The 57671-nt window shown below is 37.1% G+C and carries 53 protein-coding genes and 2 tRNA genes (1 of these 55 running past the window's edge); 14 read left to right on the forward strand and 41 right to left on the reverse strand.

The window, feature by feature from the left end; all coding sequences use genetic code 11:
* Nucleotides 1-160 (forward strand): transposase (locus ESY88_RS07265; protein WP_147089840.1); only part of this gene is annotated, 160 nt, incomplete at its 5' end.
* A gap of 21 nt (nucleotides 161-181) precedes the next feature.
* On the opposite strand, the gene ESY88_RS07270 is transcribed toward ESY88_RS07265, so the two are convergent.
* From ESY88_RS07270 to ESY88_RS07330, 13 genes are all read right to left on the reverse strand, one after another.
* Nucleotides 182-1585 (reverse strand): alkaline phosphatase, encoded by a 1404-nt coding sequence (locus ESY88_RS07270; RefSeq protein WP_147086252.1) that lies wholly within the window; start codon nucleotides 1583-1585, stop codon nucleotides 182-184.
* A 27-nt stretch (nucleotides 1586-1612) separates the two neighbouring features.
* On the reverse strand, nucleotides 1613-2050 hold the full coding sequence (locus ESY88_RS07275) for a hypothetical protein (protein WP_147086251.1): 438 nt from the start codon (nucleotides 2048-2050) through the stop codon (nucleotides 1613-1615).
* Nucleotides 2040-3239, reverse strand: a complete 1200-nt coding sequence (locus tag ESY88_RS07280) for an ABC transporter permease (protein ID WP_223270756.1) — start codon at nucleotides 3237-3239, stop codon at nucleotides 2040-2042. Before ESY88_RS07280 ends, ESY88_RS07275 begins: the two co-directional genes overlap by 11 nt.
* A 26-nt stretch (nucleotides 3240-3265) precedes the next feature.
* Nucleotides 3266-3898 carry an ABC transporter ATP-binding protein gene (locus ESY88_RS07285; protein WP_147086249.1) on the reverse strand — a complete coding sequence of 211 codons (633 nt, stop codon included), beginning with the start codon at nucleotides 3896-3898 and terminating at the stop codon, nucleotides 3266-3268.
* A 374-nt stretch (nucleotides 3899-4272) separates the two neighbouring features.
* Nucleotides 4273-5517, reverse strand: coding sequence for a hypothetical protein (locus ESY88_RS07290; RefSeq protein ID WP_147086248.1), 1245 nt, complete (start codon nucleotides 5515-5517; stop codon nucleotides 4273-4275).
* A gap of 71 nt (nucleotides 5518-5588) precedes the next feature.
* Nucleotides 5589-6998 (reverse strand): ABC transporter permease, encoded by a 1410-nt coding sequence (locus tag ESY88_RS07295; RefSeq protein ID WP_147086247.1) that lies wholly within the window; start codon nucleotides 6996-6998, stop codon nucleotides 5589-5591.
* A 10-nt stretch (nucleotides 6999-7008) separates the two neighbouring features.
* Nucleotides 7009-7710, reverse strand: coding sequence for an ABC transporter ATP-binding protein (locus ESY88_RS07300; protein ID WP_147086246.1), 702 nt, complete (start codon nucleotides 7708-7710; stop codon nucleotides 7009-7011).
* Between the two features lie 11 nt (nucleotides 7711-7721).
* Nucleotides 7722-8939 (reverse strand): GTP-binding protein, encoded by a 1218-nt coding sequence (locus ESY88_RS07305; protein ID WP_147086245.1) that lies wholly within the window; start codon nucleotides 8937-8939, stop codon nucleotides 7722-7724.
* Between the two features lie 193 nt (nucleotides 8940-9132).
* Nucleotides 9133-9453 carry a hypothetical protein gene (locus tag ESY88_RS07310; RefSeq protein WP_147086244.1) on the reverse strand — a complete coding sequence of 107 codons (321 nt, stop codon included), beginning with the start codon at nucleotides 9451-9453 and terminating at the stop codon, nucleotides 9133-9135.
* Between the two features lie 240 nt (nucleotides 9454-9693).
* Nucleotides 9694-11889 (reverse strand): PepSY domain-containing protein, encoded by a 2196-nt coding sequence (locus ESY88_RS07315; RefSeq protein WP_147086243.1) that lies wholly within the window; start codon nucleotides 11887-11889, stop codon nucleotides 9694-9696.
* 9 nt (nucleotides 11890-11898) lie between these two features.
* On the reverse strand, nucleotides 11899-12384 hold the full coding sequence (locus ESY88_RS07320; protein WP_147086242.1) for a DUF2271 domain-containing protein: 486 nt from the start codon (nucleotides 12382-12384) through the stop codon (nucleotides 11899-11901).
* 36 nt (nucleotides 12385-12420) lie between these two features.
* Nucleotides 12421-13914: an ankyrin repeat domain-containing protein gene (locus ESY88_RS07325; RefSeq protein ID WP_223270757.1), complete on the reverse strand. Its 1494-nt coding sequence runs from the start codon at nucleotides 13912-13914 to the stop codon at nucleotides 12421-12423.
* A 61-nt stretch (nucleotides 13915-13975) separates the two neighbouring features.
* Nucleotides 13976-14884, reverse strand: a complete 909-nt coding sequence (locus tag ESY88_RS07330) for a DUF6607 family protein (protein WP_147086240.1) — start codon at nucleotides 14882-14884, stop codon at nucleotides 13976-13978.
* Between the two features lie 111 nt (nucleotides 14885-14995).
* On the opposite strand from ESY88_RS07330, the gene ESY88_RS07335 reads away from it, so the two are divergent.
* Nucleotides 14996-17107 (forward strand): TonB-dependent receptor plug domain-containing protein, encoded by a 2112-nt coding sequence (locus ESY88_RS07335; RefSeq protein WP_147086239.1) that lies wholly within the window; start codon nucleotides 14996-14998, stop codon nucleotides 17105-17107.
* Between the two features lie 26 nt (nucleotides 17108-17133).
* Nucleotides 17134-17760, forward strand: coding sequence for an HmuY family protein (locus ESY88_RS07340; protein ID WP_223270758.1), 627 nt, complete (start codon nucleotides 17134-17136; stop codon nucleotides 17758-17760).
* Nucleotides 17761-17962: 202 nt separating this feature from the next.
* On the opposite strand, the gene ESY88_RS07345 is transcribed toward ESY88_RS07340, so the two are convergent.
* From ESY88_RS07345 to ESY88_RS07355, 3 genes are all read right to left on the reverse strand, one after another.
* Entirely contained in the window at nucleotides 17963-18610 is a 648-nt protein-coding gene (locus ESY88_RS07345) for a hypothetical protein (RefSeq protein WP_147086237.1), read from the reverse strand.
* A 169-nt stretch (nucleotides 18611-18779) separates the two neighbouring features.
* Nucleotides 18780-19889: a nucleotidyl transferase AbiEii/AbiGii toxin family protein gene (locus tag ESY88_RS07350; protein ID WP_147086236.1), complete on the reverse strand. Its 1110-nt coding sequence runs from the start codon at nucleotides 19887-19889 to the stop codon at nucleotides 18780-18782.
* A complete protein-coding gene (locus tag ESY88_RS07355; protein WP_147086235.1) occupies nucleotides 19882-20649 on the reverse strand; it encodes a DUF6577 family protein in 768 nt (255 codons plus the stop codon). The genes ESY88_RS07350 and ESY88_RS07355 overlap by 8 nt, the downstream gene beginning before the upstream one ends.
* A 159-nt stretch (nucleotides 20650-20808) precedes the next feature.
* Here ESY88_RS07355 and ESY88_RS07360 point away from each other — a divergent pair, with 159 nt between their 5' ends.
* The 3 genes from ESY88_RS07360 to ESY88_RS07370 all read left to right on the forward strand — a co-directional run bounded on the left by ESY88_RS07360 (nucleotide 20809) and on the right by ESY88_RS07370 (nucleotide 23341).
* Complete coding sequence (locus ESY88_RS07360; protein ID WP_147086234.1) at nucleotides 20809-21843, forward strand: IS630 family transposase; 1035 nt, start codon at nucleotides 20809-20811, stop codon at nucleotides 21841-21843.
* 210 nt (nucleotides 21844-22053) lie between these two features.
* Entirely contained in the window at nucleotides 22054-22323 is a 270-nt protein-coding gene (locus ESY88_RS07365; RefSeq protein ID WP_147086233.1) for a universal stress protein, read from the forward strand.
* A gap of 139 nt (nucleotides 22324-22462) precedes the next feature.
* Nucleotides 22463-23341, forward strand: a complete 879-nt coding sequence (locus ESY88_RS07370) for an adenine nucleotide alpha hydrolase family protein (protein ID WP_147086232.1) — start codon at nucleotides 22463-22465, stop codon at nucleotides 23339-23341.
* A gap of 415 nt (nucleotides 23342-23756) precedes the next feature.
* On the opposite strand, the gene ESY88_RS07375 is transcribed toward ESY88_RS07370, so the two are convergent.
* Nucleotides 23757-23838, reverse strand: a tRNA-Leu gene (locus ESY88_RS07375).
* 552 nt (nucleotides 23839-24390) lie between these two features.
* Between ESY88_RS07375 and ESY88_RS07380 the strand changes: the two genes are divergently transcribed.
* The 3 genes from ESY88_RS07380 (at nucleotide 24391) to ESY88_RS20940 (ending at nucleotide 26639) form a co-directional block, all read left to right on the forward strand.
* Nucleotides 24391-25389, forward strand: coding sequence for a type IV toxin-antitoxin system AbiEi family antitoxin (locus ESY88_RS07380; RefSeq protein WP_147086231.1), 999 nt, complete (start codon nucleotides 24391-24393; stop codon nucleotides 25387-25389).
* A 36-nt stretch (nucleotides 25390-25425) separates the two neighbouring features.
* Nucleotides 25426-26208 carry a nucleotidyl transferase AbiEii/AbiGii toxin family protein gene (locus ESY88_RS07385; protein ID WP_147086230.1) on the forward strand — a complete coding sequence of 261 codons (783 nt, stop codon included), beginning with the start codon at nucleotides 25426-25428 and terminating at the stop codon, nucleotides 26206-26208.
* 116 nt (nucleotides 26209-26324) lie between these two features.
* On the forward strand, nucleotides 26325-26639 hold the full coding sequence (locus ESY88_RS20940; RefSeq protein ID WP_262713093.1) for a PD-(D/E)XK nuclease domain-containing protein: 315 nt from the start codon (nucleotides 26325-26327) through the stop codon (nucleotides 26637-26639).
* 393 nt (nucleotides 26640-27032) lie between these two features.
* On the opposite strand, the gene ESY88_RS07395 is transcribed toward ESY88_RS20940, so the two are convergent.
* A tRNA-Leu gene (locus ESY88_RS07395) sits at nucleotides 27033-27114 on the reverse strand.
* Nucleotides 27115-27341: 227 nt separating this feature from the next.
* On the opposite strand from ESY88_RS07395, the gene ESY88_RS07400 reads away from it, so the two are divergent.
* Entirely contained in the window at nucleotides 27342-28730 is a 1389-nt protein-coding gene (locus ESY88_RS07400; RefSeq protein WP_147086228.1) for a dipeptidase, read from the forward strand.
* Nucleotides 28731-28809: 79 nt separating this feature from the next.
* On the opposite strand, the gene ESY88_RS07405 is transcribed toward ESY88_RS07400, so the two are convergent.
* Nucleotides 28810-30186 (reverse strand): M28 family peptidase, encoded by a 1377-nt coding sequence (locus ESY88_RS07405; protein ID WP_147086227.1) that lies wholly within the window; start codon nucleotides 30184-30186, stop codon nucleotides 28810-28812.
* 125 nt (nucleotides 30187-30311) lie between these two features.
* On the opposite strand from ESY88_RS07405, the gene ESY88_RS07410 reads away from it, so the two are divergent.
* The 3 genes from ESY88_RS07410 (at nucleotide 30312) to ESY88_RS07420 (ending at nucleotide 33264) form a co-directional block, all read left to right on the forward strand.
* A complete protein-coding gene (locus ESY88_RS07410) occupies nucleotides 30312-30677 on the forward strand; it encodes a BlaI/MecI/CopY family transcriptional regulator (protein WP_147086226.1) in 366 nt (121 codons plus the stop codon).
* Between the two features lie 2 nt (nucleotides 30678-30679).
* Nucleotides 30680-32614, forward strand: a complete 1935-nt coding sequence (locus ESY88_RS07415) for a M56 family metallopeptidase (RefSeq protein ID WP_189702548.1) — start codon at nucleotides 30680-30682, stop codon at nucleotides 32612-32614.
* A 185-nt stretch (nucleotides 32615-32799) separates the two neighbouring features.
* The gene (locus tag ESY88_RS07420) at nucleotides 32800-33264 is read left to right on the forward strand and encodes a YybH family protein (protein WP_147086224.1); all 465 of its coding nucleotides are present in this window, start codon (nucleotides 32800-32802) and stop codon (nucleotides 33262-33264) included.
* Between the two features lie 53 nt (nucleotides 33265-33317).
* Here the strand turns inward: ESY88_RS07420 and ESY88_RS07425 are convergent, their stop codons facing one another.
* Entirely contained in the window at nucleotides 33318-33599 is a 282-nt protein-coding gene (locus tag ESY88_RS07425; RefSeq protein ID WP_147086223.1) for a hypothetical protein, read from the reverse strand.
* A gap of 306 nt (nucleotides 33600-33905) precedes the next feature.
* Here ESY88_RS07425 and ESY88_RS20945 point away from each other — a divergent pair, with 306 nt between their 5' ends.
* Entirely contained in the window at nucleotides 33906-34052 is a 147-nt protein-coding gene (locus tag ESY88_RS20945; protein WP_189702549.1) for a hypothetical protein, read from the forward strand.
* Nucleotides 34053-34235: 183 nt separating this feature from the next.
* Here ESY88_RS20945 and ESY88_RS07430 read toward each other — a convergent pair whose 3' ends face one another.
* The 21 genes from ESY88_RS07430 to hemW form a co-directional block, all read right to left on the reverse strand.
* Nucleotides 34236-34814, reverse strand: a complete 579-nt coding sequence (locus ESY88_RS07430) for a PhnA domain-containing protein (RefSeq protein ID WP_147086222.1) — start codon at nucleotides 34812-34814, stop codon at nucleotides 34236-34238.
* 190 nt (nucleotides 34815-35004) lie between these two features.
* Nucleotides 35005-35367 (reverse strand): MmcQ/YjbR family DNA-binding protein, encoded by a 363-nt coding sequence (locus ESY88_RS07435; protein ID WP_147086221.1) that lies wholly within the window; start codon nucleotides 35365-35367, stop codon nucleotides 35005-35007.
* Between the two features lie 140 nt (nucleotides 35368-35507).
* On the reverse strand, nucleotides 35508-35858 hold the full coding sequence (locus tag ESY88_RS07440; RefSeq protein WP_147086220.1) for a hypothetical protein: 351 nt from the start codon (nucleotides 35856-35858) through the stop codon (nucleotides 35508-35510).
* A 21-nt stretch (nucleotides 35859-35879) separates the two neighbouring features.
* Nucleotides 35880-36806: a hypothetical protein gene (locus tag ESY88_RS07445; protein WP_147086219.1), complete on the reverse strand. Its 927-nt coding sequence runs from the start codon at nucleotides 36804-36806 to the stop codon at nucleotides 35880-35882.
* A 10-nt stretch (nucleotides 36807-36816) separates the two neighbouring features.
* Nucleotides 36817-37539 (reverse strand): hypothetical protein, encoded by a 723-nt coding sequence (locus ESY88_RS07450; RefSeq protein ID WP_147086218.1) that lies wholly within the window; start codon nucleotides 37537-37539, stop codon nucleotides 36817-36819.
* A gap of 84 nt (nucleotides 37540-37623) precedes the next feature.
* Entirely contained in the window at nucleotides 37624-38241 is a 618-nt protein-coding gene (locus ESY88_RS07455; protein WP_147086217.1) for a hypothetical protein, read from the reverse strand.
* An 18-nt stretch (nucleotides 38242-38259) separates the two neighbouring features.
* A complete protein-coding gene (locus tag ESY88_RS07460) occupies nucleotides 38260-38820 on the reverse strand; it encodes a hypothetical protein (RefSeq protein ID WP_147086216.1) in 561 nt (186 codons plus the stop codon).
* 54 nt (nucleotides 38821-38874) lie between these two features.
* Nucleotides 38875-39525, reverse strand: coding sequence for a DUF3592 domain-containing protein (locus ESY88_RS07465; RefSeq protein ID WP_449457885.1), 651 nt, complete (start codon nucleotides 39523-39525; stop codon nucleotides 38875-38877).
* A gap of 218 nt (nucleotides 39526-39743) precedes the next feature.
* Complete coding sequence (locus tag ESY88_RS07470) at nucleotides 39744-40091, reverse strand: DUF4870 domain-containing protein (RefSeq protein WP_147086214.1); 348 nt, start codon at nucleotides 40089-40091, stop codon at nucleotides 39744-39746.
* Nucleotides 40092-40102: 11 nt separating this feature from the next.
* Complete coding sequence (locus tag ESY88_RS07475) at nucleotides 40103-40660, reverse strand: hypothetical protein (RefSeq protein WP_147086213.1); 558 nt, start codon at nucleotides 40658-40660, stop codon at nucleotides 40103-40105.
* Between the two features lie 85 nt (nucleotides 40661-40745).
* A complete protein-coding gene (locus ESY88_RS07480) occupies nucleotides 40746-41336 on the reverse strand; it encodes a hypothetical protein (protein WP_147086212.1) in 591 nt (196 codons plus the stop codon).
* Between the two features lie 19 nt (nucleotides 41337-41355).
* Nucleotides 41356-42084, reverse strand: a complete 729-nt coding sequence (locus ESY88_RS07485; protein ID WP_147086211.1) for a hypothetical protein — start codon at nucleotides 42082-42084, stop codon at nucleotides 41356-41358.
* A gap of 102 nt (nucleotides 42085-42186) precedes the next feature.
* On the reverse strand, nucleotides 42187-42531 hold the full coding sequence (locus ESY88_RS07490) for a DUF4870 domain-containing protein (protein ID WP_147086210.1): 345 nt from the start codon (nucleotides 42529-42531) through the stop codon (nucleotides 42187-42189).
* An 11-nt stretch (nucleotides 42532-42542) separates the two neighbouring features.
* On the reverse strand, nucleotides 42543-43100 hold the full coding sequence (locus tag ESY88_RS07495) for a hypothetical protein (RefSeq protein WP_147086209.1): 558 nt from the start codon (nucleotides 43098-43100) through the stop codon (nucleotides 42543-42545).
* A gap of 11 nt (nucleotides 43101-43111) precedes the next feature.
* Complete coding sequence (locus ESY88_RS07500) at nucleotides 43112-46939, reverse strand: DUF7619 domain-containing protein (RefSeq protein WP_189702550.1); 3828 nt, start codon at nucleotides 46937-46939, stop codon at nucleotides 43112-43114.
* An 11-nt stretch (nucleotides 46940-46950) separates the two neighbouring features.
* Nucleotides 46951-49986 carry a T9SS type A sorting domain-containing protein gene (locus ESY88_RS07505; protein ID WP_147086207.1) on the reverse strand — a complete coding sequence of 1012 codons (3036 nt, stop codon included), beginning with the start codon at nucleotides 49984-49986 and terminating at the stop codon, nucleotides 46951-46953.
* 40 nt (nucleotides 49987-50026) lie between these two features.
* Entirely contained in the window at nucleotides 50027-50839 is an 813-nt protein-coding gene (locus tag ESY88_RS07510; protein WP_147086206.1) for a DUF4412 domain-containing protein, read from the reverse strand.
* Nucleotides 50840-50985: 146 nt separating this feature from the next.
* Nucleotides 50986-54942: a hybrid sensor histidine kinase/response regulator transcription factor gene (locus ESY88_RS07515; protein WP_147086205.1), complete on the reverse strand. Its 3957-nt coding sequence runs from the start codon at nucleotides 54940-54942 to the stop codon at nucleotides 50986-50988.
* Between the two features lie 536 nt (nucleotides 54943-55478).
* Nucleotides 55479-56087 carry a DUF4230 domain-containing protein gene (locus ESY88_RS07520; protein ID WP_147086204.1) on the reverse strand — a complete coding sequence of 203 codons (609 nt, stop codon included), beginning with the start codon at nucleotides 56085-56087 and terminating at the stop codon, nucleotides 55479-55481.
* Nucleotides 56088-56139: 52 nt separating this feature from the next.
* Complete coding sequence (locus ESY88_RS07525) at nucleotides 56140-56889, reverse strand: cyclase family protein (protein ID WP_147086203.1); 750 nt, start codon at nucleotides 56887-56889, stop codon at nucleotides 56140-56142.
* Nucleotides 56890-57119: 230 nt separating this feature from the next.
* Nucleotides 57120-57671, reverse strand: partial view of a radical SAM family heme chaperone HemW gene (gene hemW, locus ESY88_RS07530; protein WP_147086263.1) — the final stretch only. It continues 582 nt past the right edge of the window; the window shows 552 of its 1134 coding nt (coding positions 583-1134); its start codon lies beyond the right edge, outside the window; the stop codon is at nucleotides 57120-57122.

Consider the following 57671-nt stretch of genomic DNA (forward strand, 5'->3'; position numbering starts at 1 on the left):
TAATGCTAAACGGAATTTTACAGGAACGTACCATAAAATCAAGAAAAAATATCTGCAACTTTATCTAAACGAGTTTGTTTACAAGTTAAATCGAAGATATTTTGGTGAGCGAATCTTTGATAGACTAGTAATAGCAAGCATTACAGCTAATGGACACTAAACGGATATACAAAAATTTATTTTAAATCTCGGCCGCTTCGAGCATTAAATAGTGAAGATCCGTGTTTTTTACAAATGGTTTCAAAAGAGAACTTCCAGGGCCGTACATGGCTAATTCCACGTAATCTGCAGAATGTTGCATACTAATCCATCCTACAGAATTGTGCTGTTGCTGCATTTTAGCCAAATCCTGAAATGGGAGGTGCCGCGGATTGTAAAGACCATCCTCTGTCTGCAGGTCAGTATAATATCTTAACAATTGATGGGATTCTTCATCGGTAAGCGCAAAATTGTTGGCATAATAAACCCTTTCTTTTATTTGGGATATGGAAGTTTCTTTTCCTATGCCATTTAAAATCCATTCATTGGTATGTTTATATTCTTGAATGGAGTCAAAATTTACATTTGCTTCATTTCCATAAATAATTCCTGGATTGGCGTTGCCATGATCTGTAGTAATTATGACCAGTGTTTCCCCATCTTGTTCTGCAAAGTCCATGGCTACTTGTATGGCTTCGTCATGAGCTACTTGATCATAAATTAGGGCTGCTATATCATTACCATGTGCCGCCCAGTCCACTTTTCCTGCTTCGACCTGTAATACAAAACCATTGGGATGATTGCTCATGGCATTGATCGCTTTTTGGGTCATTTCAGCAAGCGTGGGTACTTTTTGGAGTAATTCCTTGTTGTTTTGCCTATCCATCGAATACGGGAGGCCATCTGCATCAAATACCCCTAAAATGGGCTTACCATTAGATGCAGAAAACATTTCGGCTCTTGTCTTTACCACTTCATACCCTTGGGATGCAAATGCTTGGTACATATCCTTTTTATCTTCTCTCTTTTCAGGAGAAAAGTAATTGTCCCCACCACCCATCATAAGGTCAAATTTTTGTTCAAGATACTTCTCTGCAATTTCTTCTTGAGCATTTCTAGATTTGGAATTTATACAAAACCCAGCTGGGGTAGCATGTGTAATAGGAACGGTGGTAACGCAACCCGCCTTTTTGCCTACTTGTTTAAATTTTTGCCAAAGAGGCATGTATTCTTCTCCATTTTCACTTACATTCAATGAACCATTATTAGTACGCACACCTCCTCCCCACGAAGCGCTTGCAGCTGCAGAATCTGTGACTATGGAACTAGCGGAAGCCATATCCATTAAGGCTCTGTTCACTTTATTTTCTTTGTATAATTGTAACCAGTTAGAACATTTACCTGTTTTTCTTGAGAGATAGAGATCGGTCATGTTCAGGGTTCCAATACTCATTCCGTCACTAACAATTATTATAATGTTCTTTGCTTTTTTGTTTCTGGTGCCTTCTTTATATGGAATAGTATTAGCAATACTGCTGAAAGGATGTAATAAGGTGGTTCCTAATGTGAGTATTGATCCGTTTTTGAAAAATTTTCTTCTGTTCATTTTAATAGGGTCGTATTACAAGTATGATTAATTAATAATTTGTCCTTTACAATCCGTAAGGATGTAATTAAAATGCTCCACATCATCGGCATTTAGCTTTAATGTTCCTGTAATTGTCACAATGTCATCGGTTTTGAAGTGCTGCTTGGAGATAAATTGCAGTTCTATGGCAGTTTCAGGGCCACCAACTCCACAGAAAAAACATGACGACATTGGTCCTTTGGACAGGATAAATAATTTGCCTTGAGGATCTATATTTAAAAAATAACCAGTGATGACGACCTGTTTTCCTTCTAAATCCTTAACAGAGGGCAAAAATTTTGGGTATAGAAAATACTCTCCAAAGGCAGGAAAAAATTTCTCCGAAAATTCTACCTGAGCAAGATCATGCCAAGTTATTTTTTTCTGACTAAAGCATGTACAGCAAATCAAAAGGGAAATGATAATCAAAATTTTATTTTTCATGGCTCAAAATAGTTGATATATTCATTTTTATTATTGGATAGATGGCTAATGAAATAGATATTAATATCATTATTGAAACCAATGCTCCTGTTTGTAAGAATTGCTGATATGGTAATTCTTGAAGCATGTTTTGCTTATATTGAGTTTCTACCATTTTGAAAAGAAAGTACAGTCCTGCTTTCGATAGAAGAAGCCCCAACATGAAAGCGAGAAATCCAATTGTCAATCCTTCATAAGCGACCATTCGTATCAATTGAAAGTTGCTGGCGCCATAAGTCCGTAAAAGAGCCAGATCAAAGGCACGTTCTTTTACCATTTTGTATAGGCTGATAAAAATCGACAGACAAGAAATAACAAGTATCATATATGCAATCCAAGAAATTGTTTTGAAGCCAATACCAGTATATTGGTATAATTTTTCTAACTCATATTTTGGTAATGCGGCCTGCATGTTGGTATGTTCATTGATCCTTTTAGGAAGTGTTAAAAGGGCTAAAGGGCTTCTAAAAGAAACCAATAAAGAGCTTATTTCCTCTCCTTCATCAAGGTTTTCATGATGTTGTAAATGATCTTCCTCTTTTTTATCTTCCTCATTATTATTATGATGATGGTGAACTTCCCATACACTTTTTAAGTTGGTAACGATTAGGCGATCTATAACCTTCTTTGTAGGTTGATATATTCCAACTACGGTTAGGTGTTCAGAATGCAGATCTATATCATTTTCCACCAATCCATGAGAGCTTAACAAAGTGTCTCCAATTTTAAGGTTTTCTTGTTCTGCCACAGTATGTCCAAGTATGACTTCCATGGCTTTTTTCGGTTCACGTCCTTTTTTTAGTTTCCCATGGTAGAGCGCTGCAAATTCATCGGTAGTTCCTACAATCCTGTAGCCCTTATAGTTATCACCGTAAGCAATTGGTACGGCAGTCTTAATCAAAGGATTTTTGCTAATTTTTTTTGCATCTTCATATAAGATATTCCCTGTTGGGTTATCTATATGAAGAACGGAAGAAAGCACCAATTGTAAAGGGCTTCCCTTTGCCCCAATGACCAGATCAATAGCTCCCAAGTTATTTTCCATTTGATATTTAAGGGAAGTTTCCAATTGTTGGATTCCAAAAAGAAGCGCTATACTCAAGGCTAAAATGAATACACTTAAAAACGTATATAATGGTTTTGCCTTCATGTTTTGTTGGCTTATCTTCCAAATATTCATAATGAGATTGAATTTGAAAATAATGGTTTGATCCTATGATCATGGGTAATAACGATGAGATTGGCCTTGGTTTGTTTGGCTTGTTTGATAAGCAGGTTAATGACCATTTCACAATTCTCATCATCTAAACTAGAGGTAGGTTCATCGGCGAGAATAACTTTTGGGCCGTGTATAACCGCCATAGCAATCCCTAAACGCTGTAGTTGCCCTTCGCTGAGCTCATTTGCCTTACTCTTTTTACAGTCCTTTAGGCCTAGCTGTTCCAAGAAAAAATCAATTGTCTTATTGTTGACGGATTTTCCACTAAAAAAAAGGCGAGCCTGTAAATTCTCAACAATGTTTAAAGATTGAACAGCATAGTTTTTTTGAAATATCAGCCCAATATGCTGTCCCCTAAATTTATCTAACCCCCAGTGAGAAAGTGTATTAATAGCTACGCCTTCAATCATTACCTCTCCACTTACAGGATTTAATAAGCCTGCCAAAAGATGTAAAAGGGTCGTTTTTCCTATTCCAGACTTACCCAAAATGAGCAAATTTTCCTGCTCATTTAAAGTTATGTCAGGGAATTTAAATATATGATTCTCCTTTTTTTTATAATGAAATATAAGATTATCTGTTTGCACCATTTTCAACTATTTATTAAGCTCCCACTTTAGTATTTTTTAGAATGACGTAACCAATTTTCAATTGCATTTTTCCCTCTAATTAAGGAAGTGTTCACTGGCTCTTTACCGCGCCTTTGCCCCATTCTTCTAGGGCTTTCTTTACTTCTTTTTTTGTTATCATTGTTTTGAAATTTAAGTGTTGAATATTAATTTTTAAAACTTTATGCCGTTATCAAAAGACCATACTTATGGCCACTTCGGTAAGGTTCTTTTGTCTAGATCCTTTTCTTTCGATTCTTCTTCTGGTGTGAAAGGAAGCTCTTCAACCATCCATTTTTTTGGCGTCATTGCCCTTTAAATAATGGTCAAAGAATTCCTTTAGTCTTCTTTCCAAATTACTTATCGTTAGTGAAAATAGCATTGTATTCCAGATATCTTAATTTATCGACTTCAACGTTATTCCAGATATCGAAAACCATTGTTTCAAGTCGATTGTCCACGCTTTTTTGAATCTCATTTCTATATGATTCGTAATCTTCATAATGGGTACTCGTAAGTTTATTGAGTTTATTTTGAAAGTAGGTCACAGGATTAAACCAATACGTAGTTTCAACAAGTTTGTTTTTAGCGTAGTTGTCTGCTTCAATGCCTTTGGTTGCATTTTTCATTTCAATATTAACCAAAGCATCCGTTGAATAGCCTCTGTCATTTTTAACAATGGTAGTATCTCTAAACGTTTTGGTTTCTTTTAAATCAGGGTATAACTCGAAAAGTTGAGCATCGATCAATTCCTTTGATTGCTCATATATTTCGCTCGTTTTTTCTCGTTTTACATCAATAAGGTCAACCATTAAATTTGTTGGCTTTTCGATAGCGATCCATTGCTGTATGGTGGCTGGAATAATTATTGCCAAAAGCAACCACACGCCAATCATTTGCAAGGTGTTTGATACGGTATTATTTCCATAATACAAGATTAAAAAATAGATGACCAGCCAAAAGAAAAGAGAGATGGTTACCCAAAGGAAGATTTTCCAAAAATCATTTTTCGTCTCGAAAACATCGGTAAGAGTAGCTCCGTAGAGCATTAAACCAAATAGTACCAATAGCAATAGAATGGCGTAAAAGGCTGTTCTTGATAAAATCCACCAGTTTTTTGAGCCCGCCTGAACAATAACGAGCGGTAAAAAACCGCGTTCTGCTTCGAGCCCTTTAATGTTGTAGAGTAAAACCAATAACAAAAGCGGCAAAAGAAATAGAACTGCAAATGAGAAGTCCAAATTGCCAGACTGAATGCGCTCTGGGTTAGAGATTTCCTGCGTCATATCAGCATCGTAAGGGTTGCTCCAAGTAGTTATCCTTTTATAAAACCCGTATTGTTCGGTTTGTCCAATAGCATAAACAATAGTAGGTGATGGGGTTTTGAATTGATAGGTTGGTGCGTTATAGATGGCCCAAAACGGTTCATTATTGTCAACCCAAGGTTGTTCATCAGGCCCTTTTTTGCCAGTATCATAATAAGATAGCGTGTTTTTTATTTCGGCTTCTGTTTCTTGATTGAGCCGTTCAATCTCATTTTTTTGTTTTTCAAATAAATCTGCTCCATTGTGTAAACCGTAAATGCTTGCTACGGTGAACAAAAAAAGCGCTATGATTTTGAAAGGACTCCGCGTAAAATGTTTCCATTCGTTTACAAATATGCTTAAACTTCTCATACGATTTTTATTTTTTTAGTTCCGAAAAAGATAAGTGCAATTACAACAATCGACCACAAGATGAGCAATGACACATCCATAATATAGTTAGACAAAACAACAGAAATTTGAGTTGGTCGATGCTCAAAATCTGGAACAGACTTAAAAAAGGCATTGTCTATTTTCCATCCCCAATTACCTGTTTTAGACCCACCAAAAGTTTGCTTGTCGTTTAGCATTTTTATAAAAACCCGTCTGTAGTTTTCCACTTGCAACAAAAAATCCTGATGATGCAAATTGTCACTTGCCATAAAGCCCATACTTGTATTTTGCAGGGCAATAAAAGGATTGATGATACCGCCTAATTGAAAGCTTTTTTTCTGTTGGTGCAATATATTGCGATTGCTACCGTAGTGCTTGTCCCAAACGCTATTCCCGTACTCCTCATCGGCTTGCATACGCATCCCATCAAAATTAATTGGTAATTGCGACAAGCTATCGACGCCATACTCCTTTAGAACCTTTTCTTCTAATGCTATGCCTCTTTCGTCGGAAGGATTGTGCCCATCCAAACCTTTTGAGCGGTCTTCAGTCATTGCCGATTGAAATTCATTTCTGCTAGGAAGTGGATACCATTTTTCTGCTGAACTCATAAGAATATTGGGTAAAAAAATCGTCCAAAGTATCCAAATACCGAGCATTGATGTTAAAGCAAGGGTTGCGTTTTGCCAACGTGCAGATAAAAAAACGGTAAGTCCGCTGATGATAAAATAGTATAAGGCATAGGACAAAAAGAACAGTCCTGTTCTGGTTAAAATTTCAGCAGTTAAATTTTGAAAATTTAGAATACCATAAACGACAACTACAAAAATCAATAGCAATACCCCATACAACCAAACAGATAGTGTTTTGGACAGAATAATCTCTAACGGTTTTGCGCCTTGTAAAACCAATAGCTTTAACCTACCACTTTGTTTTTCGCTACTGATGGTGTTAAAGGCCAAAAAAATCAACAATAAAGGAACGATATACTGAAGCAATAACGCCGACTTTAGTTTGCCAAATCTTGAAACCGCTTGCATTTGTGAAGCTTCGGAATGCACGATTTCGTTTTGTACGTGACCTTCAACTCGAAGCACGTTTCCGGTAACGCTATTGACCCCTTCATCGAGATTGCTCAATAAATTAGCAGGTTTAAATACGTATGTGCCATAATGTGCGGCACTGTGGGGATTCATTGCGTCAATGCTTACCCATTGCTGGCGTAGGTGTTCTGTGGCTTTTTGATAGGTTTGCTCTTGCTTTTGTGTTTGATAATTCCCTAAAAAAATAGATAGTAACAGAATGGAAACAAACGCAATGCTTATTGCTATTAATAGGCGACTACGAACTAAAAATCGCCATTCGTTTTTAATGATTTGAAACATAATTCTCGTGTTAGTTTTGCATAAATTTTAGATACAAGGTCTCCAGTTCGTTGGCGCTTACGTCTTTGGCATATAACTCTTTTACCAAAATCCCGCTTTTGAGGATGCCGATACGATTGCAAACTTCGCGCACCCTAAAAATATCGTGGGACGCCATTAAAATGGTTGCGCCTTCGGAAGCCAATTTTTTGAGAAGTATGGAAAGTTCCTTGCTTGCCAAAGGGTCTAATCCGCTTGCAGGTTCGTCTAAAAGATAGACTTTAGCTTTTTTGGCATAAGCTATGGCAATACCCACTTTTTGTCGCATTCCTTTAGAATAAGCAGATACTTTTTGGTCATTTGCCTCGCTTTGAAGACCACAGCTCGCTAAAAAATCCTGCAATTCTGTTTTTGAATACTTCAACCCAGCCAAGCGACAGAAATAGTCTAAATTTTCAACTCCCGATAAATAGGGATAGAGGTTGACGTTTTCTGGAATATAGCCAATTATCTTTCGTGCATCTTTGGCGTTTTTAGTAGCATCTATATCATTGATTTGTACTTTTCCGGAATCGGGATTTAAAAAGCCCAACAGCATATTTATTGCCGTAGATTTTCCTGCACCGTTAGCACCTAAAAGTCCAAAGATTTCCCCTTCTTTTATGGAGAGGTTCAGTTTGTCAAGTGCGGTAAAATCGCCGTACTTTTTAGTTAATTCTATTGTTTGTATCATTTTTAGCTGTTTTAGTATTTTGTATATTCAAGAGTTTCTATCGGCCAATGGTCTGTCAATTGTAATTTGTGTTTTTTCCAAAGGTTTTGTTCTGCCTCTGTCAAGAGACATTGCTCCAACAAGCCGGTAAGTTTTTCTCGGTCTAAATTTTGGGCAATGAATACCAATTCGTTTTTGCGGTCGCCAAACTCGGGATGCCAGTCACTTTCAATGGAACCTTGGTTATCTACAAACGCTTCATTATTGATACGTTCCGAAAATGGCATTGATGCCCACCATACGCCGGCGGGATCGGTCTTTAGAGATCCGCCCGCTGAACTCCATATCAACGCTTGGTCTGGACGGGAGGACAACCAAAATAGTCCTTTGCTTCGGAGTATGTTTCCTGGAAATCCCGCAGTAGCAAAATCCCAAAAGCGTTCTGGGTGGAAGGGTTTTTTACTTCGGAATACCATTGAGCCAATGCCGTATTCTTCGGTTTCTGGGATGTGTTCGTTCTCCAGTTCCTGTATCCAACCAGCTGAATTTTCAGCTTCTTCAAAATTGAATAGGTTGGTACCAATGATTTCCGTTAAGGGTATTTGGGAATTGATGGCTGGGACAATCCGCGCCTTCGGATTCAACTTTTGAAGGATGCCGTACAATTGTTTGAGCTTAACTTCGGTGATAAGGTCTGTTTTATTGAGGACGATGACGTTGGCAAACTCTACTTGGTCTGTAAGCAAGTTGACAATAGTGCGCGTATCGTTTTCGATATCCGTTAAGTTTCGAGAAGTAAGGTAGTCCGGACTGGAAAAATCCTTCAGGAAATTGAAACCATCCACCACCGTGACCATCGTATCAATATAGCTGAAACGGCTCAAATCAATACTGCCGTCCTCACTTTCAAAACTAAAGGTCTGCGCCACGGGAATAGGTTCTGAAATACCCGTGCTTTCAATTAACAGATAGTCAAACCTGTTTTCTTTTGCCAATTTTTCCACCTCAATCATCAAGTCTTCGCGAAGGGTACAGCAGATACAGCCGTTGGACATTTCAACAAGTCTTTCTTCGGTTCTTGAAAGGGTATTTTCGTTTTGTACAAGTTGGGCATCTATGTTTACCTCACTCATATCGTTGACGATTACGGCGACCTTAAGGCCTTCCTTATTATGTAATATATGATTGAGCAGCGTGGTCTTGCCCGCGCCCAAGAAACCGCTGAGTACGGTTACAGGTAATTTTTTCATTATCTATATGTAAAGATTGAATAAAGGCTATTTTAGGAAATGAAGATTTCCCAATCGATAAACAAAGGATAGTAACGGATGGATTAATAAATATATGGCTCAAAGCTAAATGACAGCATATACTAAAAGTATTATCCTAATCAAGATTTTGACTGTAATTTATCTAAAGTAATCTACTAATGAAAAGCCGTAATTATCCCAATGAAGGATTTGGTGGCGGCTTATTATGGAAGTAATCTGAATGCAACACCTTTTGCTGAGGGGCGACATACAAAGTGTATGCATTGCTATGCTCTGCAAAATCAAAGGGGTTTACAAATGAAATGCTTTCTTGGGGTGTTGCTACATTTAAGGGTGTTGTCTGACCCGCTTGAGCTATAAACGCACATTGTTCACAATGCTCTGTATCTTTATCTGAAGTAATATGGGAAACCTCGTGCAGGTTTGCAACCTTGAGCAACAGAAACGTCGTCAGGAAAAAAAAGGAAATACTATTTTTTAAATAGGTACTCATAATGGTGCAAATATATAATAAAATACATTATTGTCCGGGAAAAGATTTAAAACCGCTTTGCTTCTGAAGAACATAGACTAAATTCATAAAGGTTTCGAAATTTGTATTTTAAATTGTGCTTGAAGGCTAATAACATTCTGAACTTACAATCCATCTAAGAAATCATTTTACTCTATATGGGATATAGTGCCTTCCAATTTTTTTGATAGTGTCTTTATATTATAGCACATAAGTCTTTTTTTAGTAACAATCCATCTTCAACTGTCCATTATGCTGAAGTTCATCCAAGCCAATCTTGGTATATTCAGAGCGTAAATTTTCTAACATATCAAGAACATCGTGTTGCATCGCAAGCGAACCACAAATCATAACCACACCACCTTCCTGAACCGTTTTAAGAACAATATCCTTTTGTTGTATTATCAGATTTTGAACATACTCTTTACTTCCTTCTCTTGAAAAAGATTTATGGATTGTGTTATTTTGATTTTTTGAAATAATCCCATTAAGAATGTCATCATAAATAGCTGAAGAAGCTACTGTCCTACTACCCCAAAACAAGTTGATTGTTGTGTTGCAATTCTGTGCTATCATCCCCAAGAATGGGGCTATTCCAGTTCCATTTGCTATCAATACTGCGGAAGCTGATTTTTTAGAGAAGTGGAAATGAGGGTTGATGTCTATAAACGCCTGAATAGTATCGCCCTTATTCAAGTTATGCAAATACGAAGAGCCTTTACCAAATTCGTGTTTCTTTACACTTAATAGAATATTATTGCCCATTCTAGCAATGGAATATTGACGAGGGATATCAGTTCCCTCTGGGAAAACGGACAATAAATCGCCAGAAGTAAAACTTGTTTTTTTCTTTGGTTTCAGTCTGATTAGGAACGTGTCATCTACATTTAATTCTGTGCGCTCAACTACCTTAAATGTGTTTTTTTTATAGTTCCGTTTCTTGACCTTTGGTTTTTCAACAGAAAGTGAAATATGTAATAGTTTGCTCAATTGTTCGACCCATCTTTCAAAATCAGCAAAGTCTGCATTGTTGATTTTATAAAGCGGCATCAAGGCTTGAAAGTCTCGATGTATTTGTAAAAGTGAATCTACTTGTATCGCAAACTTGCAATAGTCCGGGTAATCCAATGAACCGAAACCTACTATTGAATATCTAATTTTATTGGGTTGCTTGATGGTCGGGAAAATGGTTTCAAATTTTCTGGCGTTGGTAGGTGGTTCGCCTTCGCCATAGGTGGCAGTAAGGATGATGATGTGTTTCGCTTTCGCGAAAGTGGAATAATTATTCAATTCAGTCATATAGACTTTTTTGCCAGCAGCATTCAAACTATTATAAAGTCGCCTTGCAAAATCGAACGTTGTTCCCGTTTCCGAACCTACCAAAATGACGAATTCACAGTCGTCTTTATCGGGCATTATGGAAATAGCTTTCACTTTTTTTCTACGCTTCAAGGTCATCGCAAAACCTGAATACATAAAGAATAAAATAGACGCACTGGCGAGTAGCAAAATAACAGACCAAAAAACACTTCCTTCGCCTGTATGCAGCAGCCAACTCAAACGGGATGCCAATGCTACAAAGGGATAATCGGCTTCACTTACAATCTGTCCTGTTTGTTGATTGACCCTAATTTCTTTGTCCTTTAAAGCAATCTGAAAGTATTCCTCTGGGTCTTCGGAAAATGGGAATTCCACTTTTCGGATTTGGTCAAGCGTGGTTTCCTTGAAAAATGGAACATCGTTAATATGCTCAAAACGTTCTGCGGTATCTGTATTAGTAATTTCTTGATGCGTTATCGTAGCATCGGGAAGCAATTCGAATTTTTCTGCGGAAAGATATACCCCTGTAAGAGCAAGAATAACAATAGGAATAAAGAACCATCGGCTTAAAATAACGTGGTACCGCAGTTCAAAATAATCTTTTTGAACTTTTGAAAATAGGCGTTTAAAACCGCCTTGCCTTTTGGCAAGTAATAAAAGTCCTGTAAACGCAATCAAAAAAAGTAGTAGCGAAATCAAGCCAACAAAAAACCGTCCAATGCTTTTAAGAAAAAGAGAACGATGCAGATTGGTGGCAAAACTATAAATGAAGGGTTGCTCTTGTACCTCGCCCAATTGTAAGCCTGTGTTTGGGTCAATGTAGATATCGAGCGTTTCCATTTCTATGGTAAGAACGGATGCCTTTACAAAACCAGACGATTCTAATTCGAGTGCAAATACGTCGTCGTAATTACTTTTTAGAGCATCAATTGTTGTGGCTAATGACACTTCGTCCAAATCTTGAACTGCATACCCTTTCGCTTGATGCGCAATGGGCTCAACGGCCAAAATCACACCTGTAACCGAGGCAATGAGTAAAAACAAAGATGAAGTAAGGGCAAGTACGAAATGACTGTATCGCCAAATAGAAATGGTCATAGGCAATGTTTACTGCGGAAGCATTCTTATATAGCGAATAAACCCTTTTCCCTCTTTTTTGGCTTTAAGATTTTCTGTGGTCAACTCAAATTGAATATCAGCTGCATAATAGTCTTGGTCTTCTACCGAAGTTTCAAAACGTAGGCTATATCCTTTATCAATTTTATCTTCAGGTATCTGCAATACAGTAACGGTACGTTCGCCACCGCTTATCGTCGCACCTGAAATAGCATCGATGTTAGGGCGATATTTCCCGTAGAATTTCCACCATTCTGGGATTTCACTATACCATTCACTGTCTTTGCCTTGCACGTAAAGTGTTTCTTCATAATCTCCAGATGGATTCAATAAAGAAACAATCACATAAGCACCTTCGCCTGTATAATTGGTCATTTGGATAAGGCATTTTACAGCTTTGTTTTCAGTTGTTGTAAATGCTGTGAGCAAAAAACCTGTGAGTAAAATGGCAGGAATAATTTTAAATATTGTTTTCATCAAGCTAAATTTTTAATGCCCATTATGTGCTTCATACTATTTTAAAAAATTCAAAGGGGTGTTTTGTTTTTTTAAGAGTTCGTTTTCGCTTGCCAAGTCATAAACCGATTCTTCAAAATCAGTTTTGATTTTAGTATCAGCACCTTTTGAGATTAGGTATTTCATCATCTCTTCATTTTCAGCTTTCATTGCTGCGAGGTGCAAGGCAGTTAATCCTTCATCATTTTTTGAATTGACATCAATATTAAATGCTGAAAGACGTTTCAACAATTCTAAATCATTGTTCTTGGCGGCAAGATGATTTAGCGTGTTTCCTTCGGCTTGCTTCGTGTTCATTTGTAATCCTTTTTCTTGAAGCAGTTTCAATTTGCTCTCAAATTCATCGGATTTTCTGCTATCAAAAGAGGCTACTAAATAATAGGCAAGAGTATTACCTTTAGCATCTTTCGCGAAAGCGTTACCACCTTTTTCCATAAAAAATTCAATCACTTCAGGACTGTTACGCTGTAAGGCAAGCATTAAAGCCGACTGTCCGTCAATATTTGTATCATTGAAGTCTTTTACGTTTTTGGAAAGTAGTTTTACCATTGCCAGTTCATTGTGGGAAGCTGCATTGAGAAATGGCGTGTTGCCTTCCGCATCTTTTTGGTTAACATCTGCACCGGCAGTCAGGAACAGCTTAAAAATCTCTGGGTCGGTATTGTTATAAGCCAATCGGTGTAATGGCGTGTAACCATCGTTGGTCACGATGTTGGGTTCAAGTCCGAGACTTTTCAAGTACTCATAAATCGCCAACGGATTGCTATAACCACGTCCGCCTTGTGTCGCAAATAAAAAGGCATTGCCACCTTCTTGGTTTAACGATTTGTAATCCACATCTTTTTTGATAAGCAATTTCAGGAAATCAATAGTTCCTTTTTTGGTAGCATAATTGAAAATACCATCGCCATCGTTATCTGTGCTATTCAGTTTGAAACCTTTGCTTGTAAAGTAAGTCAACTCTTTTTCAGTAGATAATGAAGGCGCAACCAATAATAACAGATTTGCACCATTTTCATTTTTCTCATCTGTAAGGCTCACACCGTGTTTTTCAAAAGCATTATATAAAACTTCGTTCTTCTGACCAGCATTTGCTGCAAAGGCAAGTGGTGTATATCCGTGACTGTCCAATTCCGTAACAGAAGAACCCTTATCAAGTAAATACTTGACCATTTCCGTTTGCCCAGCATAGGCCGCCCAATGTAAGTAGATACGGCTGTCGTGGGTTTTTTTATCAACCGGATTCCCTTCAAAAGACAAAAGGTGCTTTACGATAGCATCATCTGCCTTTTCAAGTAACGCATAAATTACGGCATCAAACGCATTCTCATTCAATGCGTTTGCATCATTGCCTTCGGCGATTTTTTGCTTTACAGTTTTCAAGTCTGGATTGCCTTTCCAGAAGGAACGGTCAAGAAGAACATTATTTTCTAGTTGCGCGAACGAAGCGAAACTTACCAAAAAGATTGAAAGTGTAAATAGCTTTTTCATCGTCTTCAAATTTTTATTTAAGGTGGGTTAATTTTGATTCCCCACTTTGGGGTTAGGGCGCTTATTTTTTTACAAAAGATTCAATGACTTCGTCAATTTGAGCCTCTTTTTCGTAACCTTCTTCTTCAAATAAAAACTTATAGAGCGGCTTATTGTCCACTTTTTCTTCAAGAACAAGATCTTTATTACGGCCATAAACTTCATCCCATTTGGTACGCACCAAAGCCCATTTCTGGTCATTGTCCTTCCACCATTGTGAGGCAGCAGCACATATGCTGTCATCTACTTTTACATAGGTGTTATATCCTTTTTCCTTGGCCAATACGATATCTTCCTTGCCAGTCTCACGGATAATTTTGGTGTTATCCTGGTCGTGTAACCAACCATAGTCCGTAATTTCCTGACGGTTGCCGCGCATCAATAGGTTGTAATCGCTTCTGGTAGTATATTCCCGTCTTGCCAATGGTGCGGGAGTGGTATTTTCCCAATAACTTTTGCCATCTACGTGTACCCAAGAGGCAGACCCTTCATAACGTGGGCTGTCATCTACTTGATATACTTTCTGTGTCCATTGTCCTATGACTTCAGGGGCAGGTAATTTTTCAAAAGTCCATTCATTGTCCGCATTGTAGGTGTATAAATCTCTGTTCTCAAATAACCAATCTTGTCGCCAATGTTTCACAACTTGTGGCTCAGCTGGGTTTCCCACTTGAAGCAAGTGCTGAATAGAAATTTTATCATCTTCATCGGTTACTAATTGCGCCCATTCTAATGCTTTGTCCACTTTCGTTTTTGAGGGTTTGTAAAGCGAATCGTTGCTGTAATTAAAAGTTTCTGCAAAATTAAAAGTGACCTCATAACAACCACACATATTCTTGATGGCTTCACGGTCTTCTTGTTTTTTTGATGTTTGAGAAATTGCACTTATTGAAAATAATAGTGCCAATAGGGTGTACAAAGGTGTTTTCATTGCTATTGATTTATTGATTTTTAAATTCATTGCCAAAAATAGTTATTTTTATTAAATCTAAATAACAATAATTTATATATTTGCACCCTATCAAGATTGATTCTAAATAAAATGAAGTATAAATGCTTAATTATAAACACATTGACAATTTTATCCTTTTTAAATGTAGTTTCCCAAGAAGTCGTTGGTAGCACCCAAGTCAATAAGTTAGAGGAAGTTATCCTTACCGCTACACGCACGGAAAGACAACTTTCATCCTTGCCATTGCCTGTAACTTTAATCTCAAAAAAGAAAATTTTACAATCGGGCACTATTCGCTTGGACGAAATATTAAGCGAGCAAACAGGAATTATAACCGTTGCCGATGAAAGTGGTTTTGAAGGCGTACAAATCCAAGGTATCGCATCAGATTATATTTTGATTCTTATTGATGGCGTTCCGCTTGTGGGCAGAAGTGCCGGGAATTTTGATTTGAGCAGGATAACCATTGGAAATATTAAACAGATTGAAGTAGTAAAAGGCCCATCGAGCAGTCTTTATGGTTCTGAAGCTTTGGGCGGTGTCATCAATATTATTACTGAAAAACCAAAATCTGAAGAGCTAAATGGAAACGTTTCCTATCGCATCGGCAGTTTTACGCAACAGGACATCAATCTTGATATTAAACAACGGTATAAGAAGTTGCGCTATGGCTTTTTTGCCAATCGTTTTTCCAGCGAAGGCTATGACCTAAATCCTGATGTAGAAGGGCAGACGGTAAATCCATTTGAAAATTATACGGTTAATGGGCGTGTCTATTATGACTTTAATGACAAGCTAGCTTTATTCACATCTACACGATTTTATGACCAAATACAGGATGCTGGCTTTACCTTCAACGATGTTCAGTTTGAAGGCGATAGCAAAGAACGGGAATGGAATGCCCACGCAAGGCTCGACCAAAAATGGAACGAAAAACTTACTACCTCTTACGAATTTTATTATACTAATTACACAGCCAATGAGCGACTTGCCGACCCAATTTCTGATGATGTGTTGAGCGATAGTGATTTTGACCAAAAATTAGTACGCCCTGAAATCCGTGGAAGTTACGCTTTCGCGCCTGCTGACCGAAGTGGTAACGCAGGTTGGAAAGCGGGAACATTAACAGCAGGATTGGGTTTTCAGTATGATGAGTTGGACAGAACTTTTTTTGATGAACCCGTTAGTTTCAACTCGCAATATGTCTATGCGCAATATGATATCAATCCTATAGAACGACTTAATGTTATTGCTGGAGCTCGATTTGACAATCATTCAGAATATAGTAATCAATTTAGTCCTAAACTGGCGATGCGTTATAAGTTGACCGATGCATTCGCAGTAAAAGGTTCGGTAGGGTATGGTTTTAAAGCACCAGATTTTAGACAGTTGTATTTTGACTTTACAAATTCGGCAGTTGGTTATACGGTTCTGGGATATAATGTGGCTTTGGAAAAATTACAAGAGCTTCAAGAACAAGGACAAATTCTTGATGTGGTGGTTTCGGATGATGACTTAAATAATCCATTGGAAGCTGAAAGTTCTGTTGGTTATAATTTAGGATTGACCTTTAAAGAAGGCAAATGGAACAGCGAGTTAAATTTCTTTAGAAACGATATCAAGAACCTTATTGACACACGCATTATTGCCCGTAAAACCAATGGTCAAAATGTTTTTAGCTATGTTAATTTTGATGAAATCTACACCACAGGATTTGAAATCAACACAGGCTATAAAATCAATGATGCAATCAATTTAAGCGCAGGTTATCAGCTATTGTACGCATACGATAAAAAGAAACAACAAGATGTAGAAGATGGTCAAGTATTTGCCCGTGACCCAGCGACAAATCAGACCGTGGCGGTCACGCAGTCCGATTATTTTGGACTCGTGAACCGCTCACGGCACAACGCCAACTTCAAGGTGTTTTATGATATCGCTTCCGCGAAAGCGAACATCAATCTACGACTGCTATATCGAAGCAAATATGCTCAATTCGACACTAATGGAAATGGGCTTATCGATTCTTATGACACCAGTTTTATCGATGGTTTTTTAACGGCAAATGTAGCAGCCAGCAAAACCTTTTATGAAGATTTCACTTTACAGGTAGGTGCCAATAACCTTTTGGACTATACCGATAACAATATCCCGACGTTGCCGGGAATTCAAGGATACGTAAAACTCAATTATCAATTTTAATTTTAAATACAAACAAAATGACAACAATGAAAACATTACAAACACTAACATTAGCAGTATTATTTATAGGATTTACGTCGTGCACCAGCGACGATGATAATACGCCAACACCAGATCCAGTTCAAGCAGAATTAGTAAGCAATCTTTTTGCACCTCAAACCGGTGGTCAAGGTACTGGACAAGATGAAGGTGGGCCATTTACAAAATTCGATTTTAAAACTGGCGCAGAAACTACCAGCGATACAGAGTGGGACATTGCCTTTAGAGGCACGACTATTGCCGTAAATGGTGGAACTACTACAGGCACAAATGATGAACCTACAAGAAATGGCGATGCTGGTGCGAGCATTGTAACTGGAACTTTTGACAGCATTAATACTGCCGATGGATTGACATTTGCTCAGGATACCGCTTCAGGATTTGCAATCCCAACAGGAAGCGATAATGGATGGTATAATTACGACTTTATGAATAATATAATTATGCCTATTCCTGGTAAGATGTTAGTATTTAGAACTCGTGATGGTAATTATGCAAAGGTTGAAATTTTAAGTTATTATAAAGACCAAGACAATTCTACTCCTGCAAATGGGCGTCATTACACCTTTAATTACGTGTACAATCCAAATGCGGGCGAGACCTCTTTTGAATAGGACGATTTTAAGTTTGAGTTAGTTTGCTAATGAAGCTCATCTGTAATGGATGGGCTTTGTTTATATATCAGTAGGTTTAGCGCAATGGAAATTTGGGATGGTGTCCAAGGCAATCGTAGAAAACTCTTTTTCCAAAATATAATTTTTTCGCAAGATGCAGGGGAATGGGCTGAATGGATTTAGTTATCAATTCAATCTTAAATCAATATTTAGGTTTCCACTTCCAATTACATTTAGGGGCGAATAATTCTGGGTCGAAATAGATATCGCTGATTAAGTCAAGAAACTTATTGCTCCTCAATAGTCCACCACAATGCTCGGGTTCTGTAGCAATGGTAATTCCCTTTAGTCGTTCAAATACCCAATGAATTAATGGATTATCCTTGTCCAACATTTTTCTTATTTCCTCTTCTTGTAGATAGGAAAATATAAAAGAATCATCACTCAAACCATTCTTTACTGAAAAGAAGTCTAGGTCAATATCAAAAAATACAGATGTTTCTGAAGAACTTAATAGTGCATTTTGTAAGTCCTTGTAGGTTTTGAATATCTTAATAGTATGCACATTCCCTAATTTATCTATCAATTCTTCGTCTTTCCACGAGTCTGGAAATGGTTCTTGTCTACAATGCACGTATATATCTCCAATAATATTTAGGTATGCAGCGCATAGAATATGACCATCATTATTTCCTGCAAGTTTCGTCCAAGAGAAAATAGAAACGTCCCCATCACTGAATAAATCTAAATCATGCAACCACTCTTTTTCTACTTCACAGGGATAACATAAATCCTGATGCCAATCTAAAGAAACTAAACAGGGTGGATTAGCACCTTCATTTTTCCGCATCCATTTGTTCCAATAGAAGAATGCGTAACGATGCTCTTGAAATACTGCGAGTTCAATAGCTTCGGTTTCATTAATTGGGTGCGATAGAATTTGTCGCGAAACACCTGGCGGTTCTATGTGGTATAGGTTTCTGAATTCAACTATTTTTGTTTTAACCGTTCTTCTTTTTTCATATTAATAATAATTCTACCGCCTTATACCAATAATAAAATATGGACTTATCCGGCTGGCGTTTCAATTTGTTCAAGTATACCCATTCTTCATTTTCAATAGTAAGTTCGCTTATGTCCTGTCCTTCATAATATTCAATTTCGCTAACTTTTGGCTGCAATAGTATTGCACTCAAATAAGCGACTCTGGCAGAAGCTGCCATTGCTTCTTCTATCCTAAAATGTCCCGTCATTAGAAATGCACTACCAAAACTGCGAATACCACGGTTTAAATCCTCAAATTTCTTTTTTGTTTCAGCGGTGGAATTTCGTTCCCTTTTGGAATTTATAGCGCAAGTATTTATGGAATCCAACAGCACTTCTGTTTCTGTAATATTTCTTTTGTTGAAATCTTCATCAGAACTTCTATAGGATAGTTCTGCTTTTGCAAAAGCTGAAAAGCTTTTCTTTACTATTGCTATATCGGTAATATTTTCAAACAGTTTTCTCAAATCGAATAACTGCTTACAAATTTCCATTGCAAAAAGCTGGTCTTGTTTGTAATATGGAATGCCGATAGTTTCTGGTGCAAAGGCAGTAAGTTTGTCGCCACAAATGGAATTTACTGATGGTGTCGAAATCGTCGTTGTAGTTCCATCGACCGAAAGCCAAGACACTTCTATGGCAGATTCTATAAGTTCAGGATAATGCGGACTGTCAAAAAGAATGTCCAGCAGAATGGTTCCAGGAACATTTGGATTGTAAACCGAATCAAACTCAAAAGTGTAATGTGCCTTTGGCACACCTTCCTTGTAGCTTCTGCGTTCGTTCAAAACGTGTCTTTTGAAATGTGAGTTTGCAACAACAACTTCTAAAATTTCTTCTAATTTTTCACGTTCAACGCTCGAAATAATATCAATGTCAATTGAAAATCGATTGCCTTCTTTAAGCAAAAGCACAAGCGATGTTACACCTTTAAACACAAAGTCAAGTTCTGCAATTTTTAAATGTTCCAATAAAGAAAGAGCGTGAACCATTTTTTCCAGAATGGTCACGTTAATGGATTTGTGCTCTTTTTTTGCCCGGAAACTATCCAACCATTCTTTTTTGAAACTTTTGTTATCAATCATATTGGATTCCTTCTAAAAAATTCGGAATGTGTTTGCTTATAAATTGTTTGATTTCTTGTTCTTTTTTACGTCTTTTTGCGTAGCCGAAGAGCTTTGTAAGATTAATACTGTAGCGGTCTAGTATCCTTTCAAAAATGTATATGAGTTCAGAACCTTGATAAAAATGGAACAAATTATCATCTGCAAATAGGTCTACCATTATTTTTTCAAGTGTCGCAATGGGAACAACTGTTTTTTTGTCTTTTAGTTTACTTATTGGGGCTCTTGTAACTAGTCGTTTTATAACGACTGGCACAGTACTTTCAGAAATATAGAACTCGATTTCCTTTTCACCTGGATTCAAGAAAAAATCCATTCGTAGTGAATCGTTTAGAAAATAGTAAAGTGATTCTGTAAATTCCTTTTCCACTTCCACGACTATCATTTGATTGGATGTTTGGTGTCGGGTAAACTCGTTTAGCCATTGGCTTTCCCAAATGCAGTATGTAATATCCTCGAATCTCTTGGTAGTTTTACGAGCTATTTTCAGTACATTTTCCGTTAGAACAGGTTTGTACTTGGGTTTAGCGGATATAACATACAATCCTCGCCCAATGGTTTTGATAATGTCTTTTTTCTTAAGGTCATAAATTCGCCAACTAAAAGTGCTTTCTTTCAAGTCTGGTTCAAAGTCCAGATAAAAGTGATATAGCTCATCCCTATCAAAGGAACTTCGCTCCTTAAACACTTCTATAATCTTATTTTCTATAATCTTTGGCATACTACTTATATCAAAACTTTGTCAAAAATAAGAAAAAGTGGCGAATATTTGAAAACAAATTATTACCACTATGTTGATAAAGTGGTAATTATTTGAAATGGTTATTGACTTAGAATCAATAGTTATTTAATTATTAAAAGATTTCACTATCTTTATTTGATGACAAAAACAGATTTTAGGAGCGTATCTGACCAAGAAAGAGGCATCATTCGAAGAGATGCCATAAAAATGATAAAACGAGGAGATAAGAAAAAGGAAATAGCCTTGTTTTATGGTGTTCATGTTAATACTGTTAGAGATTGGTGGAAACTGTATCAAAAAGAAGGGAATACCTCTTTATCCTATCAAAAGCGAGGTGCTAAATCGGAAAACAAAAAGCTACTCAATTTATATCAAGAAAAAGAAATACAAGAAATGATTACCGATGTGATGCCAGATCAATTAAAGTTAGATTACGCTTTATGGACAACAAGAGCAGTAAGGGATCTCATAGAAAGAGAGTTTCAAATTGTAATAGGAAGAAGAGCTGTTGGTAATTATCTCAATGCCTGGGGTTTTACACCTCAAAAGCCAAAAAAGAGAGCTTATGAACAATGCTCGAAGAAGGTACAAAAGTGGCTAGATGAAGAATATCCAGCTATAAAAGAGAAAGCAAAACAAGAAAAAGCAACCATTCATTGGGGAGATGAAACAGGTGTGAAAAATAGTAATCATCACAGACGCTCATGCGCCCCCAAAGGCAGAACCCCTGTCAAAAAGCATTTGTCAAAGCGATTTTCAATCAACATGGTTTCGACAGTTACCAATCAAGGCTTGGTTCAATTTATGATTTGTAAAGAAAATATGAATTCCGATATTTTAATTCAATTTTTAAAGCAGCTCATCAAATATCAAGAAAATAAAGTGTTTTTAATCCTTGATAACTTAAGGGTTCATCATAGTAAAATTGTAAAAAAATGGGTGACAGAGCATATCGAAAAAATAGAATTGTTCTACTTGCCATCCTACTCTCCTGAGAGAAACCCTGATGAATATCTAAACTGCGATTTAAAATATGGACTCTCTGACAAACCAGCTCCTAAAACACAGGACGAAATGAAAGAAAATTTGAAAAACCACATGAATATGCTTCGAAATGATAGCGCTAGGGTGGCAAAATATTTTAAACATGAAAGCATTAAATATGCTGCATAAAATTAAAACTATATTGATGCGAGGTTAATAACAAAACCTCAATGAACACCAATAGAATTCGACTCCTACATACTTTATAATTGGTGCTTATTCGATAGGAATGACAATAATAAAAGATTTCTTTCTCGATTTTTCCTTTAAGTACTGACCACTGTCATTTCAAGGGTTGTAGAGGAATCCTAAATTTCAAAACATCTTAAATATAGCGCAATGGACAAGAGAATATTATTACTTACAGATTTTTCAGAGAACGCCTTCAATGCCGTTCGTTATGCATTGAAGCTTTATTCAGACCGTAAGTGCAATTTTGATTTTCTACACGCCTACCAATTAGAGGGTTATTCTATGCACAATCCGCCCTATAATCCAGAGGCGTTTCAGGAATCCCATGAAATTGAAAAACGGAAATCAGAAAAAGAGTTTGAAAAACTGATGAAGATGATTCGCTTGCATCCCGATAATCCAAAAACATACCTATAATACCATTATTACTAACGATAATTTACTAAAAGCTGTTAAAGATGTAATCGCACAAAAAGACATTGATATCATAATTATGGGCAATAAGGGTACAACCAGTTCAAGAACCGTAGTTTTTGGAATGAAGACCATAAATATCATGGAAAACATATTGGCATGTCCAGTGCTGGCAATACCTGAAGACATCAGCTATACAACACCTAAAAAAATTGTATTTCCAACGAATTATAAAATATCTTTTAAACGAAGGGAACTCAAATATCTTATTGATATCGCTCAATTACATAATTCTTCTATACAAATATTACACATTAAGGAATCGAGAAAATTGAACGAGGCACAACAAGGAAACAAAGCGTTTTTAGAAACCCTTTTTAAAGATGTTGATCATAGTTTTCATGAAATGGAAGGTATGAGTGTCCATACAGGAATTAATGCATTTATCGACCTCCGTAAGTGCGATATGGTTGCTTTTGTAAACCCAAATCATAGCTTTTTTCGCAGTTTGTTTTCTACGCTCTTGGTAGAGGAACTTGGATATCATTCCAAAGTGCCTGTACTTGTACTGAAAGATCGCAATTTAAAACCGAAAAAAATGCAAAATAAACCCAGCGTTCTCGACCGAGAAATAGAAAAACTGCATTGGCACATTCAGCGTTGGAAAGCTGATTTACAGTTTACAGAACATGAAATCAACTTTATGGAACAGTTGCTTAATGCGGACATTTATGAGCAGAATATTCCTGATATGTTTGAACGCATTCAGCAGTATTTACAACAATTAAAGAACCATAAAATTCGCACGGAAAAGTTAAAGCAGCTTGTAGGGAACCATGAAAACCTACTCGGTACAGTGATGAAATCAGATATAGATACCATTATTAGCGATTTCGATTTCAAACACGCTAATGTTGAAAGCGAAGTGGAAGAAAGTAAAAATGATTTTCAGCACTTCAAATCAGAAATTTTCAATTTTATTGGAGGTACTTTGAAAAAGAATGCTGCTCACTTAAAATGATCAATTTTACGGATTTTTCAATCCCATTTCATCGACGAAGTTAATTTAGGCCTATTTGTACTTAATGAAAACAACCATTGCAATTGTACTCAGACCAGATGAATTTCTTGTTGACTGCGCCTGATTGCACTATCTTGTTTCACATCTGAATACAAAAATCCCCAAGTAGGCAAAAAAAAACCATAGTTAGATATGACAATCCCACACCAACGATTGTGTCTAAAATTCGATTTTGGAAAAAGCTTAATACATCAAGTGGTTAATGGCTTAGATGAAAATACTGCTCAGGGTAATTGAGGCTGCCGAAAATAAGATGCCCAATATTATGTTGCTCATTGCCAACGACGTCGCTGGATGAAAGGCAAAAAGCACCGAAACAAAAAAGCCGACTCGTTAAAGTCGGCTTATCCTTTTGTGCGGGCGAGAGGACTCGAACCTCCACACCTTGCGGCACTAGATCCTAAGTCTCGCGTGTCTACCAATTCCACCACGCCCGCATTTTAAAAACAACTAGACTTTTATTAGGTTAAGCACTAAAAATGATTTTACCTATTATACACAAAGTGTTTCTTTTTTTAAATTTCAGTGTCGGAACGAATTGACCAAAAATGAAATAGGTTTGGTCAATCAATGGTTTCATTTACTTCCCATAGAGCCGTCGCTGTTACACTTTCGATGTGAACCACATAAAATTTAAATGAGTAAAGACTTTTAAAAAGAGTGAGGCACGAGCCCTATTATGCTGTCTGTCTCCTTTAAATTTTAAATCTTTGGAAGAAAAGGGAGCTGCAACTGACTATTCTTTAGCGGCCTCAACCACAAAAATTATGCGGTGTATGATTTTACTATTAATAGATTTAATTTTTGAGGTTGCGTCCAAGACTAGGTAATGAAACTCTTTTCCTGTAATGAAGCTTTTCGCAAAATGAAAGGGAATGTGCTGATTGATTTCTATTGAATTCCAAGAAAACTTATTATATTTGTTCACACTTTAATTATGTTCACGAATAATGAACGTTTAAAAATAATGAACAAAATAGATTTTGGCAATGACTAATTTCGATATTTTCAATAATGCAATTCATAATTTAGAAAAAGATATCCCAATGACTTGGGACTGGAAACCTATTGTTGACGTTATAGATATGGTTATAGATGGAGAATTGAAGATGACTTTAAATAACAAGACCACCTTATATTTAGTTGAGATTAAAAAAGACGTAAAGAATCATCAATTGCAAAATATACTTCATTACAACAAAGAATTCCAAAATTTCTTATTGGTTGCCGAAAAACTATTTCCAAAAGTAAAGGAAGAACTTCGTGAGAATAACGTGAATTATATAGAAGGCAATGGGAATGTTTATATCAATCACAATGACGTATTTCTATATATAGACACCAATAAGACCATTAAAACTAAAAAAGATAAAGGTAACAGAGCATTTACCAAAACCGGACTTAAAGTCATATTTCATTTTTTATTGAATCCGCAATTAATCAATGATACACAAAGAGACATTGCAGCAATTACAAACGTGGCGTTGGGAAATATTCCATTAATTATACATGGACTACTCAAAACAAACTTTATCTTAAGATTGAATAAGAATGAATACATCATAAATGATTATGAGGCACTTCTTAATAAATGGATTACTGAATTTGAACAAACATTAAAACCTACGCTTTTCAAACAACGCTTTCGCTTTCAGAATGAAATTCAAGATTGGAGAGCCATCCAATTAAATCAAGAAAAAACAGTCTGGGGAGGCGAACCAGCTGGGGATATACTAACCAACCATTTACGCCCAGAAAAATTTATTCTATACACCAAAGAGACTGTCAAAGACTTAATGCTCAACTACAGATTAATCCCAGATGATAATGGAAATATATGGGCCTATGACCTTTTCTGGAACGGACAATTTAATGAGACTACAGCACCCAAAGAACTAGTTTATGCCGAACTAATGATTGGTAATGATAAAAGAAGCAAAGAAACCGCAAACATAATTTTGAATGAGCGCATCAAACCAAACCTATAAGGAATTAGCAATACCTTACTTCAAAGAAGTTTTTGATTGTATAGATACAGTAATGATAAAACTAAATGTGCCTTATTATTTAATTGCGCAAGTGCAGTAGCTTTAGAATTATTGAAAGGCGGCATTAAACCAAGTAGAGGAACAAAAGACATTGATTTTGCGATCATGGTATCCTCTATTCAAGAATTTGAATCCATTGTAAAGGAATTAAGCAACTATGGATTTAACAAAGTAGAAGCTCCTTGGACGCTCTACAATGACAAATTCAACATTGTAATTGATTTAATGCCATTTGGCGAAATTGAAGAAAAGTTTACAGTAAACTTTAATGAACGCTATACGGATTTGCATGTTCTAGGTTTTAGTGAAGTATTAGAAAAACCGGAAACAGTTCAAATAGAAGAAAAGTCCCTACAAATTCCATCGCTGGCAGGAATGGTCATTTTAAAACTTATTGCTTGGAGCGACAGACCAGAAGACAGAGATAACGACCTCTATGATGTTTTGAGAATTATAGAGCATTACTTCGACCTAAATTACGACAACATCTTGGAGCATCATAATGACACATTCACGGAAGTAGAAATTTTCGACCAACTAAAAATATCTGCAAGAGTTTTAGGAAGAAATTCCAGTGAATTCTTAAATGTTTCTGAAGCTATAAAAGAACGAATCCTAAACACCATAAATGATAATGTAGATGATGCAGAAAACTCCGCAATTGCAAAAGAATGGGTAAAAAATAAAGATTGGGATTTAGAGTATGCAGTGCAATTGCTTAAAGAATTTCGGGCAGGATTGATGGATAATCTAAAATAGTATAGTATTCTTCTTTCTATTTACATTTATGCCTACTGTGACACAATGTCATTACAAGCCTTGCTTTAAGTTACTTTCTATTTAATTAAGATGTCATCTTAGACCTTGTAAAACAAATTATAGATAATTTCCCAGAAGCTATTAAGCAGATAAAATCTAGAAGAAAAGGTAAAGATGCCTTCCAATTTAAAGATGAATATGATGTTCAGGACGTCTTATACGTAATGTTAAAACCAGTATTTCCTAATATGAAAGCTGAAGACCCAGTACCAAAAGTAGGTGCAACTTCCACAAAAATAGATTTAATTCTTCGCCAAGAAAAAATCTTAATTGAAGTAAAAATGATAAAAGAGAGCGACAATGATGAAAGTAAATTCATTAAACAATTGAAGGAAGACATTCAATCTTATCATGTTTGCCAATGGATGTAATATCTAGCCTGTTTTATTCATGACCCACAAGACAAAACAAAAGACAGAACTAACTTTTATGATTTAAACGGCAATCAAACAATCAAAAATAAAACATTTGATGTAGCCGTGATCGTCTTAAAATAAACATATTTGTTTTACCTACTTTATAACCCACCCATTAAAAAATCCTCACATTTCTGCAAAGGCTCCATTTTACTTGTAGCCGGAACTGGAATCAAACCAGTGCCTTCTAATTATCAGATTATCTTTTACCTTAGACAAAAATTTATAGGATGCCATTTGGTATTAATTGACATGAAATGAAAAGGAACTTTCAAAAACAGCAAAATGTTGCACCTCTGTTGCACCAAAACAAAAAAGCCGACTCGTTAAAGTCGGCTTATCCTTTTGTGCGGGCGAGAGGACTCGAACCTCCACACCTTGCGGCACTAGATCCTAAGTCTAGCGTGTCTACCAATTCCACCACGCCCGCAGACTCTTAGTGAAAACAAACTTCAAAACTAATTTTGAAGATTAGACAGCCCAAGCGCAAGTCGCTTAAGCGGATGCAAATATAAACAAGATTTATAATTTAAAACAATATCTTTTCAGAAAATTGAATAATCTCTTAAATGTAAGTTAAACCCTTTCCATATCCTTTCATAACTCACTTTGTTTCCGCGCTGTTTTGTACCTTGAGGGCTCTACAAAATATGAAACATGAAAAGTGCAAAACCCTATATTGAAGAAAATAAACAGCGTTTTATAGACGAATTGATAGATCTGTTGAAAATACCATCTATAAGTGCCGACTCTGCCTATAATGAAGATGTCAAGAACGCCGCCCAAGTTGTAAAGGAGCAATTGGAAAAAGCAGGTTGCGACAGCGTTGAAATTTGCGAAACCCCTGGGCATCCCATTGTGTATGGCGAAAAAATGATCGATCCAAAATTACCCACAATCTTGGTTTACGGGCATTATGATGTGCAACCACCAGATCCGTTGGATTTATGGAATAGCCCACCCTTTGACCCTATCATCAAAAAAACAGAACTACATCCCGAAGGCGCCATCTTTGCCCGCGGAAGCTGTGACGACAAAGGTCAAATGTACATGCACGTCAAGGCCATGGAATATATGACAAAGACCAACCAACTGCCCTGCAACGTGAAATTCATGATTGAAGGCGAAGAGGAAGTGGGTAGTGTCAACCTGGCCAACTTTGTGAAAAATAACCACGCGAAACTCAAGAACGATGTGATTCTCATTTCAGATACTGGAATGATCGCCAAAGATGTGCCTTCAATTACCACCGGTTTGCGTGGCTTGAGTTATGTGGAAGTAGAGGTTACCGGTCCCAATAGGGATTTACATTCCGGATTGTACGGCGGTGCGGTGGCAAACCCAATCAACATCATCAGCAAGATGATTGCCTCTTTGCACGATGAAAACAACCATATAAGCATTCCTGGATTTTATGATAAAGTGGAAGTGCTTACCGAAGCAGAACGCGCAGAAATGGCCAAAGCACCATTCAATCTTGAAGCCTACCAAAAATCAATAGGCATCAACTCCGTGTCTGGCGAAAAAGGCTATACCACCAACGAGCGCAACTCCATTAGACCCACCTTAGATGTCAACGGGATTTGGGGTGGCTATACTGGCGAGGGTGCAAAAACAGTTATCCCGAGCCAAGCTTTTGCGAAAATTTCCATGCGTTTGGTGCCTCATCAGGATTGGGAAGAGATTACCCAACTCTTTAAAAAACACTTTGAAAGCATCGCTCCTGCTGGTGTAACCGTAAAAGTAAGACCTCATCATGGTGGTCAAGGTTACGTCACACCTATTGATGGGATTGGCTACCAGGCAGCCTCTAAGGCCTATTTTGATAGTTTTGGTAAAACGCCAATTCCGCAACGCGGTGGCGGCAGTATCCCAATTGTGTCTTTATTTGAACAAGAGCTGCAAAGCAAAACCATTTTGATGGGCTTTGGTTTTGACAGTGACGCCATACACTCACCCAACGAACATTTCGGACTTTGGAATTATTTCAAGGGTATTGAAACCATTCCTCTGTTTTACAAGTATTTCACTGAGCTGAGCAAGTAATGATTGTCTAAAATAAAAACCATGCTTCAAGAACATCTTCGTTTTAAAAGCATGGTTTTTTTTTCTTCGGAAGGCAGGCTTACTCTTTTATGATCTTAAAGATTCCAGATTTTTCTGAAGCAACCACCTTGAGAAAATAAATGCCTTTAGGCAAGCTCTTGATGCTTAATCGGGACTTTGAATTTGATAGTGTCTCTTCTTTGACCAATTTGCCTGAAACATCATATAACTTCAGCTTGAGTGATTCAAAGTTTTCGGAATAACTTAGACGAATCTCATCATTCACAGGGTTTGGATACACACGAATGTCTTCCGTAGAAAGCGTATTGACGCCCAAATTATCAACAACGATTGGCTCACTTTGTTCCGTGCAACTGCCCAAAGAAATTTCTACTGCATAGATGCCGTTGGCTAAGGGTGTGAAACTTTGATTGGTTTCTCCCAAAATTGGTGTATTGGTTTCCACGTTGATCCATTGATAATTAGAGGCGTTTTGAGTTGCTGTCAATAAACCATTCATTGAGGTTACCCCGTTTTCAAACGCAACGAGTTCAGCTTTGGTTACCATGTAGCCCAAAACCAATTTGACCATTTCATGAAAATAAGGCAGATCCAGCGTCGCCACCCTATCGGCAGACGAATGGTAAAAAGGCGTTTGGTCATTGGTCTCCCAAGACTCACCCACTAAAAGTGCAGAATAGCCCTGATCCCAAAAACTAGAATGGTCGCTGGAATAGGTGCCTGGATTGACCTCCACGACCTTTAAATCAAAGGTATAGGTATTCAAAACCGAAATAATATCGTTTTTCATAGCTGTAGAACCAGCGATATCACGGTAGTCAATATCAAACTGATTGTCACCGGGTGTACCTACGGCATCCCCATCATAGCCCATCATGTCTATATTTAAAACCCCCAAAATAGCATCGGCATTGGCAGCAGCCTGAGCGGCATAGTACGCCGAGCCCAACAAACCAATTTCCTCTTCGTCCCAAAGTGCATATACAATGGTGTTCTCTAAACATTGGGTAGAAAGAATCCTGGCGATCTCCAAGACTGCGGCGACTCCTGTGGCATTATCATCGGCACAATAATTGGCCGTACTATCATAATGGGCGCAGACGATGTAAACAGACTCGGGATTCACAGTTCCCACTTGGGTCGCGATGATATTGCGCCCGTTGGTGTTGAAGGCCTGGTCTGTGATGCTCAGCTTTTCCATGGCCGATAAACGTTCGACTAAATAATCGGCAGCAAGCTCGTTATTTGCCTGTTGCCGGTTTAAAATCGTGACGGTATTGCCATTGACGCTACTGGATTGCTCACCTGAGAACTCATTGAGTATGGTCTCTAATTTTTCAATATTCACTTGGTCTATAAGATCCTGTATGCTTTGTGCAGATACCGTTAAGCTCCCTAAAAAAAGAAGGAGAACTAGATGTAATAAAATTTTCATTTGGAGTTTATTTTGCAATTATGCTGTCCAAATATACTGCATTTGGATAAAAATTTTTGGGTCAATGCAAATAAATCCGATTTTTTGTTCTACATTTGTAGAGTTAATTCTAAAAACGTAGAGCAATGCAATTATCAAAGACCGAAGAACAGCTCATGCAGTACCTCTGGAAAAGGGAGCGGGCTTTCATGAAAGATCTTCTGGATGCGTATCCCAATCCAAAACCTGCCACCACTACCGTTGCCACACTCTTGAAACGCATGATTGGTAAGGGTTTTGTTGCCTATAAGCTCTACGGTAAGTCACGGGAATATTACCCTTTGGTCCAAAAGAAAGACTATTTTTCTAAATACGTCAATGCCATGATCAAAACCTTCTTTAACGATAGCGCTTCTCAATTCGCTTCCTTTTTTACCAAAGAAACCGATTTGTCAAAAGAAGAACTTGAAGATTTGAAACGATTGATCGATTCTGAAATCAAAAACAAATGATCATGCTCATCTATCTCTTAAAATCCAGTGCTTGTCTCGCGGTCTTTATGCTGTTCTACAAACTTTTTTTAGAAGGCAGCAGCATACATCACTTCAAACGTTTTTATTTATTGGCCACATTGCTATTGGCTTTCGTGATCCCTAAAATCACGTTCGTGGAGCTTGTGGAGCCGATGGTTTATAACTTTGAAGGCCTTACAACTACCACTCAGGCCTCTTTTACTGAAGCGCTTCCGCAAGCGCAGTCTTCAAATTTACTTCCTATTCTTTTATGGACGCTTTATGCTGCGGGTCTTCTCGTTTTTCTTGTCAAGTTTTGTCTCAATCTTTTCAGAATATACGCTCGAGTGCGACATAATCCCACGTATAAGTCGAAAGGTTTTATTCAGGTTTTAATTGAAAACCTCATCATCCCCCATACCTTTTTCAATTATATCTTTCTCAACAAATCAAAGTTTGAGACTGATCAAATTCCGAAGGAAGTTTTATTACACGAACAAACGCACGCTAAACAGAAGCATAGCATTGACGTGGTGCTGTTAGAGCTGTTCCAAATCGTGTTTTGGTTCAACCCTTTAATTTACATCTTAAAGAATGACATCAAACTCAACCATGAGTTCTTAGCCGATGCCGCTGTGCTCAAACATGGCATCAAAACATCTACCTATCAAAGCATTTTATTGGCCTTCTCATCAAAGGCGTCTCATCAACAGTTGGCAAATGCCATTAATTATTCATCAATCAAAAAACGATTCACAGTTATGAAAACACAATCCACACCCAGAAGCATTTGGCTTAGAAGCCTATTGATTTTGCCATTGCTGGCCTTTCTCTTGTTCGGTTTTGCACAACGCGAGCAGTTGGTCAAGAAAAATGCTGATTCAACGACAAATGCCATGGACACTGTTTACGAGTCCGTGACTACTCAAAATACCCAGTTACAAAAAGGCGCAACAAAAGCCCAGCTTGCAGCATATAATAAATTAGCGAAACATTATAATGCCCGAGCCAATGATAATCGTGTCATCAAACTGAAGGATATGAAACGATTATATGATATTTACGCACTTATGGATGCGCAGCAAAAAGCAAATGCTGAACCTTATCCCAATTTCCCACCTCCACCACCGCCACCCGCTGTAGGTGAAACCAGTGTGATAAAAAAATTACCGCCACCACCGCCGATTCCCCCAAATGCCTCCGCAAAACAGAAGAGCGTTTATAAAAAAGCATTGAAGAATTACGAACAACAAGTGCAAGCTTACACTTATGCTCATAAAAATAAAGATGGAGAAAATATAACCGTAACCGTTATACCCGACGGTGATGACCTCACACCGCCTCCAATTCCAAATCAGAAAGGCGTAATTGAAGTGCCCATGAATGCACAAGCACCTCCTGAGCGTGTAACCAACAAACGTTATAAGAAGCCTATTGAAATCGTGGAAATGCCTACGGAAGATCCGTTTGATGTAAGCACGAAATTCATAAACATCGAGGGATTGTTAATCTATGCGGTAAGCATTGACGGCAAAACCAAATATTACAACGCTCAAGGCTTCGAGGTTAATGATATAGGCCAGAAAATTAGCAAAACGCAAGTCAATGCAAGTGATGTGATTCCTGGGCAATACATCACTTCAATATACAAGAACAGTAAGGTAATGGTGGTATTCAACGATAATATGCCAGGCCAAATAGAAACCATTTACGAAACACCTACACCACCAATACCTCCAAAACCGCTTTCTCCATTAGAACTCGTTAAAAGCATGGCAGAGAAGAATGCAGAATTTTACTATGAAAGCAAGTCCGTTTCTTCAGAAAAAGCAATAGAGCTGCTAAAGAAAAAGGAGGATTTGAACATTCAAGTGAAATCGATCAACAGCCAAACACCTTTGGTTTACATTACCAAAGCACCAATTGGTTCTGAATGATTGCGCTTATAGGAGCATGCTAAGAAAAGACCTTTTATTTGAAACAGAATAAAAGGTCTTTTGCGTTCCATGTAAATCGGAAGCATCCAACCTCCTGAGCTCCATTTCACTTTGCGACGCTTTTTTTGAATAGTAACCCGTTGGGGTTTTATAAATTAACGTAGTTTTAGTTCCAAATCTTTCTTATGAAAAGCACATTAAAAATTTTGATGATCGTTCTCATTGTCTTTCAGACCTTTGCACAATCGAATGAAGTTGTAAAACCTTCCGAAGCTAAACCCATTGAAACCGCAAAGTTGGAGATTAAAAAAGTACTTCAGGCTCAGGAAATTGCCTGGAACCAACATGACCTTGAAGGCTATATGGCTGGGTATTGGAAAAACGACTCGCTCAAATTCTTTGGTAGCCGCGGTCTCACTTATGGTTGGGACAGCACTTTGGCGAATTACAAAAAAAGCTACCCTAGCAAAGCAGAAACAGGGACTTTGACGTTCAGCATTCAAGACATTTCAAAAATAGAAGACGATAATTATTGGGTCATGGGTAAATACCATTTAACACGCGAAGCTGGCGATGCCAACGGCCTGTTCATGATTATCTTTAGAAAGATTGATGGCGAATGGAAAATCATTGCCGATATGTCCTGTTAGCACACAATTCCATTGACAGATTAACTCTGAGCTCAAAACACCTTTTAAACGTTCTAAGCTACTTTCTCAGCCGCTTTAAAAGAACTGTAAACCTTATTATTGCCCAAACCAATAACCGAGAGTCGTTTATTGTTGGCCAAAGCTTGGTTTTGCAATTCGGAAATGGCTTTGACACCATGACGATCAATACCCACTAAGTCCTCAATATTAAGTGTGATCGTGTTGAAGGTTTCGAATACGGCGTCGATTTCTGCCTTAAAAAAAGCAAGATTTCGCTTGTTGAGAATGCCTTTTAATTTGAAGTAATTATTGTCGTTTCTAATTTCTAGTGTCATGGCCAATGGATTTAGGGTTAATCTTTAATAGTATCAATTTTTTTACGATTGACTTTCATAAAGGTCATCAAAATTTTTGCATTACACTAAAAATTTCGACCAAGTGCAGCATTGATTAGACGTAAGCTACCAAAGGCTTAAATAGGACGATAAATAGCAGTGGGATAAGAATTTAAGTGTGCTTTTTCAAGCTTAAAAACATGTCTTTTTAAGCTTGTTATGCCGTTTCTATCTTTTACAAAATAGACCCTGTTTTTTTGGATAAAGCTCAAGGGAATTGAAGTAATGATTTTTTAATTTTGCAAGATGAAACGCTCCTATCAATATATTCTTTACGGCATCTTGGCATTGATTGGCATTTACGGCATCATGAGCGGGAAATTCCTGTTTTTATTTCTCATGATTCCTATAGGTTTTGGGTTTTTTCGAAATAAAAAGGATGATTCTCATTGAAGATTTATTCAAAAGCATCTGCTAGCTTTCTAAAGCTTGACAGGTGCTTTTGAGCGGTGTCATAAAATTATGTGATTTCAAAAAGAAAATCAATAACCTCGGGGCAAGCCCACGAGCCATGAATTGAAAGATGTTCTTCATATTTCGAGGTAAGCCTCGGGAAATGAAACCCTCTGGAGGGATTTAAAGCTTCTTGACGTATTGGGTAATGAGCACGATTTGTTGATTATCAACTTTGCCTTCAATGTACTCGGCATTATCACGATCCAAACGAATGTTTCTTACCGCAGTGCCTTGTTTGGCCACCATACTTGAGCCTTTTACTTTTAGATCTTTAACCAGCACCACGGAATCTCCATGTTCTAAAATTACGCCATTGGCATCGCGATGAATGATCTTGTTCGCTTCCTCCTCATGCTCTCCCGTTTCTCTCGCCAATGCTAAAGCCTCATCATCGAGGTACATCATGTCCAATAAATCTTTTGGCCAACCTTCATTACGTAAACGTTGCAACATGCGCCATGCCATGATTTGTACGGCCACATGCTCGCTCCACATGCTGTCGTTTAAACAACGCCAATGGTTGGGATCCATTGCTGTGTTCACTTCGATTTGATCGCGACAGGTTTTACAGACCAATAGGTCATTGGCCACATTTTCATTCAATGATGGTGGAATGGTATATTGCGATAAATTTTCTTTGGAAGCACAAAGCTCACAAGCGTTGTTGCTTCGGTCTTGAAGGGTTTGGAGAACTGACATAAGGATTGTTGATTTTGGATTGACGATTTTCGATTGTTGAACTTTCAATGTTTGAAAGCAAACCTACGGCTTTTAATCAGACCTACAAGGAGAATGCTTCTCCCGAAAAATACCGGAATCGCAATGACACCTTGCAAGACAGACAGAAAGATTTATCGGGTTTTGAAAACCTGACAAGTCTAAAAGATAACTACAATAAAGAATCCCGCATCTTTTTAGTCATGCCTTTAACCACCATGTCGTAGGAATGGTCGATAAGTTGCGAAAGAAATTTTGGGGAAATTTCACTACCTGTTAAGTCAACGGTGTTCCAATGTTTTTTGTTCATGTGGTAGCCTGGTTTTATGGCAGCATATTCCGAACGCAATTCTTCAGCATAATCGGGATCACATTTTAGATTGATGGCTTTTTGGCCTGCTTCCCATTTTTCCAGACCTATCAAGGCGAATACTTTTCCCAAAACCTTAAAAACAAGGGTATCGGCATCAAATGGAAATTCTTCCGTAGTGGCTTTTTTTGAGATGCAATAGTTTTGAAGTTGTTCGATATTCATAAAAAAACAGGTTCAAATTTAAAGTGTGAACCTGTTTAAAAATAAGACTTTTTTGCTGAAACTAAAAGACTCGAAACAAGATTCCAGAACAGAATCGATAGCAGCTAATTACAGCGCCCGAGATCACTGAATACTCCAATTTAATCACAGTCAAGCGCATTGACTTCAGCCCTGTATTGATCTAGCTCAGCATTAAATCCTTGTACATTGGCTGTTGGCACACAATCAATAGCGCCTTCTAGGGCATCTATATAATTTAGTCCCGCAGATTTAAAATTTTGACAATTAGCTGGGCTGGGATCATCAGCATAGGCTTGCGATGCTTGGGAGTAGAGATTTGCCTGAGACAAGAACAGATCTGACCAATTGCCACAATTTGTATTTATATCATCACTGTCGTCTGAACTACTGCAGCCCATTAATCCCATAAATGGTATTGACAAGCATACAGAGAACAGGGTTGCGCGGGTAAGGTTTTTTAGATTTTTCATTTGATTACATGGTTTAAATGGTTAGTACTGCAGTGATTTTCTAAAGTAGTAAGTAGCTTCCACTGGAATGGAAGGCACAACGGTATGTTTGTGCTTTTTATATCTCGATCGGTCTTCTTCTGGAGCATTTGGGAATTCATACTTGCCAATCACTTCAGTTTTTACCAGATTCCATCCGGTTTTAAAACTCAAGTCATAGACCACATTGGTTTCAACTATTAAGGGCGTACCAGTATTACTCAAATCGCCTTTCCAGTGTTCATTGGCTTTAATTGCACAGTCTTTTTCCACGTAAGCCCAGGACAGCATATAGCCTTCATCGCCGTAATACAAATCTCCAGAAGTCAATAGATTTAGGGTTACTTTTTCAGAGTTTCCAATAGTTAGAACGCCTATTTTTTGGTTGTTTTGGTAAACCAATACGTACGAGTTGAGCTTAAAGCCCGTAGCTTCGTTTGTGAATTGGTAAGAAGCTGGATCGTGAATATCGAAAAAGACATTGCTGTTTTTGAAATTACTCAGTGGTTTCAAATCTGGCACTTTGGATGTTGGGTTCAATGCAATGGTTCCATCTGCTTTTATAGTGCCAACTTTGACCGAATTCAATTTATCATTTCTTGAATCGTAGGAATAGTTGAAGACCAAATCGGCTGCTCCAAGGTTCCAATTTGTCAACTTATTATTGTGAATGCTTACTAGTGTGTTTTTCCAGTATTTATCTTCAGTTTTTATGGCTTTTGGGATAGGGCTGGTTTTTACATTAGATTTCTGTTTTTTCTCCAGCTCATTGGCCTGCTTCATCATCGCTTTCATTTCTGGAGTATTCATGATGCTATCGCGCATTCGTTCAGCTTTAACCATCATTTCTTGTTGTTCAGGGGTTTGGGCGAAGTTAGAGAAGCAAATAAGCAAGAGCAGCGTTGACAAAAATGGTCTCAATGATTTCATAGGTATCGTTTTAAAAATATTTGCCAATCCACTTTGTGTTTGGAAGTGTTGATTGTGAAGAAGTAATACTTATTTTTGTGGGTTTGTCGATTTTTTCAAATACATTTTCCTCATACATGCTTGGTATCTCAAATTCCTCGACGCTTTCAATTTTATATTCAATAAAGTTGAACCCGGCTTTTAAATTCAAATCGTAGGTATATTGGGTTTCGATGATTTCTTTTTCGGTGCTAGAAGCGTTGGATGTGCATTCACCTTGGTAACTAAAATCTGATTCCATGTAGACTACTTCAAAATAAGACCCTAGAATAGCATCTACATCACCATAGGATTCTATCCAGGGCACCATGTTTTCATCGGTAACCATAAAAAGCAAACCCGAATAAGGATTCTCCTTAGTACTTAATGAAATATACCCTCCTTTAGCTGCTTTAACGTTTTCAGCTTCTGAAAGCATATCATTACTACCAACACAATTAGAAAATAAGATAAAAGCCGTGTCTGACATGAAATTTGATTTGGCCTCTTCAGAAATAAAATCCAAGTCTTGTGCAAGATTTATATTGAGTTCTCCCGAATTTGAGAGGGTTCCGATGGGTATTGGTTGCTCCATTCCAAAGGAGAACAAGACTAAATCCGTTGCTTTTGATGGAGGATTCTCTACCGTGGCAGCGGATTGTGCCACAAGAATTTGAACGGATAGCAATATTAAAAGTAAAAGTGATTTTTTCATGATAATAAGGTTTTATGAGTTAGTGTATATTTTGTATTCGCCGTTGTTCTTGCAGGTTATGCTGTTGTTGATTTTAAAAATCACTTATTGGTTATAATCTTTAAAACGGGTCAAGTCATCCATGTTTATAGCACCCCAAAGCTCATCTACTTGCATCTGTTTGCCTTCTAATGTGATATAGAATCTATTGTCGTAGAGCAATCGCAATTCAGATTGATAATCTGCCTTGGTATCTTCATCGCGATCAGTTCCAAAGATCAATAGAGCATTGCGCTCTTTTTTTGAATATCTTATGGTATTATTAGACTCTGAAGTGACCTTGTTGAGCTGTAACATTTTCAAAGGAATGATAGCCCCATACGCATTTTTGCCGGCGGCATCTAAAATCTCCATTCTGACTTTGTTATCTCCAAAACTCCCTACAACCGTCTCACTTGAAGTAATTCTAGTCTCATTGCTCCCCTTTCCTGATGCATCTAAACTTAAATTGCCTAATTTTTCAGGAAAAGCTTTTAGTAACTGGGCATTGGTTAGTGGCGTTATCTTATTCAATTCCTTTAATAGATGGTCGTATTTTTGGTTTACATCTTCATTATTACCAATTGCTTCGTTCACCGCACCCTCCATAGTCTTGGCTTGGTTGGCGTCTTTACAAGCAATCAAAAGCATTGCAACAAGTGTTAATCTTAGCATGTTTTTCATTTTAATCTGATTTAATTTCTATTTTAATTTTGCATCTATAATTTGCTTTGCCAAGGCAATGGTTTTTTCTTTATCAAGCGTGTCGTCATTGGAAATATCAACCTCTAGCCTAAAGGAAATTCCGTTATAATACACCTCTAAATACTTCTTATTAGAATTCCAATAAGCACTTTCGCCAACACCATTGACCTTTATTAACTCTGGATGTTTTTCAGGATCAATGAAATATAAAAAAGAGTCCATATCGGCTTCGTCATCTATCCAGTTTATTTGCACACGATCAACACGCGGCAACGTAGATCCTTCTATTTCTACTTTCCTGTCATTTTCCCAGTAATAACGCAGTGTTTCGGTCATCATTCCCTTCATGGCATGCGTTTTAATTGCGTTCGAGGCGTCAAAACCAGTGATTTGCGATGCCATTTGCAATGTCAATAAATCGTTGTAATCGCCGCTAAACACAAAATTGCTGGCTGGAATGGACCTATTATTTTTTGACAGTGAATCAGTTGCCTGTCCATTGCTATTGCAGGAAAAAAGAAGAGAAACAAATAGAGATAAATACATATATTTTTTCATGAGTTTTGGTTTTAATTATTAAACTTCAATCTATCGAGCTTCACAAAATCAATATTAGATCACAGCACTGGTTGTGTTTTCGTGTAAATCTTCATAACTGCTTTTTTTCTTTATGACTTTGATGATTTGCATTCGCCATTTTTCAGCAGTACTACCCATTAACCTCTGGGCAAGCCACCAAGGTATGAATTGAGAGATGTTCTTTGTATTTCGAGGCAAGCCTCGGGAATAAAACCCTCTGGAGGGATTTAAAAAACAGAGCCCTAAAGTTAGATTTGACACATTTAAACCAATCGAAGCGTAATCTTGATTTTGTTCTAAAACAACTTGAAGATAGGTGCCCATAAAGAGCAGGAACACATCTTGCTGAAAAACCGCCAGACACCCATAAAAAAACAAGACACTTAATATAATAATGGCTGGTACAAGGCCATCTTTTCTGCCGGGTTCTAAAACAGCTTGTTTTGGGTTGTTGGGATTATAAAACACATCTACAATTTGATTTTGTGCATATTTCTTTTCAAACATACTAGCGCTTTGGTTTTGGGTAGCATTGAAGTTTGTGTAACATAATTTTCGACTTTTATAAGTGTTTCTGTTAACGTTGTATTCATAGAGCAAACTGCTTTTTTTCCCAAAATCGGAAACCGCTTTGATAGTGCCACTTACTTTCATCCATTGCTTTGAGGCGTTAGTTAAATACAAATTGCGAACGGACTTTATTAAAAAAGGCGTTGAAACCAATAAAGCTATTAGTCCCGAAATTTGAATTTGTGTTAAGCTTGAAAGCATTGCTCAGTATTCTCTTATGTGAAATTTATCCATTTCATTAGGCAAATCAGTAGTCAATTTTGGCTCATCATGCACAGGCCGTTAAACGTCTCAAAACAACTATTAAAATTAGTGGCTTCATGATGTTGCGTTTATAAATTCTTAAACCATTCCAAATACATAGTCCCTAGAATTGGCACTGGTTTTTCTTGGCCATTGATGGCATTTACCAAGCCCATGATCCACATGAACAGCAGCACAAAAATGCCAAGGATATTAATTAGCCATCCTAATATGGGAATCAATCCAATAATTCCTAATGCCAATCCGGTTAAGGCTAAACCCAACGATTGTTTAATGTGATAGCTCGCAAAACTGTTTTTCTTATCGCTATTCATCACAAAGGCAATAATTAATCCTATAACAGTGATATAGGCTATAATGGCGATGTTCTTGCCTTCGCTTTCAGATGTTACTGTGTTTTTTTCAATTGATTCCATCGTGTTTTATTTTAATAGTTATCTAATTTTTTTAAATCTTCTTCTTTTATATAAGACCATAGTTTATCTGGCTGTTCAGTTCCTTCCAAAACGATACTAAAGCGTTGCCTATATATAAACAGAATTTCATTGCGGTTTTCCTCTGGCTGTAAAAAAGCAATGGTTTTATAACCATCACGTTCTTTATAAATATATTCTGTATCTCCTTCCCCTTTATTCTGGTATTTATAGGATATTTCAAAATCTTTAATTACTGAAGAACCTTTCTTATTACCATCTTCTAAATTGTACACGATGTTATTTTTTATATTATCGCCTTTCAAATAAAATGCACTCGTAATTGTGCGAGATAGCACTGTAGCTTCAGAAACCTCTATAAGTTTATACTCTCCAAGTTCTTTAGGAAAAAAATCACTAAACTGTTGTTGGGTTTTAGAGGTGTCCATGTCGTTATTTTGAGACGTATCCTCTCTTTCTAAAGTAGCAACAATATTATTATCTTCCTTCTTATTGGATTGACAAGAAGCGATTAACACAAAAACAGTTACTATTTTTAAATAGGTTTTCATAGTTATGGTTTTTAATTTTTAATGAATTTGATGGTTTGGGTTTTGCCATTTTGCAAAATGGATTCCAACACGTAAATTCTAGACTTTAATTACTCCATGAATCTGCATTTTTCTTCCAAAAAAACCCAGATATTCTTACAGTCTCACCGTTAGTATCTGTAACTCCAGCAGTAACCTCTCCTATAATATCATAACTATCAGTTTCAATTATCTTAATCTTTCCGTAAGCATTTACGCTCTCATCAAAACCATCCCCTCTAATCCATAATTCTGGGCGTAATGGTATTTCGGTCGAATTTTGAAGGTATAATCTAGCCCCGTCTAACTCTAGTTCTAGGCCAATAATTGAATCTTTTGGGGTGCCTTTAGGAATATTGATCCGTACTACAAATCCTCTTTCTGAACTGCCACCCATTACCTGCTTCCAATAATTATCCCCTAATAATTGACCTTTGCCCCAACCAAATACAGCATCTCCATTTATATATTCTTTTGATTCATCAGGATAGGTTAATACCAAATTATTGCCTTGATCAGATTGAGGTTGAAAACTGGTTTGGTCGATATTTGGTTCATTGTCTTTATCGCAGGCCACTATACTTAACAATAGAATTACAATTACTCCTACTTTTATTGTAGTTTTTAATTGTTTTGAAATGTGTTTTAAGTTTTTCATAATTATTTATTTAAGATTATTATTTGATTCGTTCTTCAACAATCAGATTTGCCAATTCAATGGTTTTCTCTTTATTCAGATCAGCATCAAAAGAAACAATGACTGGAAGCATAAATGAAACCCCATTATAATACATCTGCAAATTTTGATTTTTGGAATTCCAATACGCACTTTCCCCAACATCATTTACTTTTGACAATTCTGGATGTTTATCAAGACCTATGAAAAACAAAAAAGACTCCATATCTGCTTCGCTGTCCACCCACATTAATTTGGCAAAATCTACACGTGAATGGGTCTTTCTTTTGCGATTTGAAGCAGATTTTTCTATGACTATTTCCCTGCCATTTTCCCAATAGTACATTAGGCTTTCACTAAGCATGCCTTGCATAGGGTGCATTTTGATTGCTTTTGAGGCCTCAAAACCTGTGACTCTTGATGGCAATTCCAATGTCAGCAGATTGTTGTAATCCTCGCTGTACACAACACCAACTTCAGCATTGGGTTGGTTGTTTTTTACGTCTTGCGAGATGGAGTTCATTGTATTATTTTTAGATTGTTTAGTTGCTTCAAGTCTTTTATCGCGTGCTTCGATTTGTTTCAGCATGTCTTTAAGCGTTATACATTCTGCAATACTATCTTGTGTTGTGGGTGGTTTATCTGTTGGTTTTTGTGTGGGATATTGGGCAAAATTGAAAGACCCAGAAACTATCAGAAGAATCGCTAATAAGTGTTTAAATGGTTTCATATTTTCTATTTATTTAATTTTTTCATCGTGAAATTTTATGACTTTTTATTATCTGTAGTTAAAAGCAAACCATCATAAAAGTTTATTTGGTAAATGGTTTTTTTATAAATTCTTAAACCATTCCAAATACATAGTCCCTAGAATTGGCACTGGTTTTTCTTGGCCATTGATGGCATTTACCAAGCCCATGATCCATATGAACAGCAGCACAAAAATGCCAATGAGGTTGATGATCCATCCTAGAATCGGGATCATTCCTATAATACCTAAGGCCAATCCTGTTAAAGCCAATCCAAGAGATTGCTTTATGTGGTAAGACGCAAAATCGCTTTTCTTGTCACTATTCATCACAAAAGCAATGATTAGCCCAATAATAGTGATGTAGGCTATGATTGCGGTGTTTTTTCCTTCGTTTGTTGTTACTGTGTTGTTTTTAATGGAGTCCATAGGTTTTGGTATTAATAGTTATCTAATTTTTTTAAATCTTCTTCTTTTATATAAGACCATAGTTTATCTGGCTGTTCAGTTCCTTCCAAAACGATACTAAAGCGTTGCCTATATATAAACAGAATTTCATTGCGGTTTTCCTCTGGCTGTAAAAAAGCAATGGTTTTATAACCATCACGTTCTTTATAAATATATTCTGTATCTCCTTCCCCTTTATTCTGGTATTTATAGGATATTTCAAAATCTTTAAGTACTGAAGAACCTTTCTTATTACCATCTTCTAAATTGTACACAATGTTATTTTTTATATTATCGCCTTTCAAATAAAATGCACTCGTAATTGTGCGAGATAGCACTGTAGCTTCAGAAACCTCTATAAGTTTATACTCTCCAAGTTCTTTAGGAAAAAAATCACTAAACTGTTGTTGGGTTTTAGAGGTGTCCATGTCGTTATTTTGAGACGTATCCTCTCTTTCTAAAGTAGCAACAATATTAATATCTTCCTTCTTATTGGATTGACAGGAAGCGATTAACACAAAAACAGTTACTATTTTTAAATAGGTTTTCATAGTTATGGTTTTTAATTTTTAATGAATTTGATGGTTTGGGTTTTGCCATTTTGCAAAATGGACTCCAACACATAAATTCCAGACTTTAATTGGGACACATCCAGTTGGTGTTCCTCTTGGAAATTTAAGTTTGATTGCAGTTTCTGGCCTAACAGATTATAAACATTCACTTTAAAGAAGGCTTTTTGCTTTGTTGTTATCGTTACAAAACGATCCACAGGATTGGGCCATAATTTTATGGCTTTGCCTTCATTTCTAAATGCCTCTACGTTAAGGGTAACTTGCACATATTTATTTTGGGTCAAATTGGTTATTATTGGTGGGTTCTGATCAAAATAAATGGCTGCTCTATTTTCCATAATGTCATTCAACTCAACATCTTCTTTGGCTTTAATAATGTATTTGAGATAGCCCTGGCTCGCTACTTCGTCATTTGCGGTATAATCCAAATAGATATCATTGAAACTAAAAATCACTATATTTTGCTCATTTGATTTAAGCGTTTCAATGGTTAATGGATGTGAACTTTCTAACATCGTCAACGAGTACCTGTCAAACTTTTGGTCCAAAGAATCCACCACAATGACGTCTTTTGCTGAAAAATTGCCCTCATTTTGAAATCGGATGGTATAGGTCAACCATTTTTCGTTTAAAGGAATTTCGTTCAAAGCATCTGGCACTCCTGGATTGACGAGTTTATCATTGGGATCATAAGATGATCTAATAGGTGTGTCATAGGGTCCATCAGCATAGACATCCTTTCTTGGCCGGTATGGTGGCTCTCCATAAATCTCTTCTGGTGTACTAAAGGGGCCTGACAATTCGGGAAATCCCTGACCGTCAACTGGATTTCTTGGGATGAGCTCCACAACGTTCATTTCTGGCACCCCATCTCCATAATCCTCACTTGAGGTCTTGGCAACACCATAAGAGATTACTGTACCATTGGAGGAAGGTGTGAACAACTGCGTTTCTACCTCGAGAATATAAGTGTCCAAAGGACTGATCACTGGCAAGGTAAACGACACTTTTGTGGTATCGGTTAGCGTTGTGATGGTTGGCGTCAAACTTAATATGGTTGAGGTGTAACTATCAGGGTTCACATTGGTGTTCCACTTATGGCTTCTTGGCTCAATGGTGAGCTTATGAATGATATGAAATGGCTGCACTGGCTGTAAACGTGAAACCTTTACGTTTTCAACTGCTGGCAGGGAGTTATTGGAGCCCGCAGTTTTGTTGAAAAACACATAGTCCATGGTTACATTATTAAAGGTTTTTGAAAAAGAGATATTCCCAATGGCGGTGGTAAATGTGTTTTCAAAATTAGAGCGTGTAAAACCCCAAGCCCCTTGTTTTGAGGATGATTTCACCAACAGGGATTCGATGTCTTTTGGTTGCAATTTTATGTCATTCACATTTGTGTCGGCATCCAAATTAGCGACATTTAGGATATGTTGACGTTCTGGAGCCACCACGTAAGGGCTCAAAACAGGAAGTATAATCTCATAAGTGCCAAGCCCTTCAAAATAGGGAAAGTAATAACTGCCATCAGGTTTTGTATATAATTCAAAGATGGCCCCAGAACTTGTTTTTAAAGTCAACTTCTGGTTTGGATAACCTTCATTGGCATCAAATTGATTGTTTTCGTTGACGTCCACATATACACTTCCAGTAATACCAAAAGTGATCCCTTCATTTAAAAATTGTGCAACTGTATTATCGGTTGTTATCTTAAACCATTTTATTGAAGCATGCGACCAAAATGCGCCATTGGCATCAATAGCTAATGTTGTAGGACCATAAAATGCATTATAAGGTACCAAACCTGAAGTCCCAGACACTTGAATGGTCGAAAAAATTGGTGTTGGAGCCTCTGGGTTTTCTATACCAATTAATTTTCCGCTTGTGGATAGCAAGTAAATTTTTCCATTGAGATCTGAAATGCCAGTAGCCACATTAAATAAGTCGGCATACATACTGCTTCCAATGGCAGATAAACCAGTACCATCAAATAAGAAGATGCCACTACTACAAATAACCGCAACGTTACCATTTGGTAATGGGATCATTTGCTTGATATTTCCTAAATATGTGGAGTTTATATAGGATGTTGTGGTTTGTGTATTAGTGTCAAATTTTCTTAACTCCAGTTCATTACCACCTAAACGTTTAGCAAAAAAAGCATTTCCGTAAATATCAGGCGTAAAATCATACCATGTATTATACGTGGTGTCATCTAAATTAAATGTTTGTATCAACTGATTGTGCTTAAAGACGAAAATTTTTCTGGTAGTGTTACTAAACACCCAAATCTGGTCTTTGTATTTGTGAAATTGCGTAATGGCATTCGTGCCTATACTAGGCAAATCTGCCACATAAGGCATGTAAATTTTTTGCATTCTAGTATATGGACTGCCTCCATTTATTATTGGGTTTCCATCATAATCCAAAGTAAAGGATTCTGAATTTCCTAAACTATACTGTTTCTTAAACTCGTCTGTATTAGAAATATGGCTCATAATTCCTCCATCATTGTCATTAAACCACCACACTCCATTGGCATCTGGATAGGCGAAATAGTACCTGTTCAACATTTTATTTGAAAGGTTGTTGGGCTCATCATCGCTTACACCACTCCAAACACCATTATCATTGATGATTGCTTCATAATTAACATCTTGAGAGGACGAGCTATTGTTTGTAACCATGATGTAAATCTTGTTATTAAACTTGTTCACTTCTAATGGTGAATAGGTCATATTAAATCCTAAATCTCGTATATCGTCCAGAGATCTGACAGTCCAAGTAGGATTGTTTTCTGTTGGCTCCAATTCAGCAAAACCAGATAAATTATTAGCTGTTGCCCAAACCGTTCCATTATTATCAATGTCCAAATTATTAAAAGAGTAGTTGGTGGTTGTGTTTCTTGCCAGTTGAAAAGTGGTAATCACTTCATTGCTCATATTTAATTTATAGATGGCTCCATCATTATTATTTTGATTTGCCAACCAAAGATTTCCTGCTGTATCTTCCGCAATATCTTTCACATTCGAAATAAAAGCTGATGCATCTGTGACATAAGATGCTTCGAGTGCTATGCTTGTTTTATTCAGTTTGTATAAACCCGTTGTAGTACCAAAATAAAGAGCGTCATTGGCGAAAATTAGTTTGCTAGAACTGTTTTCCCCTGTAACTTCTACGGGAAGATTTCCTAAAAAACTCAAGGTATTACTTTCAAATTTATAGACTTTGAAGCCCGAATTTCCACCAGATTGTACCATAATGTAAGTCACATCACCTTCCTCATCATAAGCAAAGGAATGTGTGAAATTACCATTGCTACCTCCCGTCGATGTGGCATAGGATACTGTGCTGTATGTTTTTGTGTTTAGATCCAGATAATGCAAGCCCCAATTACTGCCATGATAAAAAAACATATACCCTTGATTATTGACGATAACCTCCCTCATTTGGGGCGAATTGCCGTAGGGATTTGTTCTTGGTGCTGTAAATTCCGGAATATTATCCCAAGAGCCATCGGTTTTCCGAATGGAAACTCCCGCTTCTGTTACAAATACTTCATCCGTATTATAATAATTAGGTGCCATTTGACTAATCCCTCTATAATTTAAGCCATAACTCGTTTCTACAACACCCAAATTATTCTGGCTATCACAAAAGGATAATTTGCCTTGGGCTTCAGGAATGGTATTACCACATTGGTTGGGATAATAGGTCACTTTTGTACCTACTAGATAAGTTTCTACTTTTTGCACTTGGGCTTCTATTGCTTGAAAACCAAAGAAAAGTAAGAGGATGAGATATAATTTTGTTTTCATGACTCTCATTTTTAATTTTTAATGAATTTTATGGTCTTTGAGTTTCCATTTTCAGAATCAATATTTAAAAAATAAAGTCCTTTTGACAGGTTGGTGACATCCAATGACATTGATGGCAATTCGCCTTTTTTAGTTGAAACCACTTGTCCTAAAGCATTACTCAATCTTAAACTATAAGATTCTGATGCTGGCGATTTGACAAACAATATGTTAGAAACTGGGTTTGGATACACTTTAAAACCAGTGTTTTCAAATTGAGATACAGATAATGTAGAATCTGTCGAAATCCCAAATTCAGAGGTATTCCCATTTGCATCCGTGGCAGTTGCAACAAGGGTAAGATAATCATTTGAGTCAAAACCAGCTGGAAGATTTATGGTCACGGTCTTACTTCCTGGTGCAGCATACGTGTCTGACTCAATAAAAAATTTACCCTGGCCATTGATGGCTCCAAAAAATTCAATTGTCAAAGGATAGGCAGAATTAGTTACAGCACTTGGAACGGCATAGGTGATTTCAACGGCAGTTCCTCCCAAAAAATTAATAGTGCTTATTTCTGGTGTATTTTGAAGATTATTGACGCCTGCATCAGCATCATCAGCATCGTTTGCCGTGGTTCCTATCAAATCAATTCCTAAATTAGAATTGTTATAGATGCTGTTTTCTGAAATAGTCACTTGAGTCGGAATGCCCGCAGCAGGATCTAAAACCAGCCCTTGTTGGTTGTTGGCAATTGTGTTATTCACAATCGTATTTCCTGTATTTGAACCAATAATTAAAATTCCGATTGCCCCATTTCCGATATCCGAAACACCGTCTAATCCCAAACCTATATTGTTGTGGCTAAATGTATTATTACTAGAGGTAACAGCCATTAGCACACCACTTAAATTATGGTTTCCTATGATATTTCCTTCAATCTCAGAAACACCTCCAATATTATTATTACTGGAAGTAGCCAATACTACACCATTACCAATATTCGTGACAGCAGTATTTCCATCTGGAAGTGTCCCTACCTTATTACTGAAAAAGTGCGCGCCGTTTGCTGAATTAAACTCAACATTCCTTGCTGATGATGACACTGTACCATTACCCGAAATTGTATTCTCTGAAATCTGTGTATTTGTTAAGGTTCCAAAGAGTCTCATTCCAATATTATTATTTTTTATAACCGCAGTTCCAGCAGAGTTCAATCCTATATAATTATTTTGAATGGTGTGTGACGTTCCCGAAACAAATATCCCAAAATTGCTGTTTCCCGAAATAATATTTCTATCCAAAGCAGTTGCGCCTCCAATCGTAGTATTTGTTGCGGTTGAAACAAATGAAATCCCAGCAGCATTTGGTATGGCTGAAGTTCCCGACGGATTCAGTCCTATGTAATTATTCTTGATGCTGTGAAAAGACCCTTCGCCAAAAATCCCGAAGCTGTTGCCAGAAATAATATTTCTATCCAAAACATTTGTACCACCGATCACACTATTGGTAGAAGTTAATAACAACCAGATGCCTCTTGTGTTTGGTATCGCTGCAGTTCCTAAAGCATTCAAACCGATGTAATTCCCTTTGACCACAGTTGCAATGGTGGCGTTTTCTCCAATTTCTAACCCTGTATCATTGCCAGAAATGATATTTCTTGAAGCAGCACCCTGTCCACCAATACTAGTATTGCCACCTTTCACACTAATACCGATAGTATTAGTAATTGCAGTAGTTCCTGAAGCATCGGTGCCAATATAATTACCAATTATTTGGTTATTGTTTCCGTTGGTTATGGCAATCCCCGCATTGGTATTGCCTGAAATAACGTTTTTAGAATTAGGCGTTGTACCACCAACAGTATTATTGTTGTTTACTCCAAAAATCATCGCAATGCCTAGGCTATTTGGCAATGGCGCATTCCCTGTGGCATCAACACCTATGTAATTTCCTTTGATACTATTGGAATCGACAGGATCTATCTCAACATCACCTTGTAGATACACACCATATTGTCCGTTTCCGGAAATCACATTTCCTTCGCCGGCAATATCAGTTCCTATATCGTTATTATTTGCGCCAAATAAAATCAAAACACCACCTCTTACATTCGATATGGATTGTGTTCCAGTGATATCTGTCCCAATGTAGTTTCCAATAACTTTGTTTCCATAAGATGCAGGCCCTTCAATAGCTAGTCCAGTCCCTACCGTGGCGTCAATTGTAGATTTAGCTCCAGAAATGATATTACGAGCTGCTGGAGTATTTCCGCCTATAGTATTGTTATAAGAATCAACGATTTGGAGGTTGAATCTATTTCCTCGATTTAAGGTACCCGTGGCATCAGTCCCGAATAAATTACCTTGAATGACGTTATTGAACGATTGATATGAATTTATTATTGACCCACCAATATTGAGCCCAAAAGAAGGATTGCCTGAAATGACATTACCCTGGAAGGGTTCTATGCCACCAATGAGATGTCCCCCAAGGTTGACTAAAGACACACCGCCACCTGTATTGCCGCCTAATGTTGTGCCATCGGCTCTCAATCCTATATAATTTGATTGTATAATATGATTTGCCGTATTACTGATTATACCACAACCAAAATTGAATGGAAAACTAGTCATTCTCGCAAAATTAACTACACAAAGGCCATATAATTCACTTCCTGTAGAGTTCCCGTAAAGCTTAATTCCGTCTGAATATTGTAGGAATTCGTTTAATATTTCTATCACTGGCGTGTTATTAATTGCATATTGAGCTTGTGTACGACCATCTATTATTATGGGTTGTGTGATATTAGGTAGTATATCAAAGTTTATTGCAATTGTAATAGGTGCTGACCCCGAAATATTGAACTCAATAGTATCTTTATTACTTGTTTTATTGGCGTTTTGAAGTGCCGCCCTGAACGTGCAATTACCATTGGCATCTGCGCAAACAGTATCGTTGATGTTGATATCTGGCAAATCATCTGTAGTATTTACCGTATAGGTTGATTGTGAAAATGCGGTAAGTGCAAGCGTCATGGACACAATAAAAAGTAGCAATTTTTTCATGATTTCGTTATTTAGAATATTAGTAATTGTTGGTTATGAATCACATAAATTTATAGTCTGATTTGTTGACGGTCTTACTCACTTTTTCTAAGCCAACACATTCCATTTTAGCACTCTGCTTTTCGTTTTTTAGATCTTTCATGTCCATGGATATCATGAGCACTTTATCATCGGGATCAAAATAATCTTTGAGCTCAACCGGGATTTTGGTCTTGCTGTTTTTGAAGATATCGTCAAAACTCACTTTTGTTTCATTCGTGAAATACATGAGCATTTCATAGTCCTCACTAGTTGCTTTGACGCCTTTACAGCGGTACCCATTAATGGTTTTTTCAGGTAAGGTTTCGAAGGTGAATTTTGCCGATTCAGCATCGGCTTCCTCAAGATCCAAAACATCGGGCATTTGAGTCACCATGCCCGTGCTATTGCCTTCAGAGGCCATAAACATGACCATTATGTTATGATCGTTATCCATGACCGTAAACATATTATCCATAGTTGCAGATGTAAACCCGAAGTAAGACGCACCAGGGTTTAGGAAATAATCAAATACGATCTCGCCATCTTTGGTGCTCATTTTAAGCGAATATTTCCAGGTAAAATCATAGGAATTGGCCACCAGGGATGGATCCGCCTTTTCCTTACCTGCGCCGCCACCAAACGGATTGATGTCAAAAGCCTTATCCATTGATTTTGTAGCTTTTTCTGCAGCTTTATTAGCCGTTTTTTCGATGACTGCATTCTCCACCTTTTGCTCCACTCGCTTTTTGAGCTTTTTGAGGAATTGAGCTTCTGCCGATTGAAACATCAAGAAAAACACGATGATTGCTGTAAGTAAATGTTTTGTTTTCATAGCTAAAATTGTTTAAGATTTCGTGGCTTCCTTGGTAATCAAAGCAACGCTGAAACAAAATTATACTCGAAACTTGTAAAGGGATATTAGATATGTAACAACATATAGAACAATTGTAACATTTGCCTTAAACTGAAGATAATTGGCTAGTTATTAGTGTACTCTGCCGGTGTTTGCCTGTACATTTCCTTAAAACATTTAATAAAATAGGATGGTGTGCTAAACCCCACCATGTAGGCTACTTCATTAATAGTAAATTGAGAAGATTTTAAAATGGAAGTGGCTTGTTTTAAGCGTTGGGACCTTATAAAATTTGAAGTGGAGAGTCCCGTATAGGCCAACATTTTTCGGTGTAATTGCATTCTGCTCATACCAACATGTTTGCTAAAAACTTCGGAAGTGAATTCGGGGTTTGATAAATGTTGGTCTAATATGGTTTGAACTTTTTCCAAAAAAACCTGATCTGCAGAGGTAACAGCAATTTCTTTTGGACTGAAAAGATTATCCTGCTTGTAACGTTGGTGCAGTTTATTTTTGTTTTGTATGATATTGCCAACTTTAATTTGGAGCGTTTTAGGGTTAAATGGTTTAGTAATGTAGTCATCGGCACCGGTATTCAACCCAACGATTTCATCTTTTTCATCGGTTTTACCTGTAAGTATGATGATAGGTATGTGTGAGGTTTTTTCGTCATGTTTTAGAATTTCACAAAGTTCGATACCAGTTTTTAACGGCATTACTAGATCAGAAATAATAATATCTGGGATGGTCTTAAAGGCTTTTTCAATGCCTTCAAATCCGTCTTTTGCCTCTATAACTCTAAAATTTTCGACTAATAGGGATTTAATGAACGCTCTAATATCTTGATTGTCATCCACAACCAAAGCAATTGGTTTTTTAGTGTTTTCAGCGGTATTACTACTTGCCATTTCAGTTTGAGATGCCCTACTTTGAAAGCCCGTAGCAGTGTCTATTTCATTTGGCAAAAAAGCATTTTTTGTAATCGGTAAATTGACAACAAACTTCATTTTTGAAGCATCCACATAAGACGCTTCAATAGTTCCATGACACAGGGAAGTAAGCTCTTTAACCAAGGAAAGCCCAATTCCCGAGCCTTCAGAATCCTCATTGATTTGATAAAAGCGATTGAATATTTTATATATGTCCTTTTCTATAATACCATCTATATCATTGATAAAAGTCATCCGAATTTCATTGTCGTCAGTTCTCTTTGCGCTAAAAGCAATAACACCGCCCTTAGACGTATATTTTATCGCATTTGAAAACAGGTTGTTGACGATGCGTTCAATGCTATCGGCGTCAAACCAAGCCTCTTCAATGTCTGGGATTTTTGCGCTTAGTTTGAGCCCATGTTGTTCAGCTAAAAATTGAAATGATTCTGTAAGCACTTTTAAATACAAGCCTAAATCGTTTTGTTTGACTTTCAATGTCATTTTGCCCGATTCCAGCTTTGACAACTCCAATAACTGATCCACCAAACTCAACATTTGATCTATGTTACGCTCTACCAATTGTAAATCGTTTTTTGAATCTGGTTTTAAATCGCTGGTCAACAATTGCTTTTTTATGGGCCCAGAAATGAGTGTTAAAGGCGTTCTAAATTCATGTGATAAATTGGTATAGAGCTTTGTTTTGTATTCATCAAGCCGTTTTAATCGTCCTGACTCTTGCTTTTCTTGCTTTAAGTTAAAGGTCATTTTCCATTTCCATTTGAAATAGTAATAAGTAAGAACACTAATCAATAAAGTAAGCAGCGCATAAACAAAAAACATCCAACTGCTCAAATACCATGGCTTTAATATGCTAAATGAAAAACTGACTGGTTTTTCGTTCCAAACACCATCATAATTACTTGATTTCACTAAAAACGTGTAAGACCCAAAAGGCAAATTGGTATATCTTACTGTTTTAGAATTTTTTGATTCGATCCAATTTTCATCATAATTTTCTAATTTATAGCTGTATTTATTTTTCTTCGGAAGTGAAAACTGCAAACTTGAAAATGTAAATGACACAGTGTTCTGCTTATATTTTAATTCCGTATTGTTAACCAACGGAAAACTGGTGTTGAACACTTCAAAATCTGTTATCACTGTTTTTGGTAAGACTTGATTTTTTTGTATGTCCTCAGGATTAAACCAGTAATACCCCTCCAATCCTCCAAAATAAAATACATTGTTTTTACTTTTGAAATAAGCACCTGTATTAAACTCAGTTGCCAAACCATCATAATTGTCATAATTAGCAATTACAGGTTTATTATTAAGGTCTTGCGGAGCTGTGATCATTGTGATGCCTCTATTAGAACTTAACCATAAGTTGTTATTTGCATCGGGCAGAATCGCATAAATGACATTATTTGGCAACCCATCATCTATGGTGTAATTGTGAAAAGTTTTGTTTTTAAAATTAAATACACTCAGCCCATAGCCATTGGTGCCAACCCATAACAATCCTTCTTGATCATAATAAAGCGATTTTACTTTTTTCACGTAATTTTCATCCTCGATATTGAAATCTTTTTGAAAATCTATAAAAGTTTCTGTTTTGGGATCTATTAAAAGAACACCATTTTCTTCCGTTCCAACCCAAAGTTTCTGGTCTTCTCCTTGAATAATGACTCGTACATTATTGCTTGGTAATCCATTTGATGTATCGTAGGTTTTGAGAACACCTTTATTCTTATCAAATTGAATCATGCCATGATCTCTAGTGGCCAACCAAGTAGCATTGGAGCTGTCCTCAAAAATATCCCAAATGGTCTCGGTAGGCAATGCAACTGTTGAATTTTTGTTATAGTATCTTGTTTCTCCATTGGTTTGCATGATATTCAAACCACCACCCTGCGTACCAATCCACAAGTCTTGATCGTCATCAATAAGTAGACTGACAATTCTATTAGAGCTTAGGCTTCCTGCTTTTTCGGTATAAGTTTTCCATAAGTTTGTTTTTGGTGTATATCTTGAAAGTCCTTTGCCACTGGTGCCAATCCAAACATCATCATTTTTATCAACTTGTATCGCCCTCACTAAGTCAATATTGACTTCTTCAGGGATTTGGCTGTTATTGATGACGTTGAATTTTTCAAGATACTCATCATAAAAACTAACGCCAGCGCCATCCGTTCCAAACCATAAGGTGCCTGTATAATCTTCATAAATGCAAAGAATATCGTTATAATGTAAAGCTCGCGGATTGTGTTTTTTAACTTCAAAATGTGTTACTTCAAAAGTATTGAGACTCATTTTATAAAGTCCGTCGCCAAATGTGCCAATCCATAGCCTGTTTTTTTTATCGATGTGCATGGATAAAATATTCAAATTATCTGGAAGTTCAATTTCTTCTTGCAACAAGGTATCAACCCTTCCAAAAAGTGGTGATTTGGAATCTTTAAACCACAACCCATTTCCATAAGAACCAATCCAAATAGCCGCTGAAGCATCGAACAAAATGGCAGCATAATTTATGGTAGAATTTTTATTGCCATCTGGGAAATGAGGTGTTATGGTATTGTCTTCGCTATTTACGCTCACTATTTTGCCTTGGCTAGCGAGCCAAATAGTACCATTGCTATCTTCTGAAATTGAATAAATGGATCCTATGTCTTCCGGCGGAATAATTAAAGTTTCTTTTTGGGTAAGCCCATCCATCTTAAACACCCCGAAGTTATAGGTGCCAAACCAATAATTTTTCTTACGGTCTTGATAGACCGCACTCACATCTTTTAATGTTGAAAACGGGCTGAAGCTGTCCTCCTTTTTATTGTAAATTTGAGGTTTTTTTGAAATGGGAATGCTAATGATATTGCCCTCACGATCTGTATAAACTTTTCCCAAATGGCTGTAAGTAGGTTTGGTCACATCTATAAAAAACGCATTGTAGATTTGAAATTTGTTGCCGTCAAACTTATTGAGCCCATCCTGTGTTGCAAGCCATAAGTAGCCAATGCTATCTTGTGTGACGGAAACAACGCTGTTTTGAGAAAGCCCGTCGTTTACAGATAATTGCCTAAAGGATACTTGCGATTGGCTGTTGGATTCAATTACAAATAAAGCGCCAATAAGAAAACAGGCCATTTTCATAATCCCCAATTTAGTTTTTTTGTGCTTACCCTATTTATCATAATCTGTATCTGTAACACGTTTATATAGAAAGCTGTTTTGACGGCTAGCTTCATTACATTTTACCAAATAGCACAGGTTTATGTACACTCGCTTTTTTTCACTTAACGAATTGGCAAGTACTGTTAGGAAATCTTTAGGGTAGATGGTTTGGGATTAACCATGGCAAACGAAGAACGCACAAACAAATATAGAAGATGCATTTCGAACCATAGGTTATGTCTCTAAATTTAAGACATTTAACCCTAGCTTTACAAATTTTTATTAAATAGAAGTTGATTAAGGAAGTTGACCAACTAGGTTTGACCAATTGGCAGCATATCAAGGTCACAATTGGGCTAAAGAAGATTGGTTTGTTTAATGGATTTTTATTCTGAAATGTGAGCAGTTTCATTGTGGATTCATAGTACAAATCTCCATCCTCCCATCAATCTATTCGGAAACATACTTTCTTCTGAAGCAGGCCTGGAATCCATTATACTTCTATGGCAATGCTCCTATTTCAATAATTTTTGCGTTTCTGAGCCAATCTCCAAAGCGGAATAATCCAGTTTCCAGCCAATGGTTTCAACGATGCCTTCAATGAGTAAAACCGATTCCAAGGCTTCTTTTTTGGCAATGTTGAAGAGTCCGCTTTCGGGTACCTTATTCATGATGTGCAGTTTGGCTTCGTTGTGCAACTCGGTTAAATCTGAAGCCACAAAACGATTGAACATGCCATCTTTTTTATCGTAATAATTCAAATCGGTTTCGATGCTCAAGACTTCGGGCTCAGGGAAATGATGCAGTTTTACGGTTTTGGTCTTGACATCGGCATCCATTTTTATCTTGGACAAATCAAAGCCAACATGCGCTTTTGCTTTGATAACCACCAGTGCCTTTTTTCGGCTGGACACCAATTTCAAGAAACGTGATTTGACATCTTCATAGTGGTAGATTTCAGCAAAATCGCCTTCCACCGTAATAAATTTGCAGACTTTCTTGATCTTATCCAACAAAATAACCGATTGGGTATTGCTGCGCCTCTTGATGCTCAGTTGACTCAATAAGGTCACAGCACCTAAGGTGAGCAACACACTTATAATGATGATAAAGAATGTTTCCAATAGTTATAGCTTTAGTTCCTATAAGGTTTTAAACCTGCCGGATCTGCATAAGTTAGTCTATTATTTTGTATAAAATAGGTTTACTCGGTGTGGCATCATTTTCAAAAGGTGCAATTTGCAAGTTCAAAAAGTAGGTCCCATCTTCGATAGAATTAGGCACGTAAATAAGCTCGGTAATTGTACAATCCTTCCGCAGTTTACCCTCAAAGTTCCAAAAGGCCTTGTGACTTTTCAATTCGCCGCCATCTTCCTCACGATCCACACTGGGTTGATCTATCAATAAATGTTTAATCCCTTTTTGAACCAAGTAGGCCACAGCATCTTCTTGCAAATAGGGCCAATTGGTATGGGAATATTGTTTTGACTTCTTTTCTATCATGTTAGGAATGGTCCTAATCACAATGGCGTCCCTTTTTTTATTGCCCAAAGCAAATTTTATCTGCGCTTTTGAGATCATGGTGTCGTTCATGTAGCGCTCGGGCGCAACGGTTACAACTTCCGCCAAAAAGAAAAACTGCTTCAGGTTTTGATTGACGGAATGCACTTTTTCAGTAATATGCCCAACACACTCGGTATGCGTACCGTGCGCATGCGGATTGAAATTAATGCTATTGAAATTGATCGAAGCGCCATCAACCACAGCGGCTTTCCACTCATCAATCACTACAGGTTCAATTTTTGGGGCATCAATATACCAAGCGTTTACATTGTCTTTGGAGGCACGCATAGGTATGGAAATGTCCAAAGGTTTTGTGAGGTCAATTTTTCGTGTTCTGGATTGGTAATTTATGCTGGCAATCATGGTTGAATAATCTGTGATGCGTTTTCAAAATCTCAATAAGATAGTTATAAAGCTAACACTTGCAAATCATAAAATTAAACTATTCTCAATAAATAGTTAAGTTATTTAGAATGGATGGACATGTATGCCTTCAATTTTGGAAACGTTTTTTTGGCCATATCCAATAACTGAAAGCTGTGATGTGCAATTGCATCACTTTAAATGGATACTCACACCAATGAAGGCAGACTTCAAACTAAATTCAACATAAACAAATCGGAGGCGATCCCATCACTCAAAAACTTGCCTTTTTTGGTCACTTTGAGTGTTTCATCATCAAGAAACAACAAATGCTGTTCAAGAAATACTTCCGATTGCTTCAAAAGATAAGTTTTATACAATGCTCCAAAATCGTTACTTACCTTTTCCAGAGACACGCCCCACATGGTTCTCAGTCCGGTCATGATGTATTCGTTGTATTTATCGGTTAGCGTTAAGGTCTCGGTTTCCATGGGGAGTTGGCTCAATGCTAATGCCTCGATGTATTTGGAGTTATTCCGCACATTCCAAGACCGCTGGGTGCCGTTGAAGGAATGTGCCGAGGGACCAATCCCGATATAAGCTTTGCCTTGCCAATAAGCAGTATTGTTTCTGCTGAAAAACCCGGCTTTTCCAAAATTGGAAAGCTCATAATGTATAAATCCCTTGTCTTCGAGCGTATCTGCCAATAACTGAAATTGCTCCTGTGCCACATCATCATCCACATCGTCAATAATTCCCTTTTTGATGAAACTTTGCAGTGC

It is taken from the genome of Subsaximicrobium wynnwilliamsii, assembly GCF_007997225.1.
GTDB classification, from domain to species: domain Bacteria; phylum Bacteroidota; class Bacteroidia; order Flavobacteriales; family Flavobacteriaceae; genus Psychroserpens; species Psychroserpens wynnwilliamsii.

Bases quoted from the DNA above. Each gene is read 5' to 3' on its own strand.
- ESY88_RS07480 (WP_147086212.1), bottom strand. From the start codon at position 41,336: ATGAAAAACTTAAAACACATTTCAAAACAATTAAAAACTACAATAAAA.
- ESY88_RS07475 (WP_147086213.1), bottom strand. From the start codon at position 40,660: ATGAAAACCTATTTAAAAATAGTAACTGTTTTTGTGTTAATCGCTTCT.
- ESY88_RS07430 (WP_147086222.1), bottom strand. From the start codon at position 34,814: ATGTCAGTTCTCCAAACCCTTCAAGACCGAAGCAACAACGCTTGTGAG.
- ESY88_RS07345 (WP_147086237.1), bottom strand. From the start codon at position 18,610: ATGCGGAAAAATGAAGGTGCTAATCCACCCTGTTTAGTTTCTTTAGAT.
- ESY88_RS07320 (WP_147086242.1), bottom strand. From the start codon at position 12,384: ATGAAAACAATATTTAAAATTATTCCTGCCATTTTACTCACAGGTTTT.
- ESY88_RS07335 (WP_147086239.1), top strand. From the start codon at position 14,996: ATGAAGTATAAATGCTTAATTATAAACACATTGACAATTTTATCCTTT.
- ESY88_RS07305 (WP_147086245.1), bottom strand. From the start codon at position 8,939: ATGAAAAAATTACCTGTAACCGTACTCAGCGGTTTCTTGGGCGCGGGC.
- ESY88_RS07270 (WP_147086252.1), bottom strand. From the start codon at position 1,585: ATGAACAGAAGAAAATTTTTCAAAAACGGATCAATACTCACATTAGGA.
- ESY88_RS07325 (WP_223270757.1), bottom strand. From the start codon at position 13,914: ATGAAAAAGCTATTTACACTTTCAATCTTTTTGGTAAGTTTCGCTTCG.
- ESY88_RS07515 (WP_147086205.1), bottom strand. From the start codon at position 54,942: ATGAAAATGGCCTGTTTTCTTATTGGCGCTTTATTTGTAATTGAATCC.
- ESY88_RS07310 (WP_147086244.1), bottom strand. From the start codon at position 9,453: ATGAGTACCTATTTAAAAAATAGTATTTCCTTTTTTTTCCTGACGACG.
- ESY88_RS07370 (WP_147086232.1), top strand. From the start codon at position 22,463: ATGGAAAACATATTGGCATGTCCAGTGCTGGCAATACCTGAAGACATC.
- ESY88_RS07295 (WP_147086247.1), bottom strand. From the start codon at position 6,998: ATGTTTCAAATCATTAAAAACGAATGGCGATTTTTAGTTCGTAGTCGC.
- ESY88_RS07440 (WP_147086220.1), bottom strand. From the start codon at position 35,858: ATGAAAAATCTAAAAAACCTTACCCGCGCAACCCTGTTCTCTGTATGC.
- ESY88_RS07275 (WP_147086251.1), bottom strand. From the start codon at position 2,050: ATGAAAAATAAAATTTTGATTATCATTTCCCTTTTGATTTGCTGTACA.
- ESY88_RS07330 (WP_147086240.1), bottom strand. From the start codon at position 14,884: ATGAAAACACCTTTGTACACCCTATTGGCACTATTATTTTCAATAAGT.
- ESY88_RS07490 (WP_147086210.1), bottom strand. From the start codon at position 42,531: ATGGACTCCATTAAAAACAACACAGTAACAACAAACGAAGGAAAAAAC.
- ESY88_RS07495 (WP_147086209.1), bottom strand. From the start codon at position 43,100: ATGAAAACCTATTTAAAAATAGTAACTGTTTTTGTGTTAATCGCTTCC.
- ESY88_RS07355 (WP_147086235.1), bottom strand. From the start codon at position 20,649: ATGCCAAAGATTATAGAAAATAAGATTATAGAAGTGTTTAAGGAGCGA.
- ESY88_RS07340 (WP_223270758.1), top strand. From the start codon at position 17,134: ATGAAAACATTACAAACACTAACATTAGCAGTATTATTTATAGGATTT.
- ESY88_RS07470 (WP_147086214.1), bottom strand. From the start codon at position 40,091: ATGGAATCAATTGAAAAAAACACAGTAACATCTGAAAGCGAAGGCAAG.
- ESY88_RS07400 (WP_147086228.1), top strand. From the start codon at position 27,342: ATGAAAAGTGCAAAACCCTATATTGAAGAAAATAAACAGCGTTTTATA.
- ESY88_RS07300 (WP_147086246.1), bottom strand. From the start codon at position 7,710: ATGATACAAACAATAGAATTAACTAAAAAGTACGGCGATTTTACCGCA.
- ESY88_RS07360 (WP_147086234.1), top strand. From the start codon at position 20,809: ATGACAAAAACAGATTTTAGGAGCGTATCTGACCAAGAAAGAGGCATC.
- ESY88_RS07505 (WP_147086207.1), bottom strand. From the start codon at position 49,986: ATGAAAAAATTGCTACTTTTTATTGTGTCCATGACGCTTGCACTTACC.
- ESY88_RS07350 (WP_147086236.1), bottom strand. From the start codon at position 19,889: ATGATTGATAACAAAAGTTTCAAAAAAGAATGGTTGGATAGTTTCCGG.
- ESY88_RS07525 (WP_147086203.1), bottom strand. From the start codon at position 56,889: ATGATTGCCAGCATAAATTACCAATCCAGAACACGAAAAATTGACCTC.
- ESY88_RS07460 (WP_147086216.1), bottom strand. From the start codon at position 38,820: ATGAAAAAATATATGTATTTATCTCTATTTGTTTCTCTTCTTTTTTCC.
- ESY88_RS07365 (WP_147086233.1), top strand. From the start codon at position 22,054: ATGGACAAGAGAATATTATTACTTACAGATTTTTCAGAGAACGCCTTC.
- ESY88_RS07285 (WP_147086249.1), bottom strand. From the start codon at position 3,898: ATGGTGCAAACAGATAATCTTATATTTCATTATAAAAAAAAGGAGAAT.
- ESY88_RS07405 (WP_147086227.1), bottom strand. From the start codon at position 30,186: ATGAAAATTTTATTACATCTAGTTCTCCTTCTTTTTTTAGGGAGCTTA.
- ESY88_RS07510 (WP_147086206.1), bottom strand. From the start codon at position 50,839: ATGAAAACAAAACATTTACTTACAGCAATCATCGTGTTTTTCTTGATG.
- ESY88_RS07445 (WP_147086219.1), bottom strand. From the start codon at position 36,806: ATGAAATCATTGAGACCATTTTTGTCAACGCTGCTCTTGCTTATTTGC.
- ESY88_RS07280 (WP_223270756.1), bottom strand. From the start codon at position 3,239: ATGAAGGCAAAACCATTATATACGTTTTTAAGTGTATTCATTTTAGCC.
- ESY88_RS07415 (WP_189702548.1), top strand. From the start codon at position 30,680: ATGCTCATCTATCTCTTAAAATCCAGTGCTTGTCTCGCGGTCTTTATG.
- ESY88_RS07450 (WP_147086218.1), bottom strand. From the start codon at position 37,539: ATGAAAAAATCACTTTTACTTTTAATATTGCTATCCGTTCAAATTCTT.
- ESY88_RS07315 (WP_147086243.1), bottom strand. From the start codon at position 11,889: ATGACCATTTCTATTTGGCGATACAGTCATTTCGTACTTGCCCTTACT.
- ESY88_RS07425 (WP_147086223.1), bottom strand. From the start codon at position 33,599: ATGACACTAGAAATTAGAAACGACAATAATTACTTCAAATTAAAAGGC.
- ESY88_RS07485 (WP_147086211.1), bottom strand. From the start codon at position 42,084: ATGAAACCATTTAAACACTTATTAGCGATTCTTCTGATAGTTTCTGGG.
- ESY88_RS07455 (WP_147086217.1), bottom strand. From the start codon at position 38,241: ATGAAAAACATGCTAAGATTAACACTTGTTGCAATGCTTTTGATTGCT.
- ESY88_RS07410 (WP_147086226.1), top strand. From the start codon at position 30,312: ATGCAATTATCAAAGACCGAAGAACAGCTCATGCAGTACCTCTGGAAA.
- ESY88_RS07500 (WP_189702550.1), bottom strand. From the start codon at position 46,939: ATGAAAACAAAATTATATCTCATCCTCTTACTTTTCTTTGGTTTTCAA.
- ESY88_RS07420 (WP_147086224.1), top strand. From the start codon at position 32,800: ATGAAAAGCACATTAAAAATTTTGATGATCGTTCTCATTGTCTTTCAG.
- ESY88_RS07380 (WP_147086231.1), top strand. From the start codon at position 24,391: ATGACTAATTTCGATATTTTCAATAATGCAATTCATAATTTAGAAAAA.
- ESY88_RS20945 (WP_189702549.1), top strand. From the start codon at position 33,906: ATGAAACGCTCCTATCAATATATTCTTTACGGCATCTTGGCATTGATT.
- ESY88_RS07435 (WP_147086221.1), bottom strand. From the start codon at position 35,367: ATGAATATCGAACAACTTCAAAACTATTGCATCTCAAAAAAAGCCACT.